This window comes from Pleomorphomonas sp. NRK KF1 (genome assembly GCF_023721755.1).
Lineage (GTDB): Bacteria > Pseudomonadota > Alphaproteobacteria > Rhizobiales > Pleomorphomonadaceae > Pleomorphomonas.
The window spans coordinates 163,475-215,596 of sequence record NZ_JAMDLH010000008.1; the positions used below are offsets into that span (position 1 = coordinate 163,475).

General features: G+C 65.5%; 46 protein-coding genes and 2 pseudogenes (1 of these 48 running past the window's edge). 19 read left to right on the top strand and 29 right to left on the bottom strand.

Going from position 1 to position 52,122, the window contains the following annotated elements:
• The 5 genes from M4J39_RS19255 to M4J39_RS19275 all read right to left on the bottom strand — a co-directional run.
• Positions 1-861 carry the 5' portion of an ABC transporter ATP-binding protein gene (locus M4J39_RS19255; protein WP_251730107.1) on the bottom strand. 246 nt of this gene lie to the left of the window's left edge, so 861 of the gene's 1,107 nt are visible here — the first part of the coding sequence; it begins with the start codon at positions 859-861; the stop codon falls past the left edge of the window.
• Positions 862-872: 11 nt separating this feature from the next.
• Positions 873-2,525, bottom strand: a complete 1,653-nt coding sequence (locus M4J39_RS19260) for an alpha-amylase family glycosyl hydrolase (protein WP_251730108.1) — start codon at positions 2,523-2,525, stop codon at positions 873-875.
• 16 nt (positions 2,526-2,541) lie between these two features.
• The gene (locus tag M4J39_RS19265) at positions 2,542-3,690 is read right to left on the bottom strand and encodes a carbohydrate ABC transporter permease (protein ID WP_251730109.1); all 1,149 of its coding nucleotides are present in this window, start codon (positions 3,688-3,690) and stop codon (positions 2,542-2,544) included.
• Positions 3,690-4,694, bottom strand: coding sequence for a carbohydrate ABC transporter permease (locus M4J39_RS19270; protein ID WP_251730110.1), 1,005 nt, complete (start codon positions 4,692-4,694; stop codon positions 3,690-3,692). The genes M4J39_RS19265 and M4J39_RS19270 overlap by 1 nt, the downstream gene beginning before the upstream one ends.
• Before the next feature lie 86 nt (positions 4,695-4,780).
• Entirely contained in the window at positions 4,781-6,052 is a 1,272-nt protein-coding gene (locus M4J39_RS19275) for an ABC transporter substrate-binding protein (RefSeq protein ID WP_251730111.1), read from the bottom strand.
• A 235-nt stretch (positions 6,053-6,287) separates the two neighbouring features.
• On the opposite strand from M4J39_RS19275, the gene M4J39_RS19280 reads away from it, so the two are divergent.
• A complete protein-coding gene (locus M4J39_RS19280) occupies positions 6,288-7,325 on the top strand; it encodes a LacI family DNA-binding transcriptional regulator (protein ID WP_251730112.1) in 1,038 nt (345 codons plus the stop codon).
• Between the two features lie 19 nt (positions 7,326-7,344).
• Here M4J39_RS19280 and M4J39_RS19285 read toward each other — a convergent pair whose 3' ends face one another.
• From M4J39_RS19285 to M4J39_RS19295, 3 genes are all read right to left on the bottom strand, one after another.
• Positions 7,345-8,004, bottom strand: a complete 660-nt coding sequence (locus M4J39_RS19285) for a hypothetical protein (protein ID WP_251730113.1) — start codon at positions 8,002-8,004, stop codon at positions 7,345-7,347.
• Between the two features lie 96 nt (positions 8,005-8,100).
• Positions 8,101-9,078: a zinc-binding dehydrogenase gene (locus tag M4J39_RS19290; RefSeq protein WP_251730114.1), complete on the bottom strand. Its 978-nt coding sequence runs from the start codon at positions 9,076-9,078 to the stop codon at positions 8,101-8,103.
• Between the two features lie 22 nt (positions 9,079-9,100).
• Positions 9,101-9,529 (bottom strand): PACE efflux transporter, encoded by a 429-nt coding sequence (locus tag M4J39_RS19295; RefSeq protein ID WP_251730115.1) that lies wholly within the window; start codon positions 9,527-9,529, stop codon positions 9,101-9,103.
• Between the two features lie 720 nt (positions 9,530-10,249).
• Between M4J39_RS19295 and M4J39_RS19300 the strand changes: the two genes are divergently transcribed.
• A complete protein-coding gene (locus M4J39_RS19300) occupies positions 10,250-10,549 on the top strand; it encodes a helix-turn-helix domain-containing protein (RefSeq protein WP_251730116.1) in 300 nt (99 codons plus the stop codon).
• Positions 10,546-11,796: a type II toxin-antitoxin system HipA family toxin gene (locus tag M4J39_RS19305; protein ID WP_251730117.1), complete on the top strand. Its 1,251-nt coding sequence runs from the start codon at positions 10,546-10,548 to the stop codon at positions 11,794-11,796. The genes M4J39_RS19300 and M4J39_RS19305 overlap by 4 nt, the downstream gene beginning before the upstream one ends.
• Before the next feature lie 420 nt (positions 11,797-12,216).
• Here M4J39_RS19305 and M4J39_RS19310 read toward each other — a convergent pair whose 3' ends face one another.
• The 5 genes from M4J39_RS19310 to M4J39_RS19330 form a co-directional block, all read right to left on the bottom strand.
• Positions 12,217-13,278, bottom strand: coding sequence for an ABC transporter ATP-binding protein (locus M4J39_RS19310; protein ID WP_251730118.1), 1,062 nt, complete (start codon positions 13,276-13,278; stop codon positions 12,217-12,219).
• Between the two features lie 4 nt (positions 13,279-13,282).
• Entirely contained in the window at positions 13,283-14,116 is an 834-nt protein-coding gene (locus M4J39_RS19315; protein WP_251730119.1) for a carbohydrate ABC transporter permease, read from the bottom strand.
• Entirely contained in the window at positions 14,116-14,985 is an 870-nt protein-coding gene (locus M4J39_RS19320) for a carbohydrate ABC transporter permease (RefSeq protein WP_251730120.1), read from the bottom strand. Before M4J39_RS19320 ends, M4J39_RS19315 begins: the two co-directional genes overlap by 1 nt.
• Positions 14,986-15,043: 58 nt before the next feature.
• Positions 15,044-16,363: an ABC transporter substrate-binding protein gene (locus tag M4J39_RS19325; protein ID WP_251730121.1), complete on the bottom strand. Its 1,320-nt coding sequence runs from the start codon at positions 16,361-16,363 to the stop codon at positions 15,044-15,046.
• 136 nt (positions 16,364-16,499) lie between these two features.
• On the bottom strand, positions 16,500-17,477 hold the full coding sequence (locus M4J39_RS19330; RefSeq protein WP_251730122.1) for a nucleoside hydrolase: 978 nt from the start codon (positions 17,475-17,477) through the stop codon (positions 16,500-16,502).
• Between the two features lie 296 nt (positions 17,478-17,773).
• Here M4J39_RS19330 and M4J39_RS19335 point away from each other — a divergent pair, with 296 nt between their 5' ends.
• From M4J39_RS19335 to M4J39_RS19350, 5 genes and pseudogenes are all read left to right on the top strand, one after another.
• The gene (locus tag M4J39_RS19335) at positions 17,774-19,390 is read left to right on the top strand and encodes a trypsin-like peptidase domain-containing protein (RefSeq protein ID WP_251730123.1); all 1,617 of its coding nucleotides are present in this window, start codon (positions 17,774-17,776) and stop codon (positions 19,388-19,390) included.
• Between the two features lie 327 nt (positions 19,391-19,717).
• A pseudogene (locus M4J39_RS23110) lies at positions 19,718-19,864 on the top strand (DUF4236 domain-containing protein); the annotation flags it as partial.
• A gap of 102 nt (positions 19,865-19,966) precedes the next feature.
• Entirely contained in the window at positions 19,967-21,433 is a 1,467-nt protein-coding gene (locus M4J39_RS19340; protein ID WP_251730124.1) for an SH3 domain-containing protein, read from the top strand.
• A 402-nt stretch (positions 21,434-21,835) separates the two neighbouring features.
• Positions 21,836-22,324 (top strand): ferritin, encoded by a 489-nt coding sequence (locus M4J39_RS19345; RefSeq protein WP_251730125.1) that lies wholly within the window; start codon positions 21,836-21,838, stop codon positions 22,322-22,324.
• Positions 22,325-22,688: 364 nt separating this feature from the next.
• Entirely contained in the window at positions 22,689-23,639 is a 951-nt protein-coding gene (locus M4J39_RS19350) for a GNAT family N-acetyltransferase (RefSeq protein ID WP_251730126.1), read from the top strand.
• 711 nt (positions 23,640-24,350) lie between these two features.
• On the opposite strand, the gene add is transcribed toward M4J39_RS19350, so the two are convergent.
• Both add and M4J39_RS19360 read right to left on the bottom strand, forming a co-directional pair.
• The gene (gene add / locus M4J39_RS19355) at positions 24,351-25,364 is read right to left on the bottom strand and encodes an adenosine deaminase (protein ID WP_251730127.1); all 1,014 of its coding nucleotides are present in this window, start codon (positions 25,362-25,364) and stop codon (positions 24,351-24,353) included.
• Positions 25,365-25,565: 201 nt separating this feature from the next.
• On the bottom strand, positions 25,566-26,474 hold the full coding sequence (locus tag M4J39_RS19360; RefSeq protein ID WP_251730128.1) for a LysR family transcriptional regulator: 909 nt from the start codon (positions 26,472-26,474) through the stop codon (positions 25,566-25,568).
• Between the two features lie 146 nt (positions 26,475-26,620).
• Here M4J39_RS19360 and M4J39_RS19365 point away from each other — a divergent pair, with 146 nt between their 5' ends.
• Positions 26,621-26,935 (top strand): hypothetical protein, encoded by a 315-nt coding sequence (locus M4J39_RS19365; protein ID WP_251730129.1) that lies wholly within the window; start codon positions 26,621-26,623, stop codon positions 26,933-26,935.
• 368 nt (positions 26,936-27,303) lie between these two features.
• Here M4J39_RS19365 and M4J39_RS19370 read toward each other — a convergent pair whose 3' ends face one another.
• Positions 27,304-27,915 carry a 5'-methylthioadenosine/S-adenosylhomocysteine nucleosidase gene (locus M4J39_RS19370; protein WP_251730130.1) on the bottom strand — a complete coding sequence of 204 codons (612 nt, stop codon included), beginning with the start codon at positions 27,913-27,915 and terminating at the stop codon, positions 27,304-27,306.
• A gap of 386 nt (positions 27,916-28,301) precedes the next feature.
• Here M4J39_RS19370 and M4J39_RS19375 point away from each other — a divergent pair, with 386 nt between their 5' ends.
• Complete coding sequence (locus M4J39_RS19375; protein WP_251730131.1) at positions 28,302-29,102, top strand: TIGR02391 family protein; 801 nt, start codon at positions 28,302-28,304, stop codon at positions 29,100-29,102.
• A 592-nt stretch (positions 29,103-29,694) separates the two neighbouring features.
• On the opposite strand, the gene M4J39_RS19380 is transcribed toward M4J39_RS19375, so the two are convergent.
• On the bottom strand, positions 29,695-30,126 hold the full coding sequence (locus M4J39_RS19380) for an Rrf2 family transcriptional regulator (protein ID WP_251730132.1): 432 nt from the start codon (positions 30,124-30,126) through the stop codon (positions 29,695-29,697).
• 94 nt (positions 30,127-30,220) lie between these two features.
• On the opposite strand from M4J39_RS19380, the gene M4J39_RS19385 reads away from it, so the two are divergent.
• The 5 genes and pseudogenes from M4J39_RS19385 to M4J39_RS19405 all read left to right on the top strand — a co-directional run bounded on the left by M4J39_RS19385 (position 30,221) and on the right by M4J39_RS19405 (position 35,667).
• Positions 30,221-31,198 carry an alpha/beta fold hydrolase gene (locus M4J39_RS19385; protein WP_251730133.1) on the top strand — a complete coding sequence of 326 codons (978 nt, stop codon included), beginning with the start codon at positions 30,221-30,223 and terminating at the stop codon, positions 31,196-31,198.
• A 110-nt stretch (positions 31,199-31,308) separates the two neighbouring features.
• On the top strand, positions 31,309-32,664 hold the full coding sequence (locus M4J39_RS19390) for a mechanosensitive ion channel family protein (RefSeq protein ID WP_251730134.1): 1,356 nt from the start codon (positions 31,309-31,311) through the stop codon (positions 32,662-32,664).
• Between the two features lie 110 nt (positions 32,665-32,774).
• Positions 32,775-33,687 (top strand): annotated as a pseudogene (locus tag M4J39_RS19395) (DMT family transporter).
• 142 nt (positions 33,688-33,829) lie between these two features.
• On the top strand, positions 33,830-34,393 hold the full coding sequence (locus M4J39_RS19400; protein ID WP_251730135.1) for a GNAT family N-acetyltransferase: 564 nt from the start codon (positions 33,830-33,832) through the stop codon (positions 34,391-34,393).
• Between the two features lie 203 nt (positions 34,394-34,596).
• Complete coding sequence (locus M4J39_RS19405; RefSeq protein WP_251730136.1) at positions 34,597-35,667, top strand: Abi family protein; 1,071 nt, start codon at positions 34,597-34,599, stop codon at positions 35,665-35,667.
• Between the two features lie 50 nt (positions 35,668-35,717).
• Here the strand turns inward: M4J39_RS19405 and M4J39_RS19410 are convergent, their stop codons facing one another.
• The 6 genes from M4J39_RS19410 to M4J39_RS19435 form a co-directional block, all read right to left on the bottom strand.
• On the bottom strand, positions 35,718-36,164 hold the full coding sequence (locus tag M4J39_RS19410; RefSeq protein ID WP_251730137.1) for a DNA-binding protein: 447 nt from the start codon (positions 36,162-36,164) through the stop codon (positions 35,718-35,720).
• Between the two features lie 118 nt (positions 36,165-36,282).
• Complete coding sequence (locus tag M4J39_RS19415) at positions 36,283-36,786, bottom strand: hypothetical protein (RefSeq protein WP_251730138.1); 504 nt, start codon at positions 36,784-36,786, stop codon at positions 36,283-36,285.
• Positions 36,787-36,974: 188 nt separating this feature from the next.
• Positions 36,975-37,385: a DUF1801 domain-containing protein gene (locus tag M4J39_RS19420; protein WP_251730139.1), complete on the bottom strand. Its 411-nt coding sequence runs from the start codon at positions 37,383-37,385 to the stop codon at positions 36,975-36,977.
• 74 nt (positions 37,386-37,459) lie between these two features.
• The gene (locus M4J39_RS19425; protein ID WP_251730140.1) at positions 37,460-37,690 is read right to left on the bottom strand and encodes a hypothetical protein; all 231 of its coding nucleotides are present in this window, start codon (positions 37,688-37,690) and stop codon (positions 37,460-37,462) included.
• Between the two features lie 28 nt (positions 37,691-37,718).
• Positions 37,719-37,919: a PRC-barrel domain-containing protein gene (locus M4J39_RS19430; protein WP_251730141.1), complete on the bottom strand. Its 201-nt coding sequence runs from the start codon at positions 37,917-37,919 to the stop codon at positions 37,719-37,721.
• A gap of 77 nt (positions 37,920-37,996) precedes the next feature.
• A complete protein-coding gene (locus M4J39_RS19435; RefSeq protein ID WP_251730142.1) occupies positions 37,997-40,384 on the bottom strand; it encodes a phosphoketolase in 2,388 nt (795 codons plus the stop codon).
• A gap of 95 nt (positions 40,385-40,479) precedes the next feature.
• Between M4J39_RS19435 and M4J39_RS19440 the strand changes: the two genes are divergently transcribed.
• Positions 40,480-40,950 (top strand): hypothetical protein, encoded by a 471-nt coding sequence (locus M4J39_RS19440; protein WP_251730143.1) that lies wholly within the window; start codon positions 40,480-40,482, stop codon positions 40,948-40,950.
• A 696-nt stretch (positions 40,951-41,646) separates the two neighbouring features.
• On the opposite strand, the gene M4J39_RS19445 is transcribed toward M4J39_RS19440, so the two are convergent.
• The 4 genes from M4J39_RS19445 to M4J39_RS19460 form a co-directional block, all read right to left on the bottom strand.
• Positions 41,647-42,933 carry a hypothetical protein gene (locus M4J39_RS19445; protein ID WP_251730144.1) on the bottom strand — a complete coding sequence of 429 codons (1,287 nt, stop codon included), beginning with the start codon at positions 42,931-42,933 and terminating at the stop codon, positions 41,647-41,649.
• A 62-nt stretch (positions 42,934-42,995) separates the two neighbouring features.
• Positions 42,996-44,198 carry a caspase family protein gene (locus M4J39_RS19450; protein ID WP_251730145.1) on the bottom strand — a complete coding sequence of 401 codons (1,203 nt, stop codon included), beginning with the start codon at positions 44,196-44,198 and terminating at the stop codon, positions 42,996-42,998.
• A complete protein-coding gene (locus tag M4J39_RS19455) occupies positions 44,195-45,358 on the bottom strand; it encodes a hypothetical protein (protein WP_251730146.1) in 1,164 nt (387 codons plus the stop codon). Before M4J39_RS19455 ends, M4J39_RS19450 begins: the two co-directional genes overlap by 4 nt.
• Positions 45,359-45,447: 89 nt before the next feature.
• On the bottom strand, positions 45,448-46,341 hold the full coding sequence (locus M4J39_RS19460) for an AraC family transcriptional regulator (protein ID WP_251730147.1): 894 nt from the start codon (positions 46,339-46,341) through the stop codon (positions 45,448-45,450).
• Between the two features lie 96 nt (positions 46,342-46,437).
• Between M4J39_RS19460 and M4J39_RS19465 the strand changes: the two genes are divergently transcribed.
• Entirely contained in the window at positions 46,438-47,202 is a 765-nt protein-coding gene (locus M4J39_RS19465; protein ID WP_251730148.1) for an SDR family oxidoreductase, read from the top strand.
• Between the two features lie 395 nt (positions 47,203-47,597).
• Here M4J39_RS19465 and M4J39_RS19470 read toward each other — a convergent pair whose 3' ends face one another.
• Complete coding sequence (locus M4J39_RS19470) at positions 47,598-48,032, bottom strand: CBS domain-containing protein (protein ID WP_251730149.1); 435 nt, start codon at positions 48,030-48,032, stop codon at positions 47,598-47,600.
• Positions 48,033-48,148: 116 nt separating this feature from the next.
• Entirely contained in the window at positions 48,149-49,027 is an 879-nt protein-coding gene (gene bla, locus M4J39_RS19475) for a class A beta-lactamase (RefSeq protein ID WP_251730150.1), read from the bottom strand.
• Positions 49,028-49,246: 219 nt separating this feature from the next.
• On the opposite strand from bla, the gene M4J39_RS19480 reads away from it, so the two are divergent.
• Positions 49,247-49,813, top strand: a complete 567-nt coding sequence (locus M4J39_RS19480) for a putative glycolipid-binding domain-containing protein (protein ID WP_251730151.1) — start codon at positions 49,247-49,249, stop codon at positions 49,811-49,813.
• Positions 49,810-50,727, top strand: a complete 918-nt coding sequence (locus M4J39_RS19485; RefSeq protein ID WP_251730152.1) for an arginase family protein — start codon at positions 49,810-49,812, stop codon at positions 50,725-50,727. The genes M4J39_RS19480 and M4J39_RS19485 overlap by 4 nt, the downstream gene beginning before the upstream one ends.
• Positions 50,728-52,122 lie beyond the last annotated feature (1,395 nt).

Consider the following 52,122-nt stretch of genomic DNA (forward strand, 5'->3'; position numbering starts at 1 on the left):
TTCCGGCCGGATGCCGACATTGACGCGCTTGCCGAGGTCGCCGTCCCGCGTGGCGACGGCGGACTGGATGGCGCCGCCGGCATCCAGCCTGACCGTGGTCATGCTGCCCGTGCCGGTGATTTCGCCGGAGAGCAGGTTCATGGACGGCGAGCCGATGAACTGGGCGACGAACTCGCTGTTCGGCGTCTCGTAGAGTTCGAGCGGCGTGCCTACCTGGGCAATGCCCTTGTCGGCCAGAACGACGATGCGGCTGGCCAGCGTCATGGCCTCCACCTGATCGTGCGTCACGTAGATCATGGTGCTCTTGGGCATCGATTCCTTGAGCTGGGCGATCTCGATGCGCGTCGCCACGCGCAAGGCGGCGTCGAGGTTGGAGAGCGGTTCGTCGAACAGGTAGACCTTGGGGTCGCGGACGATGGCGCGGCCGATGGCAACCCGCTGCCGCTGCCCGCCCGACAGCGCCTTCGGCAGGCGGTCGAGATAGGGTTCGAGCTGCAGGATCTTGGCGGCGTGCTCGACGGCGCGGGCGATCTCCGCCTTGGGCTTCCGGGCGATTTTGAGCGCAAAGCTCATGTTCTCGCGCACCGTCATATGCGGATAGAGCGCATAGGACTGGAAGACCATGGCAATGCCGCGCTGGGCGGGCGGCACGTCGTTGACGCGCTGCCCGTCGATCTCAAGCGTGCCGCCGGTGATCTTCTCCAGGCCGGCGATCATGCGCAGCAAGGTCGACTTGCCGCAGCCCGACGGGCCGACGAAGACGATGAGCTCGCCCTGCTCGATTTCGAGGTTGATGTCGTTCAATACGCGAACGGTTCCGCCATAGGACTTTTCGATCCCGGTCAGCTTGAGGCTCGTCATCGTCCCCCCAACTATGCTCGAGTTGCCAGAAATGCCTGCCAGGGCTCAAGCCGGACATCACTGCCGGACACCATGGCGGCGTCACCGAATTCACCGCCGACCGGACGCCAGTCGCCTTCCGGCAAGAGGATCTCTCTCGGCGTCTCACCGAGGTTGAAGGCGCAGAAGATGTCGCCCGCCGGCCCGCGACGGACGAAGCGCAGCACGTCGCCGTCGGCGACCAGATCGTCCATCGTGCCGTTCCGCAGCGCCGGGAACCGACGACGCAGCGCGATCGCCCGCCGGTAGTGATGAAGAAGGGCGGTGGCGTCGGCTTCCTGCGCGGCGACCGAGCTGGGAAGATGCGCCTTCGGAACCGGGAGCCAGGGCGTCGCCGTGCTGAAGCCGGCGCCGGTGTCGGTCGTCCAGGCCATGGGCGTGCGGCAGCCGTCGCGTCCCTTGTATTCGGGCCAGAACTCCAGGCCGGCCGGGTCGCGCACCTGATCCAGCGTCAGCTCGGCTTCCGGCAGTCCGAGCTCTTCGCCCTGATAGAGGCAGGCCGAGCCCTTGAGGGCCATGAGCAGCGTGACATAGGTGCGCAGGGCGGCCGGCGACAGGCCCCAGCGCGTGCCATGACGGACGACGTCGTGGTTGGAGTAGGCCCAGCAGGCCCAGGCGTCGGGGGAGTAGCCGTCGAGCTTGTCGAAGACGGTTTTCACCAGCTGGGCGGTCACGCGGCCGGCGTCGAGAAACTCGAAGGCGTAGCACATGTGGGCGCGGTCGCCTCCGGCCGTGTACTCGGCCAGGATCTCCAGCCCCCTTTGCGCGTCGCTGATCTCGCCGACGCAGGCCCGCGCGCCGTAGCCATCCATCAGCGCGCGCAAGCGCTTGAGAAAGCCCTGGTTCTCCGGGCGGTTCTTGGAGTAGATGTGTTCCTGGTGATTGTAGGGATTGACCTTGGGCGCGACGGAGGCATTCCGCCTTTCCGGGGCCAGCGGCGGATTGTTCCTCAGTTCGGCGTCGTGGAAGTAATAGTTGATGGTATCCAGCCGAAAGCCGTCGACGCCGCGATCGAGCCAGAAGCGCACGACGTCGAGAACGGCGTCCTGAACGGCCGGTTCGTGGTAGTTGAGGTCCGGCTGGCTGGTCAGGAAGTTGTGCAGGTAATACTGCTCGCGCCGGGTGTCCCACTGCCAGGCCGGCCCGCCGAAAATCGACAGCCAGTTGGTGGGCGGCGTTCCGTCGTCCCTGGCATCCGCCCAGACGTACCAGTTGGCCTTGGCGTTGTCGCGGCTGGCCCGGCTTTCCTTGAACCAAGCATGCTGATCGCTGGTGTGGCTGAGGACCAGGTCGATCAACACGCGAATGCCGAGGGCATGGGCGCGGCTCAGCAGGGCGTCGAAGTCGGCCAACTGCCCGAAAAGCGGATCGACATCGCAGTAGTCGCTGATGTCGTAGCCGAAGTCCTTCATCGGGGAGGTGAAGAAGGGGGAGATCCAGATGGCGTCGACGCCCAGCGAGGCGACATGGGGAAGGCGTTCGGTGATGCCCTTGAGGTCGCCGACGCCGTCGCCGTCGCTGTCCTGAAAACTGCGCGGATAGATCTGATAGATGACGGCGCCGCGCCACCAGTCGCGGTCGTTTTCAAGCTTTGCCACAGAATTGAGCGGGGTCACGACGTTCATACCAGTCCCTTGTCCACTATTTCACAGATCCGGCCAGCATGCCGCGCACCAGATATCTCTGCATCGAGAAGAATACGGCGAGCGGAACGGCAATCGACACGAAAGCGCTGCTTGCGAGAATTTCCCAGTTGCCGCCGCGCGTGCCCAGCAACTCGACGATATGCTTCGTCATCACGGTAGTGTCGCCGGAGCTGTCGATCAGGAAGACCATGGCGACCAGAAGGTCGTTCCAGGTCCACAGGAACTGGAAGATGGCGAAGCTCGCCAGCGCGGGGTAGGACAGCGGCAGAATGATCCTGGCGAAGATCTCGAACTCCGTCGCCCCGTCGACGCGCGCGTTCTCGATGATGTCGCGCGGCAGGCCGGCCATGTAGTTGCGAAGGAGATAGATCGCCATCGGCATGCCGAAGCCGGTGTGGGCGAGCCAGGCGCCGATGTAGCCCTTGCCGATGCCGATCTCGTTGTGCAGCCTGAGGAGCGGAATGAGCGCCAGCTGCAGGGGCACGACCAGAAGCGCCACCACCGCCGCGATGATCAGGCTTCGGCCGGGAAACTCCATCCACGCCAGCGCGTAGGCGGCGAAGGCCGCCACGAGAATGGGGATGATGGTGGCGGGAATGGTGACGGTGAGCGTGTTGTAGAACGCCTTGGCAATGCCGTCGACATTGCCCTCTTCAAAGAGAATGCCGCGGTAGTTCTCGAAGGAAAAGCTCGGCGGCACGGTGGCGGTGACGAAGACGCGCTGGCCGCGCGCGCCGGTGAACACCTTGTCGCTGGTCATGCGGTAGGCGCCATCGGCGTCGACGCTGAGGGTTCCGCCATCGCGCAGGCTGACGCTGTCGCCCGGCTTGTTGGCGCCAATGTCGTTCGAGGAGGTGCCCCAGGCGGAGATCGTCATCGTCTGGCCCGGTTCGAACAACTGGCCCTCGATCACATACTGGCCGTCGATCTGGCGCTGGGCCTGCGCGTCCGCCGTTCTCAGCGTCAGCGTCTGCTCCTGCGGAAACAGCGCATCCCACCATCCGCTCGTCGCGATCTGGTCCGCCGTCCGGAAGGACGACACCAGCAGGCCGAGCGTCGGCAGGGACCACAGGATGACCAGGAGCGCCGCCGAGATGTGAACCGCCCAGGTCAGGGCGCTCTTGCGCCCCGCGATATGTTCCATCACCGCATCTCCTTGCGCGCGTTGCGAACGTTCCAGACGAGGATCGGCGTCACCAGCAGCATGATGACCATGGCGCTTGCCGAGCCCACGCCCCAGTCGTTGGCGCGAAAGAGCTTGTCGTACATGTAGTTGGCAAGAACCTGGGTTTCCCACTGGCCGTTGGTCATCGCGAAGACGATGTCGAAGATCTTCAGGACGATGATCGTGATCGTGGTCCACACCACCACGATGGTGCCCATGATCTGCGGCGCCTTGATGCGGAAGAAGACCTGCAGCGGGTTGGCGCCGTCGATGATCGCCGCCTCGACCGTCTCCTCGGGAATGCCCCGGAGCGCCGCCGACAGGATGACCATGGCAAAGCCGGTCTGAATCCAGATCAGGACGGCCATGAGAAAGAAGTTGTTCCAGAAGGGCAGCGTCAGCCAGTGCTGCGGAGTGTCGCCGCCGAAGAACAGATAGACGGCGTTGAGAATGCCGATCTGCTCGGTTCCCTCCGGACGCGCGTCGTAAACGAGCTTCCAGATGACCGACGCGCCGACGAAGGATATGGCCATCGGCATGAAGATCAAGGACTTGGCGATGTTGCCCCAACGGATGCGATCGGTCAGCTGGGCGGCCAGAAGGCCGAAGGCGGTGGACGCCGCCGGCACGATCACCAGCCAGAGCATGTTGTTGCGGATGGATTCCCAGAACTTCGGCTCGGACAGCATCTGGCCGTAGTTGGCAAGCCCTGCCCATTCCTCTCCGCTGCCGACGCGCCGGGTGACCGACAGCCACAGCGTCGCGACGACGGGATAGGCGAGATAGACGCCCAGGACGAACAGCGCGGGAAACAGGAACAACCACGGCCGGATCATGTTGGCGCGGTTGATGTTGCGGCCGGCGTGGACGCCGCGGGCTGGGAAAATGACCTTATCGAGCAACAGGTTCGACAGGTAGAAGTAGGCGGTACACGCTCCGACCGCGACCACGATGGCGACAATGCCGAGTAAAGCCGGGTGCATTGCGCCCTCCCAACACCGGTATCACTGAACTTCAGGCCGAACCCCCTCCCGGCCGGGGCCGGGAGAGGGCGTTTCGGGAGAGGTTCTTACTTGAGGTTCTTCCAGCTGGCCTGGATCTCGTCGGCGGCCTGTTCGGCCGTCTTGGCGCCGGATGTGTAGTCGACCATCCCGGTCCAGAACGTGCCGGCGCCGACAGCGCCCGGCATCTGGTCCGAGCCGTCGAAGCGGAACGTCGTGGCGTTGAGCAGGATGTCGTTCATCTTCCTGACTTCGTCGTTGGGGAATTTGGCCTTGTCCACGCTCTTCAACGGCGTCAGGAAACCGCCCCGCGCCATCCAGATCTCGTGGGCTTCCGGCGTCTCCAGGAACTTGATGAAGTCGCGCGCTTCCGGGCTGTCCTTGGTGATCACCGCCATGGTGCCGGCGCCGAGAACCGGCGAGCCGAGGTCCTTGCTGGCGTAGGACGGGAAGTAGAAGAAGTCCGCATCGACGCCCACTTTCGTCCCTTCGGGGAAGAAGGTGGGAATGAAGGACGCCTGCCGGTGCATGTAGCACTGCGGGGGCGAGGTGAAGAGGCTCTTCGGCGAGTCGCGGAAGTCCGTCGACGAGACGGCGCCGACGCCGCCGGAGACGTATTTCTCGTTGCGGGCGAAGCTGCCGTATTCCTCGATGGCCGCCACGATCCGCGGATCGTTGAACGGGATCTTGTTGGACACCCAGCCGTCATAGACCTCGGGCGGCTGCATGCGCAGCAGCAGATCCTCGACCCAGTCGGTCGCCGGCCAGCCGGTCGCCGCGCCGGAGCCGAGCCCGATGCACCAGGGCGTCTTGCCGTCGGCGACCATCTTGTCGCTCAGCGCCTTGAGTTCCTCCATCGTGGTGGGGACCTCGTATCCGGCGTCTTCGAAGTTCTCAGGCGAGTACCAGACCAGCGACTTGAGGTCGACGCGGTAGAACAGCCCGTAAAGGTGCTTCTGCCCGGTCTGGTCGGGGAAGCTTCCGAGGTCGGCCCAGGACTGGCCTGCGGCGTAGTTGTCCTTCACCCAGTCGGCCGTTCCCTCGGGAAGCGGGGTCAGCGCGCCCCGCTTGGCGAGGTCGGCGGCAAGGCCGGGCTGCGGAACGAAGGTGATGTTGGGCGCCGATCCCGCTTCCACGTCGATGATGATCTGCTGCTCCATGCTGTCGGAGCCGACGTAGGAATACGCGTGACCGGTGGCCTTCGAATAGGCGTCGAGCATGGCCTCCAGCGACTTCTGGTCCTCGCCCAGCCAGCCGCCGAGGACGGTGAGCTGTTCGGCATGCGCCGCGCCGGCGGACATCGCAAGGCAAGCGATGCCGGCCATCAGATGGCTTTTCATGACTCCCTCCCAGGTTCCCATAAGACAAAGCGCTGACCGAATTTGAAAGCGCTTTCGAATTGACCTATAGCGACATCTGCGGGGTATCGTCAAGAAGGGCGTTCCCATATTGTGGGGATTTTGCTACAATCTCATTGAAAACGCTTGATATTAGGCTCCTGATTGTTTCGGCTTGTTCGTCGCTGGCAAGGGAATCCATGTCAGGGTGAGGCTCGGATTTCGAAAGCGGTTTAAAATGACGATGACCTTGAAGGAGTTTTCCAAGACAATCGGCATGTCGCAGACGACCGTCAGCCGCGCCTTGGGCGGCTATCCCGAGGTCAACGAGGCGACCCGGCGGAAAATTCGCGAGGCGGCGGAGCAGTACAACTATCACCCGAACAGCCGTGCCACCGGGCTGGCGACCGGCCGGTCGATGATGATCGGGCACATTCTGGCGACGAGGACGCGCCACGAGATGGTCAATCCGATCTTCGGCGATTTCGTTGCCAGCGCGTCGAAAACCTATGCCGAGTATGGCTACGACATGATGTTCACCCGGGTGGAGGACGGCAACGAGGAGGCGTCGTATCTGAAGCTCAAGGCAAGGCAGGTGCTGGACGGCCTGGTCGTTCAGGGACCGACCGTCAAGGATGCCCATATCCCCATCCTGAAGAAGATCGGGATCCCCTTCGTGGTCCACGGCCGATCGAGCGAGCTGACGGAGTCCTACTCCTGGGTGGACGTCAACAACCGGGCGGCCTTCAAGCGGGCGACCCAGTTCCTGATCGATCTCGGGCACCGCCGCATCGGCCTGATCAACGGCCTCGAGCACATGGACTACGCCTTCCGCCGCCGCGAGGGCTACACGGAAGCCTTGCTGGAGTCGGGCATCGAGGTGGACCCCGCGCTGATGAGCTGCGACGAGATGACCGAGGCTTTCGGCTATCAGCGCGCGCAGCAGATGCTGCAAACCGACGCGCCGCCAACCGCCTTCGTCGTGTCGTCGCTCATTTCCGCCTTTGGCGTGCGGCGGGCGGCCGAGCAGCGCGGGTTGGTTCTCGGCAAGGACTTCTCGGTCGTCTGCCACGACGACGATCTGTCCTATTTCGAAAATGGCCGGGACGTGCCGATCTTCACCTCCACCAGGTCGTCGGTGCGCGAGGCGGGCCGGCTTCTGGCCGAGCTGCTGATCGAGAAGATATCGAACCCCAAGATGAAGGACCGGCACATCCTTCTGGAGGCGGCCCTGGTTGTCGGCACATCGACGGGGCCGGCGCCTTCGGCGGGATGAGTGGCGGGCCGGTCGCGCCTTACGGGCGAGAGAGCGCTTCCAGCTCGTCGTTCTCGTGGACGAAGCGGCCCGCTTCCTCGCGGCCGACGAGGGCGACGATGGCGTCGGCCACCGTTTCGGCGCGGATGCCGGCGTAGCGGCTGAGCGGGCCGGTCATGACCGGGGCGAGCACCTCGAACACGCGCTGGCCGATCGCCTCCATCGGCCGCTGCTCGCGGCGCTCGCCGATCAGCATGCCGGGCCGGATCAGGTCGACGCGGGCAAAGCCGAGGTCGGTCACCGCCTGCTCGATGGCGCCCTTGGTCCTGAGGTAGAAGCCGGGGCCGCCGGCGCCGACCGAGGTGACCAGGATGAACTGCCGCGCGCCGAGCGCCCGCGCGCCCTGCGCCACCGCCTGCACATAGTCGTGGTCGACGCGGAACATGGCGTCTTCCGAGCCGGCGGCGCGGATGGTGGTGCCGAGGCAGGAGATGCCGACGTCGATGCCCTCGGGCGCCAGCGGGCCGAGCACGGCGGCCGGCGCCTCGGCCAGCCGCTCGAACTCCACCTCGTGGCCGCCGGCCGGCGAACCGGGGCGGACAAGGCTGGTGGCGCTGATATCGAGGCGCGAGGCGAGGCGGCTGCGCACAAGGCTGCCGACCAGGCCGGTGCCGCCGGCGAGAAGCACGCGTAGGGTCATGCGAAGATCTCCCTCAGCGCTAGATGGTAAGCGGCCAGGGTTGTGCAAGGCTGATCTTTGGAAGGGGCGGGGCCGCGCCGGCGGCCCCATCCTGGTTCAGGGCCGCAGCAGAACCTTGCCGGCCTTGCCCGAGGCGAGCGAGGCGGCGACGGCGTCCTTGATGCGGTCGAGCCCGAAGACGGCCTCCACCGGCAGCTTGAGTTCGCCCGAGGCGACCAGCCGCATCAGCTCGCCGATCAGCGCGGCGCGCTTGTCCGGCGCCATGGCGGCGCTGACCTTGGAACCCCAGAAGCCCTTGACGACCGCCTGCTTGAAGATGGTGGCGCCCGAGGGAATGCGCATCGGCTCGCCGGCCATGCTGCCGAAGGAGACGAGCAGGCCGTTGTCGCCAAGGAGGTGCATCAGGTCGCCGCTGGCGTCGCCGCCGATGGAATCCACCGCCGCGCGGATCGGCGCGCCGCCGGTGATCTCGGTGACGCGCTCCTTCCAGCCGTCCGAGGCGGTGGAAACGGCGTTGGCGATGCCGAGGGCGGCCAGTTCGTCGACGCCTTCGTCGCGGCGGACGAGGTTGACGACGTGGATGCCGCGCGCCTTGGCCAGCATGGCCAGCGTCTTGCCGACGGCGCCGTTGGCGGTGTTCTGGATCACCCAGTCACCTTTGTCGACGCCGAGGAAGTCGAGGAGCGTGATGGCGCTGAAGGGCATGGCGATGAGCTGGGCGGCGGCCTCGTCGGGGATGGCGTCGGGCAGCGGAACGAGGCTGGCGGCCGGGGCGAGGAAAAATTCGGCCCAGGTCTCGTGAACGCCGGCCGCCGCCACGCGGGCGCCGGGCGCGATGCCGGTGACGCCGGGGCCGAGCGCCTCGACGATGCCCACCGCCTCGCTGCCGCCGATGGCCGGCAGATCGGGCTTGTAGCCATACTGGCCGCGCACGGTCCAGAGGTCATGGTTATGGATGGGCGACCGGATCGTCCTGATCCGCACCTGCCCCTCGCCCGGCTCGGGCATGGGGCTGTCGGCCGGCGTCAGAACCTCGGCCGGGTCGCCGAAGCTGCGGTGAAGTGCGCTCAACATGCGTTTGTCCTCGAAAGATGGGTCAGGCCTGCGTCTGCCATTCGGCCAGCGGGAAAAGGCGGTCGTAGGCCCAATTGAACACGAAGGCGTAGGCCATGTAGAAGGCCGCAAACGAGATATCCATCATCAACGCCTGCCACAGAGATATGCCGAGATAGACGGCAATAAAGGGCATCAGCACGGCCAGCAGGCCGGCCTCGAAGAGGATGGCGTGGAACACGCGCATCACCGTGCCCTTGGCGGTGTTGCCGCGCGCGGCGCGGAGGCCCAGGTCGAACAGGTAGTTGTAGACAAGGTTCCACAGCGTGGCCACCACGGCGATGATGGCGCTGAGCACGCCGATGTCCAGCATCGGCTGGCTGAAGGCCAGCGCCCCCAGCGGCGTGACCAGCGCCAGCCCGATGATCTCGAAGCTGACGACATGACGGATACGGTCAGGCAAAGAACGCATGCAACCTCCTGGTGCCGGGTGGGCGGAGGTCGCCCTCGCGTGAGTGGGGAAGGATATATACGGACGCGGCGGGGCGCAATGTGGGGCGGGGATATCGGCGCGCCGTTGGTTCGGGGAGCTTGATATGGGCCGCAGTGATTTTGCGTCCTGAGGTCCTCGCCTTCGCGAGGATGACAGGAAATTGATATTAAACAAGGGGATAGGCGTTTCGCGTGGGTGAGGTGAGTGTTGCCTTCCATTGGGGAAGGCAAACGGGCCACTGGGTTCGTGAGCGGCTTATCCCCCTGTTCCATCTATATAATTTCGTCATCCTGCGCGAAGGCGCAGGACCTCGGGCAGGAAAGGGCAGGAGGTTGATATCGGGCGCCGTTGGTTCAGGGAGCTTAATATGGGCCGATGTGCCATCTCGTCCTGAGGTCCTCGCCTGCGCGAGGATGACAGGAGATTGATATGAAACAAGGGGATAGGCGTTTCTCTTGGGCGAGAGGAGCGGGCGGCTTCCATCTGGGAAGGCAAGCGGTGGGTGAGCTTGCGAGCGGTTTATCCAATTGAAACATACATATAAATTGTCATCCTTGCGCAGGCGAGGACCTCGGGCAGGAAGGGGCTAGAGGCTGATATCGGTCTCCCTTCGCCGCAGGGAGATAGGGGGATCATTGGCGGTCGCATTAAATGCCATTATAATAGCAATAAATTCGATAATCAGCTATAATCAGCCTCATGTTCGCACTTAGCCTCACCTCCCCATCGGACATCATCCAGGGCGTCGCGGCGCGCATGAAGCGCCGGCGCCTCGATCTGGATCTGACGCAGCGCGAGTTGGCGGCGCGGTCCGGCGTGTCCTACGGGTCGCTGCGGCTGTTCGAGGAAACGGGCAAGGCGTCGTTCGAGGCCGTGGTGAAGATCGCCTTCGCTCTGGAGGCGGAAGCGGAGTTCGAGGCGCTGTTTCCGCCACGGCCGGCGAAGACCCTGGACGAGGTGGTGGGCCGGCCGGCTCGGAAGAGGGCGCGGCGAAAATGAAGTTCGTCCCCATCCGGAAAATGCAGGTTCTGCTCGACCTCGAGGGGACGCGGCGCGACCTTGGAACGCTGGCGTGGAGCGCGGAGGAGCGGCAGGCCTATTTCGAGTATGCCCCCGGCTTCGTCGCCGCGCCGCTGCCGGTCTCGCCGTTCCGCCTGCCGGTCAGGGCCGGACTTTCGGCCGCCGGCCGGGTTCCACCGGAGTTCGAGGGGCTGCATGGCCTCTTCAACGACAGCGTGCCCGACGGCTGGGGCCGGTTGCTGCTCGACCGGCGGCTCGCCAACATCGGCGCGAAGGCGGGGGACGTGAGCCCGATCGACCGTCTCACGGCGGTGGGCGGCAATGGCATGGGCGCGCTGGTCTTCGTGCCGGAGTTGCCGGGCCGGGAGCGCGGGCAGGACGATCTCGACTGGTTCGTCGAGCAGGTGGACTGCGTGCAGAGCGAGCGGGAGATCGCGGATATCGAAGCCTTGCAGGCGGCGCAGGGCGGTTCGGCCGGCGCCAGACCGAAGATCATGATCGGCCTCGACAGGGGCAAGCAATCCTTCCGCCTCGACTACGGCCTCGGCCTGCCCGGTGGGTTCGAGCCATGGCTAGTCAAGGGCCGCGCCCTCGGCGACAGGGACGACATCGGCGTGGAAGAACACGCCTACGCCCTGATGGCGCGTGCCGCCGGGCTCATGATGGCCGAAACGTCGGTGATCGAGACCGCGCGGGGCAATCGCCTGTTCGCGACGAAGCGCTTCGACCGAACGGCGGGCGGCCGCCTGCACATGCATACGGCCAGCGGGCTTCTCAACGCCAGCCATCGCGAGGCCGCGCTCGACTACGGCGCCCTTCACAAGCTGACCGCCGTGCTGACGCGCGACAGCCGGGACGTTGCGCGGATGTTCCGCCACATGACGTTCAACGTGCTGGCGCACAACCGCGACGACCACGCCAAGAACCACGCCTTCCTGATGGGCGCCGATGGCAGATGGATTCTCGCGCCCGCCTATGACCTCACATGGTCAGACGGGCCGGCCGGCGAACACAGCGCGGCGATTGCCGGCGAGGGGCGCCATCCGGGCCGGGAGCATCTGCAGGCCGTTGCAAAGGACGCCTCGATCCCGGAGCGCGAGGCCTTGGGCATCATCGACGAGGTGCGCGAAGCCATCGCCCGCTGGCGGCACCATGCCGACGAAGCCGGCCTTGGAAAAGCGCGGACGGCCGAGGTGGAGGGCAAACTGAACGGTGTGGCAGGGTGATATCGGGCGCCGTTGGCTTGGGGAGCGTGATATAGGCCGCAGCGATTTCTCGTCCTGAGGTCCTGCGCCTGCGCGAGGATGACAGGAAATTGATATGAAACAAGGGGATAGGCGTTTCGCTTGGGTGAGGGGAGCGGGCGGCTTCCATTGGGGAAGGCAAGCGGGTCACTGGGTTTGTGAGCGGCTTATCCAATTGAAACATATATATAAATTGTCATCCTTGCGCAGGCGAGGACCTCGGGCAGGAAGGGGCGCTAGGTTGATATCGGGCGCCCTGTTTTAGGGAGCTTGATATGGGCCGGTGTGCCATCTCGTCCTGAGGTCCACCTTGAATTCGCTCGCGAATTCAAGCGGCCTTCGCGAGGATGACAGGAGATTGATATATATAACAGGGAGATGGCGCCTTGCGTGCCCTCGCCCCTACCCCCTGATCCTCAGGCTCGTTTCGGCGTCGAAGAGCTGCGTCTTGGCTGTTGGCAGCGTCAGGCGCAGCGTGGCATCGCCTTGGGTGCCCCAGCGCTGATGCAGTTCGGCGGCGATGGTCGTGTTGGCGCAGTCCATGTGGACGAAGGTGGAGTTGCCGAGTTGTTCGACCGTTCTCACCTTGGCTTCCAGCGGGCCGTCGCCGAGTTCGACGTTTTCGGGGCGGCAGCCGATCACTACGCGGCGGCCGGGGCGGAGGTTGGGGATGGGGGAGGGGAGGTCGACTTCGGTTCCCTCGGGGCGGAGGCGGCCGCTGGCCTGCACTTCGGCGGTGAGGAAGTTCATGCGCGGGGAGCCGAGGAAGCCGGCGACGAACAGGTTGTCGGGGTCGTCGTAGAGGTGAAGCGGGGCGCCGACCTGCTCGACGCGGCCGGCGCGCAGCACGACGATGCGGTCGGCCAGGGTCATGGCCTCCACCTGGTCGTGGGTCACGTAGATCATGGTGGCGCCGAGGCGGGCGTGCAGGGCGGAAAGTTCGGCGCGCATCTGCACGCGCAGCTCGGCGTCGAGGTTGGAGAGCGGCTCGTCGAACAGGAACACTTGCGGATCGCGGACGATGGCGCGGCCGATGGCGACGCGCTGGCGCTGGCCGCCGGAGAGCTGGGCCGGCTTGCGGTCGAGCAGTTCGGTGAGCTGAAGGAGGGCGGCGGCTTTCTCCAGCCGCTCGGCGGCCTCCGCCTTGGGCACCCGGTTGACGCGCATGCCGAAGCCCATGTTCTGGCGCACCGTCATGTGCGGGAACAGCGCGTAGGACTGGAACACCATGGCGACGCCGCGCCTGGCCGGATCGACGCGGGTGACGTCGCGCTCGCCGATCAGGATCTCGCCGGCGCTGACGCTTTCCAGCCCGGCGATGAGGCGCAAGAGCGTCGACTTGCCGCAGCCGGACGGACCGACGAAGACGACCAGCTCGCCATCGGCGATCTCCAGATCGACGCCGGTGATGATCTCGGTGGGGCCGAAGGCCTTGCGCAGGCCGGTGAGGCGAAGACCGCTCATGGCGTCATCCCTTGATGCCGGAGCCGGCGAGGCCCTGGACGTAATAGCGTTGCAGCGGAATGAGCAGCAGCATGGGGATCAGCGCCGTGATGACGGCCGCCCCGAACAGCTGGTTCCACGCCGTGGTGTACTGGTCCTGGAAGGCGGCCATGCCGACCTGGATCACCTTGAACTGCTGGGCCGGCATGGCGAGCAGCGGCCACAGGAAGGCCTCCCACTGGAATATGAACAGCATCAACCCTGCCGATATGCAGGTGGGCAGCGACAGCGGCACGTAGACCGACCAGAGGATGCGCAGCCAGCCGGCGCCTTCGAGGCGCGCCGCCTCGTAATAGTCCTTCGGCACCTGCTGGAAGAACTGGTAGAACAGGAAAACGGCGAGGCCGTTGGCGACCGAGGGCACCACCAGGGCGGCCACGTGGTCGATCCAGCCAAGCTGGCTGACCACCGAATAGAGCGGCATGGCGATGGCCTCGAAGGGCAGCATGAAGCTGACCACCACGATGCCCAGCACGGCCGACTTGCCGGGAAACTCAAACAGGGCGAAGGCGTAGCCGGCGAGCGCATTGACCACGAGGCCGAGCGCCGTGGTCAACCCGGCAACCAGGAGCGTGTTGGCGATGATCGCGCCGAAGCCGCGCTCGAAGATCGCCACATAGGCCTCGACCGTGAACGGCTCGGGCAACAGCGCCCGCGGCGTGAAGGGGAAGAGGTCGGCGAACATGGCGTCGTTGGGCCGGAAGGACGAGGCGATCGCCCACCAGAGCGGCAGCACGAAGACGAAGGCGGCGACGGCCATCGCCCCGTAGATCAGGAGCTTGCGGAGGGCGGGCGACATCAGCGGGCCTCCTTGGCCGGCGCCGACGACAACAGGCGGAACTGGATGGCGACGATGACCAGCAGCATCGCCACCAGACAGACGACGATGGCCATGGCGCGGCCCATGTCGCCGAACACGAAGCCGGACTTGTAGGCCTCGTACATCAACACGTTGGTGGAGCCGCGCGGGCCGCCGCCGGTCAGCATGAACACCGGCGCGAACAGCAGGAAGTTGATGGTGATGTCGGCCACCAGCACGAACAAGAGCGTCGGGCGAAGGAGCGGCAGCGTGACGAGCCAGAGGCGCTGCCAGGCCGAGGCGCCCTCGAGCCGCGCCGCCTCGTTGATCTCGGGCGGGATGTTCTGCAAGCCGCCGACGAGGAAGATCATCCAGTAGCTGATGCCCTTCCAGGTGGCGATGGCGATGATGGAATAGAGCGCGAAATCAGGGCTGGTCAGGAAGCGGTAGGGGCCGAGGCCGATGGCGCCGAGCGCGCCGTTGAGGAAGCCTTCCGGCAGCAGCACTATGCGCCAGATGATGACGGCGACCGGCAGCGAAATGCCGATGGGGATGAGGAACAACAGGCGGAACACCGCCATGCCCGGCAGCTTCTGGACGAACATCAAGGCCAGCGCCAGGGCGAGCGCCACCTGCAACGGGTTGATGATCAGGTTGAACCACAGCGTGACGCGGAGCGACTTCCAGAAGCCCGAGTCGGTGAGGAGGCCAACGTAGTTCTCCAGGCCGACGAAGGTGCGCTCGCCGGCGATGGTGGTGTAGAGGCTTTCGTAGAGGGCGAGCCCGATGGGATAGGCGCGGAAGATCGCCAGCCCCAGCAAGGCCGGCGCGAGCGTCAGGACCAGGAGGGCGACAGGCGAGCGGTTCAATGCACCTCTTCCCCGAAAGCGACCGCGCCCGAGGGCGCGGCCATCTGTTTTCGTGAGCTTACTTGCGGTTCAGCCGCTTGGCAGCCTGATCGTAGGCATCGACGGCGGTATCCAGCGCCTCGTCCACCGGCACGCCGTTGGCAATGTCGGTGAAGGCGGTGCGGAAGGCGTCCTGCAGCTGGCTGAAGGCGACGGTGACCGGACGCGGCGCGGCGGTGTTGCGCGACTCCCAGGCCGACAGGCGCATGACCGAGGCCGGGAAGGCGTCATAGGCCGGGTCGCTGTTGATCTGATCGAGCAGGCGGTTGGTGACCGGCAGCTGGTTGAGCGTCTTGAACCAGACGTCGGTGCCCTCGTCGCTCAGCGCGGCGAACTTGGCGAAGTCGGCGGCGGCGGCTGCGTCCGGGCTGACCTTGGTGACCGAGAGGTACCAGCTGCCGGTGGGCGTCGAGGCCTTGCCCTCGGCGAACTTCGGGTGCGGGGCGATGCCGAAGTTGATGCTGGAGTCGGCGACGGCCGGCACGTTCCAGGTGCCGCCGACGAACATGGCCAGCTGGCCGTTGGTGAACATCTGCGCCGCTTCGCCGAAGCCGAGCGAGCGGGGGCTGACGTTGTCCTTGTTGAAGAGGTCCGACCACCAGCTGGCGGCCTTGGTCCAGGCGTCGCCGTTCAAGTAACCGTCGGCGGTCATGGCGTCGGCCGAGATCAGCTCGCCACCCAGCGACCCGCCCAGCGGCTGCAGCTGGTAGAGCTCGCCGAACTGCTCGAAGGCGAAGCCCCAGGGCTTGCCCTTGCCGCCCTCGTCGCCGGAGACGGCCTTGGCCGCCTCGGCCACCTGCTCGAACGTCCAGCGGTCCTCGGTAGCGAGCTTGACGATGGTGTCGGGCTTGGTGACGCTGTCCTTGGTGAGGCCGTTCGGCGGGGTGACGCCGGCGGCCTTCAGGAGGTCGACGTTGTAGTAGAGCACCTGGGCCGACGAGTTCATCGGCAGGGAGTAGAGCTTGCCGTCATAGGTGCCGGTGGCGACCGAGGAGGCGACCAGCTTCTGCTTGGCTTCGTCGGCCACGGCGGCGTCGAAGGGCAGGATGTAGCCGTTGGCGGCATAGGCGGCGACGACCGGCGCGTCGGTGTAGATGAGGTCGACGGCGGCGTCGGCCGACTTCAGCCGCATCTCCGACACCTGGAAGAACTGGTTCCACGGCAGGCTCTGGATCTCGACCTTCACATCCGCATGCTGGGCCATGTAGGCGTCGGCAACCGCCTCCATCGAGCCCTTGTCGAGGCCCTCGATCATCAGCACGGTCAGCGTGGTCTCGGCGTGGGCGGTGGCGGTGAGCCCAATCGCCAGAGCGGTGGTCAATAGCGGCAGCCGGGTCATGGTGTTCTCCTCTGGTCTTCTTGTTCTTTGCGGTACTAGCGGTCCAACGCTTTTGTCTTTTATGCGGTACCAGCGGTCCAACGGTCTTTTCTTTTTTGCGGTCCTAGCGGTCCAAACTACTGTTCTTTTGTCTTCTTTATCTCTGGGCGATGCGGCGGGCGGCGTCCACCAGCGCATCGGTGACCAGTCTGGCGACGCCCGGTCGGTCAAGGCCGAGCGCCACGCCGATGCGGGCGCCGCCTTCGGGCACCCAGGAGCGGCGGTCGGCATCCGTCGCGCCATAGTGCGGGCCGGGCACGGTGTCCACCGTCACCGGCAGCTGCTCGATGGTGAACAGCGTGGGGTCGATCAGCCAGGCCAGCGGGCAGGTGTCGTGCAGGGCCGGGCCGGGCACGCGGCCGGCGGCGATGTCGCCGGAGCGCTCGGTGTAATACTGGATGATGTCGGCGACGGGGTTGGCGCCGGGCACGGCGGCGCGCAGGCGGGCGAGGTCGTCGCGGTCGATCCAGGCGTCGTTGGTGACGTCGAGCCCGAACATGGTGGCCTTGATGCCCGAGCGCAGCACCATGGCGGCGGCCTCCGGGTCGGCCCACAGGTTGAACTCGGCGCGCGGGGTGACGTTGCCGCCGACGATGCCGCCGCCCATGAACACCAGCTCGCGCGCCTTGCCGGGCAGCTCGGGATCGAGTGCGATGGCCAGAGCGAGGTTGGTCATCGGGCCGAGGACGACCAGCGTGATCTCGCCCGGCGCGGCGTTGACCCGGCGGACGATCTCCTCGGCCGCGTGCCCCGGCGCCAGCGCCCGGCGCGGCGGCGGCAGCGTGGCCCCGGCCGAATCCAGCCCGGTGACGCCGTGGAAGGCGGCGGGAAACTCGTAGCGGTGGAGAAGCGGCGCCACGGCGCCGGCGTAGACGGGAATGCTGGTGCCCAGCGCATCGGCGATGGCCAGCGCGTTGGCCGAGGTGCAATCGAGCGGCGCATTGCCGCAAACGGCAGTGATCGCCTCGATCTCGAACGCGCCCGACGTCACCGCCAGCGCAATGGCCGCGAAATCGTCGTGGCCGGGGTCGCAGTCGATGATCAGGCGGCGGCGGGTCGTCGGGGAGGTGTTCATGGGGCCGAACTTATGCGGCGTTTCAGCCGACGGCAAAACCGATGGTTTGTGCGTTCGGTTGAGTTTGGCTCAAGGATTGGGGGAGGGGGAAGCGGAGGGGAGGGGGGCGCGCGGAGGGCGGTGGGCATGCCGGTTGGTTGCGCAGATACGCTGGTTAGGAACCAACCTCGGGGTAGATTTGCAATATCCGCTTTGATATTTATCGTCTCAACGGGGTCTTCCTTCGCATACGGGCTGTGTAACTGCGGCCTACGAGCAAAAGTCTCTACAGAATCATGCGCGCCGGATGATCCGATATGCGCCTTGGCGTGATTGGAAGGAAGGCCTCGTTGCCATCTTTTACTCAGCTTTTTGGAAAGCACATCCCTATCTCTGTCCCTCCGGATTTGGCCAGTGAAGCCACGTTACTCGCATATCTGGGTGTTTCCCCGAAAGAACTGAAGAAAATCTGGTGGTATAGAGATGCTATGTACAAGAATTTCTCGATTGCCAAAGGCTCGGGGAAGCTGCGTCACATCTCCGCCCCCGACAATCGGCTCAAGATCCTACAGCGGAAGTTGGCACCGCTCCTCGATCAGCTCTATCGCGTTCGCAATCCTGTACATGGATTTGTACTGGATCGCTCGGTAAGGTCGAATGCGGAAGCACACATGTGCCGACGACATGTGGTCAACATTGATCTGAAGGACTTCTTTCCATCAATCACGGAGAACCGGGTAAAAGGTCTGTTGCGGGCACTTGGCGTCGATCATCGCGTGTCAGAGATTGTCGCGCGTCTCTGCTGCCTCAATGGACATTTACCCCAAGGGGCACCGACCAGCCCGATTCTGTCAAACATGATCTGCTTCCGGCTCGACACAGTCCTTTTGCAGATTGCGAAGACTGCTCGCGCTATATATACGCGCTATGCTGACGACATTACGTTCTCGACCTTCCAGCCACCCGTTGGGTTATTTGAAGCCGGAGTGCCACCTTCTGGTCGCTTTGCGCCCGAGGCGTTGGCGGTGAACCTGCTAAAGGCGATGGCGGACAACGGCTTCGTAATCAACCCAGACAAAGCGCACTATGCTGATCGTCACGCGCGTCGCATGGTAACCGGCCTAAAGATTAACGAACTCATCAACGTTGATCGCCGCTATGTACGCAACCTGCGTGCGGCACTCCATTCGGTGGAGGTGATCGGGGTTAAAGAGGCTCAGATCAAGTTCCAATCCAAGTATGGCGGAGGCACAAGCCTTTCTGCTCATCTAGCAGGCAAGATTTCGTGGCTCGGCTTCATCAAGGGGTCAACCGATCCGTTGGTGCGCTCCATTATGCTGCGTTTTAATCATTGCTTCCCCGACTCTCCGCTCAAGGTAAAACCTACTGAGATCGAGATGCGTGATCGCGCTGTGTGGTTGGTCGAGCATGATGGCGACGCTGGCACGCAGGGCACTTGCTTTTTCCTGAAAGACATCGGGCTTGTGACGGCAGCTCATTGCGTCGAAAATGTCGAAACGGTTGAAATTTATCATCCAAGCAAAACGTCTAATAGCTTTAAGGTGAAAGTTTTGAAGCGGCACGAGCTTCGCGACCTAGCGCTGCTGGAGCCCGCGCTTCCCAAGACCGAGTATTTTGAGCTGACGGGCTCAGAGCACCTCCCCGTCGCGGACACTCCAACGGTCGCTTTGGGCTACCCCGGCTACGGACCGGGGGATAAACTAAATGTCCGCTCAGGAACTGTTAGCTCCCTCCCAAAGAAAAGTGGCGTGCAACTCGTGGAGGTCACGCAGAAAATAGCCCAAGGAATGTCGGGCGGCCCGCTTCTCGATGCACATGGAAATGTCATTGGAATCAATCACAAAGGTGGCCCCGAGATGGCCCGCGATTTCGCAGTCCACATCAAAGAGTTGACGGCCTGGCTTGCCGAATAGAGTTGATGAACGACGAATGGGCCGTCCAACGCACCAGTTACGTGATGCTGGAAGGCATCGGGCAAGATGGCAATGATCCATCGTTAGTTTGTTGGCGGTGAGAAACTGACCAAGCAGCCCAGTGCCAAGCTTAATGGTGGCCCACATCACGCCTCGCCGTAATCCCGTTGGGCCATGCGAACCCTCGTTCTTACCAGCGACAGCCCAAGGGATGGACTACATACACCCGCTACTTGTGCTAGCAGCCCATTGGCGGATTAACGAGAACGAGCTGCAACTGTAAGCTTATCCCCACATGCGATCTCAGCCGCATAGTTAGGGGCAACAGTGCCGTTCTATGTTCGTCAATCGGTGTCTGCGGGGCCGTTTCGCTTCAATTTCTCGAAAGCCGGCGTTGGAGTTTCTGTCGGTGTACGCGGACTGCGAATAGGAACCGGTCCAAGGGGGCACTATATTCATGCCGGTGTTGGCGGCCTTTATTACAGATCCTCAGTTAGAAGAGCCGGACGGCGCGTATCGGTAGGGGAGACGGCGCCCAAACTACCGCGAGAGATGTGCGACCAAACAGATGTTGCCATGATCGATATCGATTCCGGCGACGTCATCCAAATGCGAGATGAAACTCTCGGTGAGCTGCTCGATGAAGTCAACGAGAAAAGCAGCCAGGTTCGGATGTCGGTCGCGTTTTGCTGGACGGCGATCGTTATTGGTTTGATTGCTGGACTTGCGTTTGGCGCCAACGGCTTGGTTCTGACGTTGCTTGCCCTTCCTGGCCTAGCAATAGGGCGGTGGCTTGACTCTTATCGTCGCAGCACAGTGCTCTATTATGATCTCGAAGGTGATGCAGAGGAAACTTACAAGCAGCTTGCGCAAGGCTTCGACGGGCTTATTGGCTGCGCTGGCAAGTGGCACATTGAGGCGGGTGGTGCTGTTACAAGTCTGACGGCCTGGAAACGCAACGCTGGTGCTTCTCATCTTGTAAGAAAGAGTGCGACCACGCTCTCGTACCGATTGCCTGCTGTCATCAAAAGTAACGTCACTCCGCCTGCACTTGGTGTAGGCAAGCAAACGCTGTTTTTCATGCCCGATATCGTGCTGGTTCAGGATGGAACGCGGTTTGGTGCCGTGCCGTATGGCGATCTTACGCTCCGCTGGCAAGATACTCGTTTCATCGAAGAGGGGCGGGTGCCAAGTGATGCCCGTGTCGTTGGTCACACTTGGAAGCATCCCAACAGGGATGGTGGGCCGGACAGACGCTTCAGGGATAACAGGCAAATTCCAATCTGCCTGTATGAGACGATTCACTTTCATAGCAATAGTGGCGTCAACGAACTGGTGGAGTTTTCGAAGACGGGTAAAGCCGCCGCTTTTGCTGACGGTTGTGAACGCCTCTCCCGTCTTCCGAGAGAAAAGACAACTCGCGCGTCGCTACCTGCTGCCCAGTCGTCAATGCCACCCGATGCTCTCAAGGTGCAGCATGAGGCGAGGCAGCACCGATCGCTTCCTACCTATTTCTTCATCCCACTCGCCATAGTTGTCGGCTTGCCGATGCTCGGGATACTTTTCCCCAATCCCCCGTTAAAACAAGACCCGGCCGCGGTCGGCGAAAAGCCCAACCTAGCGGCTGAATGGAAACCTCCTGTAGCCGACGAGAGTCGGACCAGCGTTCCAAATACACTTAATCAAGCCCCCTTAGTCGCCGCCCCCCAGTCTCAACATGCGTCAGATTCGCCCTCAGAGGATGCGGCCTCCGTCGCAATAGCGGCATCTCCGCCATTGTCGAGCCGGTCATCCAGTGCCGTCAAAACCGAACTGCTAGATGTTTCTCCTGCGGGCGAAACAAAATCGGCCGTGAGCCTTACGAGGCGTGCTCGGAAGGCAGTTAACCTTCGTGAGGGGCCAAGCACGAAGAACAAGATTTTAGTGACGGTTCCCAAGGGCGCTGCTGTAAAAATTCTTGGGCAGAGCGGCGGTTGGAGCCACGTCGATTTTGGGAATGGTGTAGTCGGTTGGATCGCTAGCGAGTTTCTTGCGACAGAATAGCTACGGTCCGGCTCCCCAGAGGCCGAGAACTGTACCAAGCCCAGTGGAGCAAACGTCATCAGTGCTCCGAGATTGGTTCACAGCAGGAAGGCAACCGATGGCTCAGCCAAGAAGAAAGCGGCGGGCCTCGATCAGCCATCCCCCGCGATCCGTCTCTCGGCGAGATCTGGGTCGATGATTTAGGGTCGCCTCGTCAGGCTCTTCTGCGAGGGGCGGAGGGGCTGTATCTCGCTGGCGATCCCCGTTCCGACCTCGGCGGCCTCGCTGGCGCGGTTACCGATTTCCCTCAGCACTAGTGCGTATTGGGAAAAGTGGAGACGCTCTTCAGGAAAAAGGCGCGATAAAACAAGAAGCCAGGAGCGGTGATGCATCGTCGGCGCGGCGACACAAGGAGAAGTGAAGATGTTGAGTGATGCCCTTCAGAACGGCTTCAACGAGCAGATCCAGAAAGAGTTCTATTCCTCGTATCTGTATCTCGCGATGGCCGCCCATTTCGAAGCTGCAAACCTGCCGGGCTTCGCATCGTGGATGAAGAAGCAGTCGGACGAGGAGCGCGGCCACGGCATGAAGCTGTGGGACTATGTGTACGATCGCGGCGGCAAGGTCGTCCTTTCGGCGATCGAGCAGCCGCCGGTGGCGTTCGGCAAGCCGCTGGAGGTGTTCGAGCAGGTGCTGGCGCACGAAGAGAAGGTCACCCAGTCGATCAACGCGCTCTATGCGCTGGCGGCCAAGAACGATGATGTGGCGGCCGAGATTTTCCTGCAATGGTTCGTCACCGAGCAGGTCGAGGAAGAGAAGTCCGTCACCGACGTGATCGCGCAGCTCAAGATGTCGGGCGACAACGGCTTCGCCGCCCTGTTCGTGGACAAACACATCCTGGGCCAGAGGTAACGGCCGGCAGCCCGGCGTGCAACACGCGCGCCGGGCCAGAATTTTTGCGCAACCGAGCCCGCCTCGCTTCGTTCTCGTTGACCATGGGAGCGGGGTGGGGATAGGGTTGCTGCAAGTCTGAGTGGAAAGGAGGCACACATGCAAAAGACCGATGCTATCCGCCGGTCGTCCGGCGTGTCTCGCGCGACGGTGTCGTCGCAGCTTCCTTTCATTGCGGCTCCTCAGAGCATTCGCCGACCAAATTGAAACATTTGGTCGGCCAGCGAATGCTCCAGATTCATTTGCTGGAGCAGCCGCTTTTCGATCAGGTTGATTCAACCTGATCGGCGGGTGCTCTAGGGAGCCGAGCTCAGGACTGTCTTTCATGTTCAAACTCGAACCGGATGGCTTTGCGGCCATCGCACCGCTTTTTGACAACCTTTCCCTTCGCCACGGCAGCGTCAGGGCCGTTCTCCGCGATCCGTCTCTCGGCGATATCTGGGTCGACGATCTGGCGTCGCCGCGTCATGCCATTCTGCGGGGGCCGGAGGGGCTGTATCTCGCCGGCGATCCCCGTTCCGACCTCGGCGGCCTCGCCGACGAGATTGAAGATTGGGAATATGTGTATCCCGATGATCCCTGGCTGCCGGTCATCGGCGAGGTTCTGCCCAACCGGTTCATGATCGCGCATGACCGGGTGCGGCTTGCCCTGGACGCAAGCCGCGCGCGGTCCTTTGCCGTGCCCGACGGCTTCGAGCTTGTCGCGGACAGCCAGTCCGTGGAGGCATCGATCACCCATGCGGGCGAGGTCGTTTCGCGCTGCTCGGTGGATATGGCCGTCGACGGCTATGCCGAGTTCGGCGTCTGGACGCATCCGGACTATCGAGGGCGGGGCCTCGCGAAAGCCGCTGCCGCCGCCAGCCTTCGCCGGGCCGGCGAGCAGGGCGTCTCCACCTTTGGCTGGCACTGCCACGCGTCGAACGGCCGGTCGCAGGCGGTCGCCATGGCTCTGGGCTTTGCGGTGACCGATCGCTACCTGGCCTTCAGCGCCAGGGTGCCGGCCGAGAACGACGGCGACCTCGATGCCGTCTATTGCCGCGAGCTGGCCGCGACATTCGAGGCCGGCGCCCGGGATATCGTCTGGCTCGATTTTCACGCGGCGGTGGCCTGGGTTCTGGCCGGCGAGCCCGGCAAGGCGGTGACCACCGTCGAGCGGCTGGTGGAACGCGGCTGGTGGGGCAAGACGGAGTGGCTGGAAGAGCACTGGGCGCTGGAAAGGCTCAAGGCCGATCCACGCTTCCAGGGCGCGGTCAGGGCCCACCGCGCCGCCCGCTAGAGCCGCAAGGGCGAGGGGCTTGAGAGCCTGACTCGAAATTCGCTGGGGCGAGGCAGATGGCGATGATTTCGAGAACCGGAGCGGAGCGAACATGGAGCAACTCCAGCAAAAGTGGAAACCGGTTTTGCGTCCGGAGTTGCGTTGAGCAAGAGGTAGGGCATTGGCGGTGAACCGCCAATGCCCAGGGGTTCGTGAGCACCGGAAGCGCAGAAATCGAAGCCAAGGCATCCGCCCGAAAAGTTGCAGACTTTTCGGGTCAAGCGGATGCCCAGGGATGCCCGGCCCAGTAGAGTTTCGGGTCAGGCTCTGATATCGGGTCCGCCTTTCCCATGTCGCTATCGTTGTGCAATGCGTGCACGGGCGCTCTATATCAGCGTTGCACTCTGTTCTGCCTGAGGTCCTCGCCTGCGCAAGGATGACAATTTATAGATATGAACCAATGGGATAGGCGTATCGCCTCGCCTCTGAGGTTTCCCCCCCCCTCCGTGTAAGGCAGCACGATGCGCTCCTCATGGTGGATCGCGGGTTATCCAACTGAGTCCTCTATATAAATTGTCATCCTTGCGCAGGCCTCTTGAATTCGCGTGCGAATTCAAGGTGTATCTCAGGCAGGATGAAACTCGACGCCGATATAGCGCTCCAGCAACACAAGGGAGCTTGATACGGCCCTCGCTCCCCTCTCGTCCTGAGATCCACCCACTTCTGCCGGAGCTAGACGCCCCAGCCCTCGACCAGCCGGCCGCCGAGGGCGGGCTTGGCCTCTTCCGGCAGGAAGGCGTGGCGGAGGGCTTCGAGGTTGTGGGCGAGGAACTCGCCGGTTTGCCAGCCGAAGGCGGCGGCGAGGCGGCGGTATTCCAGCGACAGGCTGAGCGGTGCGACGGTGCGGGCATCGGTGTTGATGGAGAGCGACAGGCCGCGCCGCGACATCTGGTCGACGGGGTGGCCGGCATAGTCGCCGAAGACGCCGACCTGGATGTTGGACGACGGGCAGACCTCGAGGTGAAGGTTGCGCGCCTTGATCTCGGCCAGGAGGTCCTCGCTTTCGATGGCGCGGACGCCGTGGCCGATGCGGGCGGGGGCGATGAGGGCGATCGCCTCGCGGAGGCTGTCCGGCCCGGCCGCCTCGCCGGCATGGGCGGTGACGGGGAGACCGAGCGCGTGGGCGCGGTCGAACACGGCGCGGTTGGCGGCGGCCGGGTGGCCGGCCTCGTCGCCGGCAAGGTCGACGCCGACGACGCTCCGGTCGCGCCAGCGGTGGGCGAGCTCGATCACCTTGAGGTTCTCGGCCGGCGGATAGTCGCGCAGGGCGCAGAGGAGGAGGCGCGCCTCGATGCCGGTGGCCGAAGTGCCGGCGACAAGCCCCTCGGTGACCGCCTCCATCACCTGATCGAGGGTGAGGCCGCCGCGCTGGTGGGTGTGCGGGGCGAAGCGGATTTCGGCGTAGATGACGCCATCGGCCGCGAGCGCGCGCAACAGCTCGTCCATGGCGATGGTCAGTGCCGGTGCCGTTTGCAGCGCCTCGCAGGAGGGGCCGATGGCGCGGAGGTAGTCCATCAGGCTGTCGCAGCGCTCGGGCGCGGTGTAGAGGCGGCGGAACTCGGCCTCGCCGATGGGGTTGCCCAGGCGGTGGAGCGCCGTCCGCGTCAGCGAACAGTCGAGGTGGAGGTGCAGCTCCACCTTGGGCTTCAGCGTGAAATCGGGCGCGGCGGTCACATCGACGAGCATGGGGCAGTCTCCCTTTATGGAGACTTTCAGCGTGCCGGCCCCGACCGGCAACCGAGTTTTCGAGGTTTCAGTTGAGGCGCGCTCAATTATGTCCGTCCGCTTGATCTGGATGCATCCAGATCAAGCGGGTTTCGGCCTGACCGGCCGGCGCCCGGTCGGGCGCTTCCGCTTCCATCGGGTTCCGCCCGGAGGGGCGGCCCCTCAGGGACGCGGTGTCTCAGGGAAGGCGGCGGCCTCGGCGGCGGCGAATTCGGCCTGGAACCAGCGCAGGGTGGACATGTGCAGCGCCGAGGTCTGGTCGGTGCGCCAGAGCAGCGCCCAGGTGCCGTCGCGCTTGTAGAGGCCGAGCGGCGCCACCAGCCGTCCGCCGGCGATGGCGTCCCACACGGCGGGGCCGGGCGCCAGCACCGCGCCGACGCCGGCCTCGGCCGCCTTGATGGCGAACAGCAGCCGCTCGAAGCGCAGCATGGGGCTGTCGGGCAGCGCGTGGCCGCTTTCCATCGACCAGTTGGACCACATGGCGGTGGGCCAGACGGTGGTGAGCCGCTGCACGGAGAGGATGTCCCCGGGCGCGCCGCCCTCGGGCAGGATCTCCGGGCTGGCCACCGGGCCGAAGGTTTCCGGGCCGAAGACGTGGCGCGCCATGCCGGGAATGGCGATCTCGCCGCCGACCACCACGTGGATGTCGATGGAACGGTCGGTGGCGGTGGGGTCCTTGTTCCAGGCGACGACGTCGATCTCCGTGCCCTTGAGGCGCTTGAGCAGCCTGGGCAGGCGCGGCAGGAACCAGCGGACCAGGAAGGTGGCCGGCGCGGCGATCACCAGCCGGTCGCGCTGGCCCGAGCGTTCGGCCGTCTCCACCGAGCGGACGATGCTCTCGAAGGCGGCGGCCAGCGACAGCGCCAGCCGCTCGGCCGTCTCGGTGAGGATCAGCTTGCGATGGGCGCGGATGAACAGCTCGGTCTTCAGCGCCGCCTCCAGCGCCCGGATCTGCTTGGATACCGCCCCATCGGTGACCCCCAGCTCCATGGCCGCCAGCCGCACGCTGCCAAGCCGCGCGACGGCTTCGAACACGCGCAGGGCCGAGAGGTGATCGAGGGGATCGAGCATGGGGGACGCGTGTTCCGGGGCAGGCGGGAAAGGGCCGCCAGTCTAGGCAAGGGGCGGAGGGATGGGAAGGGGCGACGGTTGGCCGATTGCGCGGACATCGCCGGTGGCCTTAGGGTGAAAAACAATACCGGAAGCGGCAGGCAGCGATGAGCGACTTGTTCTCACCGTCCCACGTCACGCACGACACCGACGACATCGCCCTCGTCGTCGAGGTGACGCTGCCGCAGATCTCAAGCTGGCTGATGCACCGCTTCGAAGACCCGCCCGAACACGTCCTCCAGCACATCCGCGACCCCGACCTGCTGAGGCAAGGGCTGGCGCCGCTCTATGGCGAGATGCGCGAGGGCGACAGCCTGTGGCTCTGCCGAAGCCGAGTGGGTGCCGGGCCGCACGGGCACGAGGGGGTTGGGCTGGTTCGTGAGGGGCGGGCGGTGGTTTACGTGAAGGTGGTGCAGTATTGAGGGGGGAGGGGGAAGGGCTCCCCTCCCTATCACGCTGTCATCCTGGCGAAGGCCTCTTGAATTCGCGCGCGAATTCAAGGTGGACCTCGGGACGAGAAGGTGACGAGGGGCGTATCAGGCTCCAATGCAGGGCGTGCGATATCAGTCGAACGTGCTCGGAACACTATATCGGCCGATCGCCTTATCCTGCCTGAGGTCCACCTTGCATTCGCACGCGAATGCAAGCGGCCTTCGCAGAGGAGGACAGATTTATGGAAAGGATGCCGTGGGACAGGCGGCTCGGCTGCCCGGTGGGTGGTCGCCCTCCGTGAGGAGGCTGCCGGGGCGAGTGACGTTGAAGGCGCGCCGCTTCGCACGAACCGGCCGCCTCAGCCCAGCCCCACCACGTCCCCCGCCAGTATCCTGTCGACGATCTCCGCCAGCTTCTCGTCGATGATGTGGAGATACTCCGTCCAGTCGTGGAAGCCGGTGAGTTCGGTTTGGCCGTCGGAGATGCCGCGCAGGCCGAGGAGGGGAACGGCGAATTTTTGGGCGGCGCGCCAGAGGGCGAAGGTTTCCATGTCGACCATGTCGGCGTCGACGAGGTCGTAGGCGGCGCCGGAGACGACGTTGCCGCCGGTGGAGAGGCTGGCCTCCGGCACGCCGGGCACGCGCAGCGGCAGGGGGATGGTGGCCGGCAGGTCGAGGAGCGGCGTGGTGCCCCTGGCAAAGCCGAGGGGCGAGGCGTCGATGTCGCGATAGGCGATGGACGCCACTTGGTAGACCTCGCAATGCTTCAGCTTGCGCGAGCCGGCCGAGCCGAGGCTGACCACCAGCTTCGGCAGGTCGCCGCGATGGGCGCGGGCGGCGAGTTCGGCCGTGAGGTTGACGGCGGCCTCCACCGGGCCGACGCCGATCATCACCGGCCTGATGCGCGCCCGGAGGCCGGGGCCGTATTCCTGCTCGGCGGCCATGGCAAACAGTATCGACGTTCCGCGCATCCTCAACCCCTTTGGAGACTATCCGGCAAGTGGCGGGACGGTAGCCGAAATCGGCCGGCGTCGCGAGCCGTCGATGCGCCGAGGCCGGCGCCTTTCACCGGGGCGGTTTGCGCGCCGCGCGACCACCCGCGCCGTGCTCTCCTGTAGAAAAAGACGATGCCTCGTGAAAACGACGGCCGCATTTCGGATGATATACTATTGAAGCACTCGTTCTTTATGGAACAGCGGGCATACTTGCCACGTTAAATCATTGTCCGATGAGAGTCTGATCCGAATCTCTACTGGTGCTTGCGTCTGGTTTCGTTCCTTTCGCTTGGCGCCGGTGGGGTCGAGTTGGATTCCGAGAATGTTTTCAGTCGCGGGCGGTTCAGCCAAGGCGAGACATCATGCCAACCTTTACCCAGACCCAATTGGAAGCCATAGCCGGCGCGCTCGGCGACACGCCCGGCGGTTTGACCGAAGGCGAGATTTCGGTCCTGTTCGAGATGGCCAGCATTCCCGACCCCGATGCGGGGCTCGAGACGCGGCAGCGCCTCTTCAACGCCTTCGCCGACGTGCAGACGACGCGCAACGACCGCACGCACATCCTGGCCTTCATCTGCACGGCCATGCGGCCCGAGCGCTTCGCCAAGGAGCCCGAGCGCTTCGAGGCGATGCGCGACAACGTCAACCGCGCCCTGGCGCTGGCCGGCCTCGTCGTCAGCGTCGACGGCAAGCTGGAGGCGGTGCGCGAGGCCTCGAAGCTCAGCGAAGCCACCCGGCGGGCGCGCGAGCTCAGGGCCGACCTCACCTATCGCGACGCCCACCCGGAGGTGATGCGCTTCTGCCAGCAGGAGCTGTTGGCCGACAGCTATTTCCCGGCCGTGCAGGAAGCGGTGCGCGGGCTGGCCGACAAGGTCCGCCGCCGCACCGGCCTCGACGGCGACGGGCCCGACCTCGTCGACCGGGCATTCTCGGGCGACCCGCCGCTGCTGGCGATCAACACGCTGGCGAGCGAGGGGCAGGCCGGCGAGCAGATGGGTTTCGCCGAGCTCCTGAAAGGCCTGTTCGCCATGTTCCACGACCCGGCCGAGACCGAGCCGCGCCCGCACTGGCACATGAGCCGGGAAGACGCCGAAGACCTCCTCGGCCTCATCTCGCTCATCCACCGCCGCATCGACGCGGCCAACATGCCGCGGGTGATGTAGGGGGAAGGGGGAGCGGGGATCAGGGAGCGCGATATCGGCGTCGCGCCTCTTACTGCCCGAGGTCCTGCGCCTAAAGCGTAGGGTGGCGATTTATATAAAGGGAACAAAGAGATAGATCGCTACACGTGGGTGCGCGGCGTTCTGCCCGTCATCGGGGGCGTAAGATGCGGTGGCGGGGTTCGATAGCGGTGTATCCCATTGTTCCGTATATATAAATTGTCATCCTTGCGAAGGCGAGGACCTCAGGACGAGAAGTCGCATTAGCCCCTATCACGCTCAATGAAACGAGGGGAGACCGATATCAGCCGCTCGCTCCATCCTGCCTGAGGTCAACCTTGAATTCGCGCGCGAATTCAAGAGGCCTTCGCAAGGATGACAATTTATATATATGGATCAGTCTGTTGCCGCTCGAACACTTCCCTTGCGGCAGCATCCCGTGGGCGCGCGGGCCATCGCGGCCTATGAGTGCGCGCCACTATCCGATTGTCTCATCAACATAGACTGTCCCTCGCGAAGACCGCTTGAGTTCGCGCGAACTCATTGTGGACATTAGGACGGTAGAGCGATCAGCTGATATCAGCCCCCGGGGGCTTCACGCCTCGCCCTTCGCCGTCGCCATGGCGGTGCGGGCGATTTCGGCCAGGGTGGTGGTGGCGTAGATTTCGACGAGGCGGGCTTCGGCGGCGGCGTGGGCGGCGGTGAGGACGGCGTTGGAGGCGCGCTCGACCGGGCAGGAGGGGTGATCGCTGGAGGTGGCGGCCGGCAGGATCGGGCCGGCGTCGAGCGCGCGCTGCACGTCGAGCACGGTGATCTCGTCGAGGCCCTTGGCCATCTTCCAGCCGCCGCCGCGCCCGCCCTCGGAGGCGACGATGCCGTGGTCGCGCAGGGCGCCCAGGGTGCGGCGCACCACCACCGGGTTGGTGTTCAGCATCTCGGCGATGCGCTCGGAGGTCTCCCGGCCGCCGAGCAGCGCCATGTGAACGAGCACGTGCAGCATGCGCGCCAGCCGACTGTCGCTTCGCATCCCCATCGCCTTTCCGCAACAATTGAAGTTACGCTATCTTGACTCTCCTGCCTTTCTGTAACACCATTTGTTACGGAAAGAAAGGAGCCGTGCCATGCGCGAGACGCTGATCGACACGCGGACCATCTCCATGAGCCTGATCGAAGCCGGCGAGGGGCCGCTGGTGCTGTTCTGCCACGGCTTTCCCGAGGGCAAGCGCGCCTGGCGCCATCAGGTGGCGGCGCTGGCGGCGGCCGGTTATCGGGCCGTGGCGCCGGACATGCGCGGCTATGGCGGCAGCGACGCGCCGGCGCGGGAAGACCAGTACACGGCGGTGCATGCCGTCGGCGACATGGTGGCGCTGCTCGACGCGCTGGGCGAAGCGCAGGCGGTGATCGTCGGCCACGACTGGGGCGCCACCGTGGCCTGGCAGGCGGCCCTGATGCGGCCCGACCGCTTCCGAGCCGTGGCGGCGCTGGGCGTGCCGATGATGGGCTTGCCGCCGCTGCCGCCGTCGCGGATCTTCCCGAGGAGCGAGGAGGCGCTGTTCTACACGCTCTATTTCAACGGGCCCGGCGTGGCCGACGCCGAGTTCGCCCGCGATCCGCGCCTGACGCTTGCCAAGATCCTCCACGCGGCGAGCGGCGAGGCCGGCCCGCGCCACCCCGGCGACGACACGCCCAACCCCTTCGGCATGGTGCGGCGCGCTGCGGGGCTTCTCGCCGATCTGCCCGAGCCGCCGGCGCTGCCGGCCTGGCTGCCCGAGGATGAGCTCGACCTCTTGGCCGAGGCCTTCGCCGCCAGCGGCTTCACCGGCGCGCTCAACTACTATCGCAATCTCGACCGCAACTTCGAACTCCAGCAGGCGAAGGCCGGGGCCAGGGTGGACGTGCCGGCGCTGTTCCTGATCGGCGAGCGCGACACCGGCCTTTCCATCCCCGGCATGGCCGACATCATCGCCGCCATGCCCGCCCTGGTGCCCGACCTTCGCGGTTCCGAGGTGATCCCCGGCGCGGGCCACTGGCTGCAGCAGGAGCGACCGGAGGCGGTGACGGATGCGCTGCTGGCGTTCCTGAAGGGCTTCGAGGGATAGGGGAACCATGATCGTCGCCAGCCGTTCCCTCCGAAACCGGGACGAGCCACCGGCAACCGCCGCCGACCGGACGGCGCCCGGAGGCGGCAGCCGCGCGGCGGGAGAAGGCGATGCGCCCCACTGGAGGACCGGGTGAATGGCGTGATCGATCCGGCCGGGCGGGCGGCCGGGTGGCGCGCGCCTGCCGGCGGATGGCGGCTTTCCCGGCGCTTCTCGTGGGACTCATCCTTCTGGCCCTGCTCGTCGGTGGCGCGGCGGCCCAGGACGACCGGGCGACGGTGCGGCTCGACGGAGAGCCGCTCTTCGCCCTCAGCGGCACGGACACGCTCGACGCCGACCAGCGGGCGAGGCGGGTGGAGCAGCGGCTGGCGGTGCTCGTCCGGGGGCTGGAGGCCAACCCGGTGGCCAGGATCGAGACGGCCGGCGACGAGCGGGTGATCGTGGTGTCGGGGGTGCGGGTGACCACCGTCTACCCCATCGACGCCGAGGACAACCTGACGGAGATCGACGGCCTGGCCAGCCGCTGGGCCTCGGCGATCGAAAAGGGGCTGACGGCGGCCATCGCGCGGCGGACGGGCTTTGCCGGCAGCTTCTTCGCCGACACCTTCGGCGCGCTGCAGACGGTGCTGTCGCGCGCCGGCAGCTCGGCGGTCAAGGTGGTGCCGAAGCTTTTGGCCGCCGCGCTTGTCATGGGTGTTGCCATCCTGCTGGCCACGCTGGTCAACCGCGTCCAGCGCTTCATCTTCAAGCGGCGCATCACCGACCGGACGCTGGAAAACCTCATCCGCCAGCTGTCCTATTACTCGCTGATCCTGCTGGGGGCACTGGTGGCGGCCGACGCGCTCGGCTTCAGCCCCGGCGCGCTGGTCACCGGGCTGGGGCTGACCGGCCTGGTGTTGGGCTTCGCCCTCAAGGACATCCTGTCGAACTTCGTCAGCGGCCTCCTGATCCTGACCTTGCGGCCCTTCGAGCTGGGCGACCAGATCGTCGTCGGCGAGACGGAGGGCGGGGTGGAGCGTATCGAGCTCCGGGCGACGCAGATCCGCACCTATGACGGCCGGGTGGCGCTGGTGCCGAATGCCGAGGTGTTCACCTCGCGCATCGTCAACAACACCGCCGACCCGGTGCGCCGGGGCAACGTGCTGCTGCAGGTGGGCTACGACGTCAAGCTGGGGGCGCTGATCGAGCGGCTGCGCGCCTCCGTCGCCTCCGTCAAGGGCGTGCTGCCGGACCGGCCCGTCACGGTGCGCGTGGAAGACCTCGGCGCCAGCGCCATCACGCTCAACATCGGCTTCTGGACGGATTCGCTGCGGGCCGACTACAAGGAAACCGCCTCCAGCGTCCGCCGCCACATCGCCTCGACGATGGACGACATGGGCCTTCCCCGCCCGCAACCCGACCTCTGGCGCATCGCGCCCGCCGCCCCCGACGACTGGGCCCGGATCTGGACGGCGACGGAGCGGTAGGCAGGGCTTCGCGCGCCTGCCCACGGCCGACGGTTCGACCGTGGCCGAACCATCCGGGCGGCGAATGGGGCTAGATCCACCCTGCAAGAGGCTCGGTTGCGGGGGAGAACATGACCGGAGAGACACGCCCGTCGACGGAGCTGGCGCTCTTGCTGCTGTTGTCGACGCTGTGGGGCGCTTCCTACGGCTTCATCAAGGTGGGGGTGGAGACCATTCCGCCGCTGACGCTGATCGCGGCGCGCACGCTGATCGCCGGGGCGCTGCTGATGGTGGTCATGCGCTGGCGCGGCCTCGCACTGCCGCGCGACCGGACGACGTGGGGGCGGTTCGCGGCGCAGGCCTGCCTCAACAGCGTCGTGCCCTTCACGCTGATCGCCTGGGCCGAACAGACCACGGACGCCGGGCTGGCGGCCATCCTCAACTCGACCTCGCCCATCTTCGCCTTCCTGCTGACCGCGCTCATCATCCGGCACGAGGCGGTGACGGGCCGCAAGCTGTTCGGCGTCGTCATCGGGCTGGTCGGCACGGCGCTGATCGTCGGCGTCGAGGCCCTCGGCGGCCTGGGGCAGCAGCTCCTGGCGCAGCTCGCCATCGTCGCCGCCACGATCTGCTACGCGGGGGCGGCGATCTTCGGCAAGTCCTTCAAGGGGCTGCACCCCATGGCGCCGGCCGCCGGATCGCTGCTGGCGGGCGCCGTCATTCTGCTGCCGGTCAGCCTGGTGGTGGACCGGCCGTGGACGCTGGCGCCGACGGCGGCCTCCGTCCTGGCGCTGCTGGCCCTGTCGGTGTTCTCGACGGCGCTGGCGCTGACCATCTACTTCCGCCTGGTGCGGACGCTCGGCTCGGTCGGCGCCACCGCCCAGCTATCTCCGGGTGCCGATCGGCGTCGCCATCGGCGTGCTGTTCCTCGGCGAAACGCCGAGCGCGACGGCCTGGGCCGGGCTGGCGTGCGTGCTCGCCGGCGTGGTGGCGATGACGCTGCCGGGGCGGGGACGCAAAACGCGAGCCGGCAATGGCGGGTGACGCAGCCGCTTGCCAATCCCCGTCGCCGGCCCGCCGCATCCGCCGCTTCCCCTCGGCAAATGCCTATGAAGCAGACAAACTCTGGTTTGTATAGTCGTTTGGTTTCAATCAAACTGGGCGTGTGGCATGGAGGCCCACTGCGATGACGATCTTGGCGACAAACCCGGTGTTGGTGAGGCCGACGCTCGACGCGCTCGGCGGCTATGAGGACGCGCTCGCGAGGGGCTGGGCGCCCGACCCGAGGCGCACGGGCGACGCCGCCTACATCGCGGCCGAACTTGACACCCTCAGGGCCGACCGGGCCGGCTATCTCGCCCGGCTCCTCACCTTTCCCGCCCCGGCGGAAAGCGACTCGCCGACGACGCCGGTCAACCATGCCCTCTGGATCTTGGACGGCGAATTCGCCGGCAAGGCCGACCTGCGCTTCGTCCCCGCCACCGGCGCCGTACCGGACGGCGTGCCCGGCCACGTCGGCTACTCTGTGGTGCCGTGGAAGCAGGGCAAGGGCTACGCGACCGCCGCGCTGCGGGCGCTGATGACGTTCGCCAGAGCCAAGGGCCTCACCGAGTTGCACATCCTCTGCAACGTGGAGAACACGGCCTCACGGGCGGTCGTCGAGAACGTGGGCGGGGAGGTGGAGCACGTGGGGTCTCACCCGTCGGACCGGCCGGAGCAGATGAAGGTGTATTATCGGGTGAGGGTTTGAGGGGCGTAAGCACCCGCGAGGACCACACGCAAAGGTTTATCGAGGGTTGAGAGACAAAGCGGTTGAAATCAGGAAGCTATGTCGCCACAAAGAAAAACACCAGGTGGGGCTCGCCCGACCTGGTGCTCTAATCTGATGTCGACGGCGCATAGCAAAAGCCAGTGGGGCCAGTTCGACTGCTCTGAAGGGTATGTACCGCCGCGATGGCCGAAAGTCAAGTTCCATACCCGTACGATGCGGCAACGATTGCTTCACTCAAGGCATCGCTTTCTGAGCCAAGGTTCAAGACATACCTTACGAAAGCCAGCGGGAATGAGGCCTTTGCTTTCGCGCTATACCTTTATAACGCAAGATTGGCGAAGTCGTTCCTGTTTCCTCTGAGCGTAGCGGAAGTGACTTTGCGCAATGCCGTGGATGGCGTCTTGCTTCAGCTCTTTGGGGATACCTGGCATCAGGATGCAACGTTTCGCAATACGGTCCTGACGCAAGAGAGCTTGGATGCTTTGGATAGGGCGGTAAAACGAGCTCAGTCGACCGCGCGCGGCAAGGTGATCGCGGAGCTCACCTTCGATTTCTGGTCCAATCTGTTTCGCAACGAGTACGCGGGCCTTTGGCGAACAAAGGCCAATATCGCCTTCCCTGGTCTTGCCCATGGCGAGGGGCGACGTGAAATCCAGTTGCTTGTGAAAGAGATCAACCGCTTCCGAAACAGGGTCGCGCATCATGAGCCCATTCTGGACATGAACGTCCCCGATCTGCATTCCAAAATCATCAAGCTGGTGGAACTGCGCTGCCAAATCACGGCTGACTGGATGCGGCATCATTCAACCGTAAGCGTCGCGATGCGTACCCGGCCAAATCTGGCGGGATCCGCGCCTGTCACGTTGGCGAGCAGGGCCGATCCAAGGTTCGAAATCGTCGAGCCGACATCCAAGCTGGTTCACCTTGCGAGAGAAGAGACGCAAGCAAACGCAGCATTCATTTGCATGGAGAAGGGCAGCGTTGTCGGGGCGTTCACGCACCGGCAGCTTGCGCTTTACCTGGCGACCAAAGCCCAGGAAACGGGCGGAATGATCGACCTGAACGACCACGCCGTAGCGGACATCTTGAACGATCCTGCGGTCACCGATGGCTTTCGGCCAATGCCGGCGGGATCGTCGTTCCTCGATGCCGTCAAGACACTGAAAGAACCGAAGACCCGTGTCGTCGTCGCCGTGAACCCGGATGATGGGGCGCCTGTTGGAGTCATACTGCGAACCCACAGGCGATACTGAGCGACAGCCGCGCGATGGCGGTCGATGGCGTGTAGACCGCGACCGGTGGTTCAGAGGCCATGGTTGACGATGAGGTCCTCCGTGTCCTCGGCGAGGGCGTCCATCGCCTTCTGCCGGGCGTCGAGCCGCGCCTTCAGCGCCAGCACGTCCTTCAAGGCGGCGCGGCGGTGCTTGCCGACGTAGCGAAACGGCAGGTCGCCGCGATCCATGCGCAGCACGACGAGCGGCCGCGACATGCCGAGAATGGCGGAGGCTTCGGTCGGGCTCAGCTCCTGGTCCTCGGTGAGGATCGCCACGCGCTCACCGCTCAGCAAACGGTCGATCAGCGTCTCCACCGCGTCGGCGGCGGCGGCCGGCAGCGCCAGCGTTTCGCTGCGCCCGTTGCGACGGCGGACATGCAGCTCCACCCGATCGCCCTCTCCGCGTTTCGGCAGGGGGGATACGGTCTGGTGATCCTGGTTCGATAGCCCGGTGAACCGGACGACATGGCGGGTCATGACGAAGTCTCCTGACCTCGACATGTAGTGTGGAAGCGGTGTAACTGCAATAACTGAAATGCGGTGGACGTTAGGGCTGCGGGTGATCTTTGCTGATTGGGGGAATGCGGGCGTGGTCCTACGTCCGCGCAGCAAGGGTTTGCCATGCCTCCCTATAGGGTTCTAGCCAACCCGGGCCGCATCCGATCATCAGCCCCTTGCGTTCGAAATCAGGGAGGAAGCGACGAAAATCTGTGTCGTTGCGCTCCTGCCCCTTTGCTCCGGGAGTCTTCAGCCAAGCTTGATGCGATCGGCTGATCACATCGGCGACAACTTCGCTCGGCACAACGAAACACGCTGGCGGGGCTGTCAGGGATGTCCCGAAATCGAGAAAGCAATAGAATAGTCTTGGGGAGCTAATCGACTCGTGCTTCTTGCTCATGTGCCAGCCGCCGTCGCTTCCCTTATCGACTCGTGTCTTGACCTGAACGGCGCAGAGCCGGTCGCCGATGTCGTCCGTTACTACTATATCGCAGTTGGGCACACCGACTGGCGCCAAAGCGGCGATGAAACCGTGGCGCAGCAACAGCGACATCACGTAGTGCTCGCCGGCGGCGCCAAGGAGAGTGGATGCAGCGACCAAGGTGTGTCTCCCTGGAACAGGGAACTGGGAAAATAGCAAAATAAGAATGGCGGAAGCTTTTAATGACTTCGGCGAAGCCAAGCCGCCATGTTGCAACATAGTCCTTCGCTAGCGCGATGGGTAAGCGAGTAAACAGTCTACCCGGCTGAGGCCGGCGCAGCTATCTGCAGCCATCGAAGCATTTTGACTTAGCTGCTTCCCGCCTTCCCCTTCCCCACGTTCACCGCCACTGCCGCCCTCACCAACTCCCTGAACGCCTCCTCATCCACCATCTCCCCCTCCCGAACATCGATCGCCCGCCGCGTCCCGCCGCCAAGCCCGGCATTGAACAAGCCCGCCGGGTCTTCCAGGGCGGCGCCGTGGGCGAAGGTGAGCTTCACGTAGGTCTTGTAGGCCTCGCCGGTGCAGAGGATGCCGGCGTGTTCCCAGGTGGGGACGCCTTGGGGGTTGGTGGGTTTGATCCATTTCACGGCTTCGACCACGTCGGGGTCGGCTTCGTGGATCAGGGCGCGGATGCGTTTCAGCGTTTCGGCCCGCCAGTCGCCGAGGCTTTCGAGCTTCAGGTCGATGAGGGCTGAGGGCGTCGGCTGGTCGGGCATGGTGTCCTCACAAGCGTTCCGCTTGAGCTGGGGGCCAGATCAAGCGGAACGGGGTTCGGTCAGCGCTTGTCCGGTCACTGCCAGTATGGCTCAACGCCGTAGTGGGCGTAAGCCTGATCGCGGGCCGGCACGCCGTCGTCGCTGGTCAGTTCGCTGATCGACGAGTGCTGGGCAGATTCGATCTGCTCCCTCGTGAAGGGCACCACGTAGCCGCCGGCATCGACGTTGTAATCCAGCGACGACCAGGGGATGACGCAGTATTTCTCGCCTAGGAGCCTGGCCCGAAACTCTACTGGGGCGGACATCTGGCTTTGTCTTCTGCGCTTCCGGTGCTCACGAACCGACGGCGCAGTATTTCTCGCCGATGTCGAGAAAGCCGCCGAAGCCGACGATGGCGAACATGACGCCGTTCGAGGCCTTCTTGAGCACGACGTCCTTGATCTCGCCGATCTGGTCGCCGCCGGCGCTGTAGACGTTGGTTCCGATGACCCTCGACGCCAGGATCGCGTCGGTGTGTCCGCTTGCAGTCGTCATGACAATCTCCTTTGACAGGGTGGATGAGAGACAACGAAGGCACGGGAGGATTGTTCCCGCTCCTGCTATCGGGGTGCTCACCCCTTGCCGCCCTCGGCCACGGCGCCGTGGGGCCAGGTCCAGTTGCGGATCTCCGGCATGTCCTCGCCGTGCTCCCGGACATGGCGCTTGTGCGCGCCGAGCCTGTCTTCGAGGTCGGCGATCAGCTCCGTGCCCTTCACGCCCAGGCCCCGCACGTGCCGGATGGCCGCCTGCGCCAGGTGGAAGCGGTCGAGTTTGTTCATCACCACCATGTCGAAGGGCGTCGTGGTCGTGCCCTCCTCGCAGAAGCCGTGAACGTGGAAGTTGGCGTGGTTGGCGCGCCGGTAGGTCAGCCGATGGATGAGATAGGGGTAGCCGTGATAGGCGAAGATGACCGGGCGATCCCTGGTGAACAGCGCATCGAAGGCCTCGTCGGTGAGGCCGTGCGGATGCTCGCTGTTCGATTGCAGCGTCATCAGGTCGACGACGTTGACGACGCGGACCTTCAGGTCGGGCAGCTCGGCGCGCAGGATGTCGACGGCGGCCAGCGTCTCCGCCGTCGGCACGTCGCCGGCGCAGGCCATGACGACGTCCGGCTCGCCGTCGAGGCCCGGACTGCAGGCCCAGTGCCAGATGCCGGCGCCGGCCTCGCAGTGTGTCTCGGCCTCCTCGGCGGACAGCCACTGCGGCGAGGGCTGCTTGCCGGCGGTGATGACGTTGATGCGGTTCCAGGTGGCGAGGCAGTGGTCCATCACCCATAAGAGGGTGTTGGCGTCCGGCGGGAAGTAGAGCCGCACCGTGTCGGCCTTCTTGTTGGTGATGAAGTCGGCGAAGCCGGGGTCCTGATGGCTGAAGCCGTTGTGATCCTGCCGCCAGACATGGGAGGTGAGCAGGTAGTTCAGCGAGGCGATCGGCGCGCGCCAGGGGAGTTGCCTCGAAACCTTCAGCCACTTGGCGTGCTGGTTCACCATGGAATCGACGATGTGGATGAAGGCCTCGTAGCAGGAGAACAGGCCGTGCCGACCGGTGAGCAGGTAGCCCTCCAGCCAGCCCTGGCAGAGATGCTCGGACAGCACCTCCATCACGCGACCCTCTCGGCCGAGATGGACGTCGTAGGGGCGGATCTCCTCCATCCACATGCGGTCGGTGGCCTCGAACACCGCGTCGAGGCGGTTCGAGGCGGTTTCGTCCGGACCCATCAGGCGGAAGTTCCGCGTCTCGGCGTTCAGCTCCATGACGTCGCGCAGATAGGCGCCGGCAATGCGGGTGGCCTCCGCCGTCCGGCCGCCCGGATGGGGCACGTCGATGGCGAAGGTTTTCCAGTCGGGACGGCGAAGGTCCTGCTTGAGCAGGCCGCCGTTGGCGTGCGGCAGCAGGCCCATGCGCTTGTTCCCCTCGGGGGCGAGGGCGGCGATCTCCGGCAGAAGGCGGCCGTCGGCGTCGAACAGCTCCTCGGGCCGGTAGCTGCGCATCCAGTTTTCCAGGATCTCGCGGTGCGCCGCGTCGCCCCGGGCGTTGGCGACCGGCACCTGGTGCGAACGCCAGAAATCCCCCACCTTCTTGCCGTCGACCTCCTCGGGGCCGGTCCAGCCCTTGGGGCTGCGCAGCACGATCATCGGCCAGCGCGGCCGCTCCCCGGACCAGCCGTCCGACCGGGCCTCGGCCTGGATCTGCCCGATGCGCGCGACGGCCTCGTCCATGGTCGCCGCCATCTGGCGGTGCATCGTCTTGGGGTCGCTGCCCTCGACGAACAGGGGATCGTAGCCATAGCCGGTGAACAGGCTTTTCAGCTCGTCGTCGCTCATGCGCGCCAGCAGCGTCGGGCTGGCGATCTTGTAGCCGTTGAGGTGCAGGATCGGCAGCACCGCGCCGTCGGTGGCCGGGTTGAGGAACTTGTTGGAATGCCAGGACGCGGCCAGGGCGCCCGTCTCGGCCTCGCCGTCGCCGACGACGCAGGCCACCATCAGGTCCGGGTTGTCGAAGGCGGCGCCGAAGGCATGCACCAGCGCATAGCCGAGTTCGCCGCCCTCATGGATGGAGCCCGGCGTTTCCGGCGCGACATGGCTGGGCACGCCGCCGGGAAAGGAGAACTGCTTGAACAGCTTCTTCATGCCCTGGGCGTCGCGGCCGATCTCGGGGTAGATCTCGCTGTAGCTGCCCTCGAGCCAGGTGTTGGCCACCATGGCCGGCCCGCCGTGGCCGGGGCCGCAGACGAAGAGAACGTCGAGATCGCGCGCCTTGATCACCCGGTTCAGGTGAACATAGATGAAGTTGAGGCCCGGCGTCGTGCCCCAGTGGCCAAGCAACCGGGGCTTGACGTGGTTCGCCGCGAGCGGCTCGCGCAGCAGCGGGTTGTCCATCAGATAGATCTGGCCGACGGACACGTAGTTCGCCGCCCGCCAGTAACGATCCATCATGTCGAGTTGCGCTGCCCTGTCGTTCATGACCTCGGCCTTTCATCTCTCGAATATTTGTCGGCATCGGGAACACATCGCCCCCGGAGGGATTGATGGTCTAGGTAGACCTTGAAAGGGAGCCGATGATGAGACCTACGCAGACGACCCCAACACCCCGCGACCACCGCCGGGCGACATCGTTCGGGCGCCGGTCCGTTGTTCCGTCCCGCCTGACGGGACAACCCCTTGGGCTGCCCGGCGTTCCATCACCGTCGGGGGAATCGGCCGCCTGGCCGTCCGCCCGCCGGGTGACCGTCGTCGCGGCGGCCGCCCTCCTGGGCTGGGCGGCAACGCTTGGCGCGGCGCCGGCGCAAGAATCCGATGGCAGCGGCGACATCCAGCCGGCGCGCCCCTGCGTGGCCAGGCCCGACGATCAGGCCAAGGGCGGCGAGGGCACCAACGCGGAGACCCGGCCGCAGGCGTCGCTGGACGAGTGCAACGGCGTGCTCGTGCCGCCCAAGGTCGGAGACCAGGAAATGCCGATGGATCCGCCCGACAAGGGCAAGACCCCGGTCATCCCACCGGGCGCCATACCGGCCCAACCGCCGGAGTAGCGGTTGTTGCCGGGCCGTCGGGGCATGGTCAGGGCCGCAGTGGCGCTATGGCATGCGCGCATCTGCGGCGAGAGGATCTAGGAATGGAAGGAAGGGGTGTAGCAGGCTGGCTTGGTTTTTGGAGACCGATATCGGCGTCGCGCTCCATCCTGCCTGAGGTCCTGGCCTTCGCCAGGATGACGGCATTATATATAGTGATGACAATCGGTTAGGTGGGGTCACTTGTACCCGGGGCAAATTCCCGGGCAAGCTTGACAAACTCCACCCAGAAGGCGACGGCAACATCCGCCAAGTCATTGAGATTGTGTAATCTCGCACCTGCGAGATCGGAAATATTGCACCTGCTTGCCCGGGAATTTGCCCCGGGTACGGGTCACTTTCATCGCGCTGTCATTCGCAACGCATGCCGCTCATGCGGCATCAAGCTGTATGGCGTGCACTCCAGCTGTTTCCTCTTTCTATCAAGTTGTCATCCTGGCGAAGGCCAGGACCTCGGGCAGGATGGAGAGCGACGCCGATATCGTGCTCCAAAAGCCGAGCCAGCCTGATATGGCTCTTCGATATCTCGTCCGCGCGACACTCGGTGATCGCCCGGCCGATGCCGCCCCCGGCCGAGATCGTCGTCGGCGGTCGCGGGTCTGATGTCCGCCATGGTGGCGCGTCCTCGGTGTTGGGCCGTGCGGGCTAGCTCTTGCTCTACGAACCGCATCCCCTGGCGAAGGAATGGAACGGGCCGCCGGGGATCTCGCGTCGCATCTCGCGTCCGAGGCGCGCCCAGAGGTCGTTCAGCAGCCTTGTCGTCTCGGCGGGCAGCCCGGTTTTCCGGTCACTGCCCCTGAGGATCGAGATCAGGTCCCTGAGCAGGCGGCGCGAGGGCAGGAACTGCGGCGGCCCGGCGGCGTGGATCCTTGCCAGCTTCGACAGCGCCTCTTTCTCGCCGCCGGTGCCGAACAGAATGTTCGCCCAGGCCCCGAGGACGATGGCGTCCGGCGACCACGGGAACCGGCTGGCGAGGTTTTCGACCCATCGCGCGCGCTTGTCGAGCCGCCGGTATTGCAGCAAGAAAAGGCCGGCGACCACGGCGGCTTCGGGGTCTTCCATCTTCCGTCTCAGCGTGTCGTCCGCCACCTTGAACGCTTCCTGGGACACGGCGTCGCGATCCCCGTAGTCTCGCCCGTTGAGCGCCTGAAGGAGCGCGTCGACCCTTGGATCGGCGGCGGAAAGGCGCCAGGAGAAATCCCAGCCTTGCGTGTCGCCGGGCGCCGCTTCCGAGCCGGTCGCGGGGTCGGCGTTCGACAGGACCAGCTGGGTGCCCTCGGCGAACAGCGGGAGCGCGAGGAACCTTGCGGGCGCGCCCTTTCGGAAGGCGGCAACCAGATGGATCTTCCTCTTCAGCGCAGGGTCGACGACAAAGCGCGAGGGAAAGACCAGCCGGGTGGCGTCGGGTTCGCGGGTGATCAGCGCGTGGTCGACGAGGTCGGAGCGGAGCCAGCGAGGGGTGGCGGCGTCCCAGCCATAGGTGCGGATGTCGATCGCTTTCGACTGCCACGCCGCCTTCCGCCGCTCTTCCTCCAGGTCCCGGTATCTGCTCAGCCTGCCCTCCAGACCCGCCGGGATGCCGAGTCCGGCGTATGCGGCTCCGGCAAGGATGTCCGGGAGTATGCCCGGCACCCGGCGCGGGCCGTTGCCGGAGAGGCCCCCAGGCGGGGCGGAGCTCGGGGGTCCGCCGATGGTTTGCCCGAGTTGGGCCGACTGCCCCTCGGACGAGGTTGCGATCAGCTGTTCAGGCGCCGGCATGTTCTGCTCGTCGGCGGCAACCGACAGGGCGTCTCCGGCGCTCACCGTGACCGGGATCTTCGTTCTGCGGCCGTTGGGCGACATGCCGGTCACCAGATAGCTGCCCGGTTCCAGGACGAGCGAGAGCGTCGGGTCGGCTTCGTTGAGGGTCTTGCTGCCACGGATCGCGAAGGTCCGGTCGAGCACCGTCACCTCCTGGAACGGCATCGCATTGGCCTTCTCGACCTTCAGAAATGCCTCGTCCGTCATCATATCCGCCTCAATGGCACGTCGTGACCTTCGCTGAACACGGGAACGGCGACCGTCTCCAGTCTGATGGCCGCGTCGATTTCGACGATCTCGCCCGTGGCCTCGTAGGTGGCGAAGTTGGGCGGCACCCAGGCGTGCAGTGCCGTGACGTTGGCAAAGCACGGCCTTCGTTCCTCCGCGAAGGCGGCGTCCTGCTGGGCCAGCCGAAGGGTGGCGCGCCCGAAGTCGAGCAGTTCCGCCTCGCGCACCCGCACCGGAAAGCGCGGCATGGCTTCGAGCTGGAGGATGGGCCTGTCGTCCCACGAGCTGTCGTCGTCGATCGGCCGGATGTCGGAATCGGGAATGCCGAGACCATACCGTCCCGCCGCCTCCACCCAGCCGCGCAGCCTTCCCGGCGAAATGCACCAGCCGTAGTGCGGCTTCGGCTGGCCGGCGCCGCCGTCGAGGCACTTGAGCAGCGAGGCGGTGAAATAGCCCAGGCCGTCCCTGGTCGCCTTCGCGACCACGCCCGGCGGCGTGGCGCGCAGCATGTAGACGAACCGATCCGGTTCATTGCGCGCCTTGGCGTAGTCCTCGACGGAGATCTCGCCGATGCGGCGGCCGGAGAAGTTGTCGAGCGAGGTGATGCCGGCTTCCAGCAGGTTGCGGCAGCAATCGGCGAACAGGAGGCTTCGCTTGTGCGCCTTCTTGTAGAGGTTGCGGTGCAGGTGATTGAGCGACAGCATGTTTCGCCATTGATCGTTCGCCCGTGCGCCCGCATCCTCCAGCAGGAGAATATGCTCTTGCGACTGCATGCCGTGGCTGCTGCCGAAGAAGACGGCGAGGTTGTTCGCATCGCTCTCGCAACGCGCCAGCCACGCTTCAAGGGCGACCTCGACGTTGTCGCCGGTCGCCGCGTCGACGTCGTCGTTCTCCCGCGTGGCCGGCGAATGCGGGCCGCGCGGAAACTGCGCCACCTTGCCGTCGGTCTCGCTGACGAGAAGCTCGATGGACCCGAGCGGCGGCACGAGCCGGTCGGCCGCCTTGACCAGCCACTCGGCCATGGCATGGGCGTTGTTGGGCGGGCTGGTCACGCCGGCGACCGAGCGCAGTTCCTTCATCAGCCTGTCGTTCGTCCCGTTCAGATACGGGAAGCGGCCCACGCCAATGACGATGGCGTGGGTTTGAGGGGCGTCGGACGCGCGGTGGAAGACCAGCGTCATGAAGCCTTCACCACGGACACGCCCATCTGCCTCAGCCGCTCGCGCAGCCGTTCGTAGAACTGGACCCGCGAGAAATAGGCGCTGTGGGCGTCGAGGATGCCGGTGCGACTGGAGAACATCATGTCCTTCACGCCGCCGCCGAACAGCGGCGAAGCCAGGAAGGAGAGGACGTCGAGCTCGTCGAGGACGTTGATCCAGTTCTCTGCGACCGCCAGCGACGGCATCGGCTGCATGCCGAGCAGGTTGATCTCCTGGAAGAAGCCGGGCTGCGAGCCGACCGTCACCAGCGCCTTGACCTTGCGGCCGTCCTTCAGGCCGACGCTGTCGCAGAACTGTCGGTCGCCGAGGCAGTCGGCCAGAATGACGCCGCCCATGCTGTGGCCGATGAGGACGATCTGATCGCCGCTGTCGACCGCCTTCGTCAGCGCGTCCTTCATCAGCTTGCGGATGGGTTCGCGCCCGGACCCCTCCTTGAGATAGCTGAAGACATCGCCGACGAAGGCCGCGACCTGGTTGTGCACCCGCTCGCGGCCGACGGCCAGCGCCAGGCGCCCGCCGGCGTTGAGAATGCGCTCCTCCAGGGATTTCGCGCCTTTCTTCAGCCAGTCGCCGACACCGAGCAGCTCGACGTTGGCGGCCGGTGCCGCCGCCTCACCGATCGACTGGGCGTAGAGCGCCGAGCGCTTGGTCAGTTCATTCAGAAACGCCTCGTCGGAGAGATCGCCGGCAAGCCAGGGCGGGTTTGGGTCCGCCGACGCATAGGCGGCGGCCATCCGGGCTTCCCTGACCAGATCGGCGGGAAGCGCCGAGTTGCCGCCCTCCTGCGCCTCGTCCAGGGCTTCGGCGTAAATGGCGTCCACGGTTTCGGGGAAATCCTCGCGCGCCAGTTCGATCAGGGATGGCGCCGGACCGTGGGCGGGATGCGGCGCGACGGCCAGCACCTCGACGCCGCCGGCACCGGGGTCGCGGTAGTCCGGCAGGCACTTGTAGCGCCCACCCGCCGGGTTCGCGCCGAACTCGCCCCAATAGGGGTTCTCGATCTTCGCGGTGTCGCCGAAGACCAACTTGCGAAAGCGCTCGGTGCGCTTTGCGACGGTCTTGTCGTAGTCGCCTCCCTTACGGTTGGCGACGCCATGAACGAATATGACGTAGGTCGACATCCGGCCCCTCCTCCTCATGTCGCGGGGCACAACTTATCACTAATGAACAACTAACGCAAAACGTGCAGTCTCGCGCCCCCTCCCGCGCGTCACGCCCCCCGCGCGTAGCGCGCCGGCGGCACGCCGACGTGCCTTGAGAAGGCGATGGTGAAGGTGCTGGCGGAGGCGTAGCCGGTGCGTTCGGCCACGTCGGCGACGCCGGCCGCGCCCCGGCGCAGCATGTCTTTCGCCAGCGCCATGCGCCAGGCCAAGAGGTAGTCCATGGGCGTGAGGCCGACGACGCGGCGGAAGCGCTCGAAGAAGACGGTGCGCGAGAGGCCGGCCTCGCGGGCGAGGTCGGGCACCGTCCAGGGGCGCGTCGGGTCTTCGTGCAGGCGGCGCAGCGCGGTGGCGAGGCGCTCGTCGGCGAGGCCGCGGATGAGGCCGGGCGAGGCGGTGGCGCCGGGTAGGGCGCGGAAGGCTTCGATCAGCAGCACCTCCAGGAGATGGGCGAGCACCACGTCGCGGGCCGGGCGGTCGGCGCGGGCCTCCTCGTCGACCATCTCCACCAGCGTCGAAAGGCGCGACGCGCCGCGCACGTGGATGAAGCGCGGCAGGAGCGACAGCAGGAGGGCGGTGTCGGCCGAGCCGAAGGCGCAATAGCCGACGACGAGGCGGGTGTCGGCCGGCCCGTCCGCCCGGCCCATGCGATAGTGGCGCGGCCCCAGCTCCACCGGCTGGGTGACGACGCCCTCGGGCGGCGGCGTCAGGCTGGTGGTGGTGAAGTCGTTGGCCGAGGGGATCAGCACGAAGTCGCCCTTCTCGGCGATCAGCGGCGGGTGGTCGTCCACCGCCAGGCGGCAGGCGCCGTCGAGCACGGCGGCATAGAAGGGGCGGCCGGCCTCGACGCGGGTGACGCGCCAGGCGCCGGCGGCCGAGACCAGCTTGGAATAGCGGGCACTCGGCTGGAGAAGGGTGACGACCTCGGCGAGCGGATCGGTCATTTCCGGACTTTCATAAAAGGATAGCGGACGATGCATCGTAGCACGTCCTGATGTTGCGATCTATTCTCAATCCATCGCAACACGAAAGGACATCCCATGACGACGGTCTTGATCACCGGCTGCTCCTCGGGCTTCGGTCTTGAAACGGCGGCGTATTTCCTGGAGCGCGGCTGGAACGTCATCGCCACCATGCGCAAGCCGCGCGAGGACGTCCTGCCGGCGTCGGAGCGGCTCAGGATATTGCCGCTCGACGTGACGGACGGGGCGAGCATCGCCGCCTGCGTGGAGGCGGCCGGGCCGATCGACGTGCTGGTCAACAATGCCGGCGTCGGCCTGCTCAATGCGCTGGAGGGCATTCCGATGGAGGCGGTACGGTTGGCGTTCGAGACCAACACGCTCGGCACCATTGCCATGGCCAAGGCGGTGCTGCCGCAGTTCCGTCAGCGAAAGGCGGGCGTGATCGTCAACGTGACGTCGACGGTGACGGTGGCGCCGCTGCACCTTCTCTCGGTCTACACGGCCAGCAAGGCGGCGGTGAACGCCTTCACCGAGTGCCTGGCGCTGGAAGTGGAGCCGTTCGGCATCCGCGCGCGCATCGTGCTGCCCGGCCGCGCGCCGGAGACTTCCTTCGGCCGGAACCACAGCAAGCGCATGCCCTTCGGCATCCCCGACGCCTATTCGGAGATCGCCGAGGGCGTGTTCGCCGAGTGGCGCACCTATCCGGCCGACCAGGTGACGCACGCAGGCGACGTGGCCGAAGCGGTGTGGCGCGCGGCCACCGATCCGAGCGCCCCCATGCGCATTCCGGCAGGGGCGGACGCCGTGGCGGCCATGGAGGGTGCCGAGCGCGTGCTGGCGTGAGGGAAGGGGGAGCGCGATAGCGGCGTCGCGCTCCGTTCTGCCTGAGGTCCTCGCCTGCGCAAGGATGACAATTTATATAGAGGAATCAGTTGGATAACCCGCGATCCGCGATGAGGAGCGCATCGTGCTGCCACATACGGAGGGGGAAACCTCAGAGGCGAGGCGATACGCTCTATCCAATTGTTCCATTTATATAAATTGTCATCCTTGCGTAGGCGAGGACCTCAGGCAGAAAAAGGCTCTGGGCTTCTATAGGACTCCCGTTACGCGTCCGCCATGTTTGCGCTCGCTTGATGCGAGCGGCCTCTATCCAGCTCCCTTCTTCGCTTCACCGCGGCTTTCCCCCGGCGAGCGCGAGGGGGCGGCAAACCCGCCCCCTCCGTGTATCGGCGCGGTCAGGCGCTCTGGCTGTGGTCGCCGCTGGGGCGGGAGATGTTGGTCAGGGCTTCGCCGGCGATGCCGTTGCCGGTGGTCACGGCTACGTCGCCGAGCGACAGGATGCCGACGAGGCGCTTGTCGCGGTCGATGACCGGCAGGCGGCGCAGCTGGACGTTGCCCATGTCGCGCGTCACCTCGTCGATCTCCTGATCGGCAAAGCAATACTTGACGTCGTCGGTCATCACGTCGCGCACCTTGGTGTCGGGGCCCTTGCCCTGGGCGATGGCGCGGATGGCAATGTCACGGTCGGTGATCATGCCGACGAGGCGTTTCTCATCGCTCACCGGCAGGACGCCGGCGTCGAGCCCCGCCATCAGCTGGGCGGCCTTTTCGATGGTTTCGTCGATGTTGGCGACGCGGACGTTGCGCGTCATCGCTTCGCTCACTTGCATGGCGGCCTCCTGGTTGTTTGCTGGGCTCGGGCCGCGCGGCTGGTCCGTCGCGGCGCCGAGTGCGGGGAACCGCCATCTCCAGCGAATGTTCCCGGTTTTGCCGGAAAAGGCTCCGGTCAGCCGAAGCGGGAGGCGATGATGGCGGCGGCGTCGGCGATCACCCTGTTGCGACCGGCCATGTCGAGCGTGGAGCCGGTGAAGTAGATCGAGGCCAGGATGGGCGCCTTGTCGGGCCGGTAGATGATGCCGATGTCGTTGCGCGTGGCGTGGCCGCCGCCGCCCGACTTGTCGGCCACCTGCCAGGTCTTCGGCACGCCCGCCTTGATCAAGGGGCCGGTGACGGTGCCCTCGAGCATCCAGTCTTCCAGCATCTGGCGCGAGGCCTTGGAGAGCGCGTCGCCGAGGAGCAGCGTATCGAGGTTGCCCAGCATGGCCCCGGGGGTGGTGGTGTCGCGCGGGTCGCCCTCGTCGGCGGTGTTGAGCGAGGGCTCGTCGCGGTCGAGGCGCGAGGTGGCGTCACCCAGCGTGCGGGCGTAGGCCGTCCAGCCGGCCGGGCCGCCTATCTCCTTCAGGATCAGGTTGGCGGCGGTGTTGTCGCTGACGCCGACGGCGGCGCGGCAGAGCGCCTCGAGGTTCATGGAGCCCTCGGCGACGTGCTCCTTGGCGACCGGGGCGTAGTCGAGGAGGTCGTCCTTGCCGTAGGGGATTGTCTTGTCCAGCGTCGTCTCGCCCCTGTCGACGGCGGCGAGCACGGCGGCGGCGGCCACCATCTTGAAGGTCGAGCACATGGCGAAGCGCTCGTCCGCCCGGTGGGCGAGGCGGGCGCCGGTGGCCTTGTCGAGCGCGGCGATGCCGAAGCGGCCACCGCCACGGCGTTCCAGCGCGGCGAAATCGTCGTCGGCGGCCAGCGCCTTGCCGGCGAGCGTCAGGCCGAGGCCGGCGGTGGCGGCGGCGCCGAGCAGCGTACGGCGGGTCGGGAAAAGGAGATCGCGCATCAATGCCTCTTGTTTGTTTTATCGATTCATGAAGCCCCGGCCGGCGATCCTGACCCCGGATGTGGCGGTTGTGGGGCGGGGCGTCGGGGTGTGGATGATGCGCGCGATATCCCCCGCGAAGCTTGCCGCCTCATTTTCCCGCAGCACCGGAGGGAAAAAGCGGTTCCCACTTTTGCCGGAGTTGCTTTAGGATTCATCCGGCAATCGCAGGAGACGCCGATGACAACTGCCGTTTGCTGGCGCGAGTGGGACGGCGAGGGGCTGGAGCACGGCGCCTTTCGCCTCGACGAGACCGGCCTGATGCTGGAAGGCGTGGTGGCTGGCACGCACGAAGGGGGCTATGGCGGCCACTATCTGGTGCGCGCCGACGCCGCCTTCCGCACCCGCGACGTGCGGATCGCCTTCGTCGGCGGGCCGGCGTTGCACCTCAGGGCCGACGGCGAGGGCGGCTGGCGGGTCGCCGCCGACGGGCGCCCGCTGCCAGAGCTCGACGGCTGCGTCGACGTCGACATCCGCATCACGCCGGCCACCAACGCGCTGCCGATCCGCCGGTTGATGCTCGACGTGGGCGAGAGCCGCGAGATCAGCGTTGCCTACATTCCCCTGCCCGACGGCGAGGGCGGCCTCGCCCCGAGGCGCGTCATGCAGCGCTACACGCGCCTCGACGGGCTCGGCCGCTATCTCTACGAGGGGCTCGACAGCGATTTCTCCGCCGAGATCGAGGTGGACGCGGCCGGTTTCGTGCTCGACTATCCCGGTGTATTCCGCAGATTGAGGCGCCCATGACCGATCCCATATCCTTCCTCGGCCTGCCGGGCCACCTTGCCGAGGGGAAGCCGCGCGCCATGATCTTCGGCGCCGGCCACGGCAGCGCCTATCCCGGCCGGCCCAGCCGCTCGGCCACGGCGGCGGCGGCCATCCGCGCCGCCAGCCAGGACGACGCGCCGCTGATCGGCCATTGGGATTTCGACCTCGGCGGGCCGCTGTTCGGGGGCGAGCCGGTCTCCTGCGTCGACATCGGCGACGTCGCCACGGTGGCCGAGGATGCCGCCGGCAACCGCGCCGCCATCGCCGCGCAGACGGCGGCGGTGCTCGACGCCTCCGCCGTGCCGATCCTCCTGGGCGGCGACGATTCCGTGGTGATCCCCTTCCTCGCCGGCTTCTCCGGGTATGCCGAGGCTCGCGGGCCGATCTGGGTGCTGCAGATCGACGCCCACATCGACTGGCGCGACGAGATTCAGGGCGAGCGCCACGGCTATTCCAGCCCGATGCGGCGGGCGAGCGAGATGGGTCACGTCGAGGGCATCGTGCAGGTGGGCATGCGCGGCGTCGGCAGCGCCCGGGCCGAGGAGATCGAGGCGGCGCGGCGCTTCGGCAGCCACCTGGTGACGGCGCGCGAGATCCACGCCGCCGGGGTGGAGGCGGCGCTCAGGCTGATCCCCGAGGACGCGCGGGTGGTGATCACGCTGGACTGCGACGGGCTCGACCCCGGCATCATGCCCGGCGTGGCGGCGCGAAGCCCCGGCGGCCTCACCTACACCGAAACCATCGACCTGATCGCCGGCGTCGGCCGCCGCGCCTGGATCGTCGGCTTCGATATCGTGGAACTCGCTCCGGATGCGGATGTCGGCAACGTCTCGGCGCTCACCGCCGCCCGGCTGGTGACGAACGCCATCGGCACGGTGGTGCGGCAGGGGTAGGGGGGTAACGCGCCGCGGGAGAAACGGCCGCATCCGTGAAGCGGCGTTCCCGTGCGCCCAGCTCGTCGCCGCCGAACTGTCTCCCGCCCCCATCAGGCTGCCGCCGCATTCGTCCAGCTATCTCCCGCTCCCATCAGGCTGCCTCTGCATCCATCCAGCGATCTCCCGCCCCCATCAGGCTGTCCTCCTCTGCGAACGCAGAGGATCTCGGGCAGGAAAGGGCGCTGAGGTGATATCGGGCGCCGGGGAAAGGAGCGTGATAGGGGCCAGGGAGATCCACCTTCCTGAGGTCCCCGCCTTCGCGGGGATGACAGGAAAATGATATAAAACAATAGCTTATGTGTATGGCGGTTCGCAGCTCGCGGTGCTCGCCGCTGCCGAACTGTCTCCCGCCTCCATCCAGCTGTCCTCCTCTGCGAATTCAAGGTGGATCTCAGGCAGAAAGGGCGCCGACGGTGATATCGGCTCCGGGGAGAGGGAGCACGATATGAGCGGGGAGGTCCACCTTCCCGAGGCCCTCTGCTTTCGCAGAGGGTGACAGGAAATGGATATGAAACAATAGGTTATCGGTGTGCTGGTTGCGGTTCGCGGTTCGTGGTGCTCGTCGCTGCCGAGTTGTCTCCCGCCCCCATCAAGCTGCCTCTCCGTCCATCCAGCTAACTCCCGCCTCCATCCAGCTGTCCTCCTCTGCGAAGGCGGCTTGAATTCGCGAGCGAATTCAAGGTGGATCTCAGGCAGAAAGGGGCGCCGACGGTGATATCGGCTCCGGGGAGAGGGAGCACGATATGAGCGGGGAGTTCCACCTTCCCGAGGCCCTCTGCTTTCGCAGAGGGTGACAGGAAAGGGATATGAAACAATAGGTTATCGGTGTGCCGGTTGCGGTTCGTGGTTCGTGGTGCTCGCCGCTGCCGAGTTGTCTCCCGCCCCCATCAAGCTGTCCTCCTCTGCGAAGGCAGAGGATCTCAGGCAAGAGGGGTAGGGAGGGTGATATCGGGCGCCCGGGAAAAGGAGCGTGATAGGGGCCGGGGATCTCCACCTTCCTGAGGCCCTCTGCTTTCGCAGAGGGTGACAGGAAAGTGATATGAAACAATATCTTATGTGTATGGCGGTTCGCAGCTCGTGGTGCTCGTCGCTGCCGAGTTGTCTCCCGCCCCCATCAAGCTGCCTCTCCGTCCATCCAGCTAACTCCCGCCTCCATCCAGCTGTCCTCCTCTGCGAAGGCGGCTTGAATTCGCGAGCGAATTCAAGGTGGATCTCAGGCAGAAAGGGGTAGGGAGGGTGATATCGGGCTCTGGGGAGAGCGACTGTCTTGTCGGTCAAGCGTTTTGTTCGCGCCATGGTTGATTGTCCCGGATGAGGGCGTTGAGGATGGTGATGAGTTTTCTGGCGACGGCG

Excerpts from the sequence above, each read along its gene's own strand:
- M4J39_RS19260 (WP_251730108.1), bottom strand. The coding sequence starts at position 2,525 with ATGAACGTCGTGACCCCGCTCAATTCTGTGGCAAAGCTTGAAAACGAC.
- M4J39_RS19265 (WP_251730109.1), bottom strand. The coding sequence starts at position 3,690 with ATGGAACATATCGCGGGGCGCAAGAGCGCCCTGACCTGGGCGGTTCAC.
- M4J39_RS19270 (WP_251730110.1), bottom strand. The coding sequence starts at position 4,694 with ATGCACCCGGCTTTACTCGGCATTGTCGCCATCGTGGTCGCGGTCGGA.
- M4J39_RS19275 (WP_251730111.1), bottom strand. The coding sequence starts at position 6,052 with ATGAAAAGCCATCTGATGGCCGGCATCGCTTGCCTTGCGATGTCCGCC.
- M4J39_RS19280 (WP_251730112.1), top strand. The coding sequence starts at position 6,288 with ATGACGATGACCTTGAAGGAGTTTTCCAAGACAATCGGCATGTCGCAG.
- M4J39_RS19285 (WP_251730113.1), bottom strand. The coding sequence starts at position 8,004 with ATGACCCTACGCGTGCTTCTCGCCGGCGGCACCGGCCTGGTCGGCAGC.
- M4J39_RS19290 (WP_251730114.1), bottom strand. The coding sequence starts at position 9,078 with ATGTTGAGCGCACTTCACCGCAGCTTCGGCGACCCGGCCGAGGTTCTG.
- M4J39_RS19295 (WP_251730115.1), bottom strand. The coding sequence starts at position 9,529 with ATGCGTTCTTTGCCTGACCGTATCCGTCATGTCGTCAGCTTCGAGATC.
- M4J39_RS19300 (WP_251730116.1), top strand. The coding sequence starts at position 10,250 with ATGTTCGCACTTAGCCTCACCTCCCCATCGGACATCATCCAGGGCGTC.
- M4J39_RS19305 (WP_251730117.1), top strand. The coding sequence starts at position 10,546 with ATGAAGTTCGTCCCCATCCGGAAAATGCAGGTTCTGCTCGACCTCGAG.
- M4J39_RS19310 (WP_251730118.1), bottom strand. The coding sequence starts at position 13,278 with ATGAGCGGTCTTCGCCTCACCGGCCTGCGCAAGGCCTTCGGCCCCACC.
- M4J39_RS19315 (WP_251730119.1), bottom strand. The coding sequence starts at position 14,116 with ATGTCGCCCGCCCTCCGCAAGCTCCTGATCTACGGGGCGATGGCCGTC.
- M4J39_RS19325 (WP_251730121.1), bottom strand. The coding sequence starts at position 16,363 with ATGACCCGGCTGCCGCTATTGACCACCGCTCTGGCGATTGGGCTCACC.
- M4J39_RS19330 (WP_251730122.1), bottom strand. The coding sequence starts at position 17,477 with ATGAACACCTCCCCGACGACCCGCCGCCGCCTGATCATCGACTGCGAC.
- M4J39_RS19335 (WP_251730123.1), top strand. The coding sequence starts at position 17,774 with ATGCGCCTTGGCGTGATTGGAAGGAAGGCCTCGTTGCCATCTTTTACT.
- M4J39_RS19340 (WP_251730124.1), top strand. The coding sequence starts at position 19,967 with ATGATCGATATCGATTCCGGCGACGTCATCCAAATGCGAGATGAAACT.
- M4J39_RS19345 (WP_251730125.1), top strand. The coding sequence starts at position 21,836 with ATGTTGAGTGATGCCCTTCAGAACGGCTTCAACGAGCAGATCCAGAAA.
- M4J39_RS19350 (WP_251730126.1), top strand. The coding sequence starts at position 22,689 with ATGTTCAAACTCGAACCGGATGGCTTTGCGGCCATCGCACCGCTTTTT.
- add (WP_251730127.1), bottom strand. The coding sequence starts at position 25,364 with ATGCTCGTCGATGTGACCGCCGCGCCCGATTTCACGCTGAAGCCCAAG.
- M4J39_RS19360 (WP_251730128.1), bottom strand. The coding sequence starts at position 26,474 with ATGCTCGATCCCCTCGATCACCTCTCGGCCCTGCGCGTGTTCGAAGCC.
- M4J39_RS19365 (WP_251730129.1), top strand. The coding sequence starts at position 26,621 with ATGAGCGACTTGTTCTCACCGTCCCACGTCACGCACGACACCGACGAC.
- M4J39_RS19370 (WP_251730130.1), bottom strand. The coding sequence starts at position 27,915 with ATGCGCGGAACGTCGATACTGTTTGCCATGGCCGCCGAGCAGGAATAC.
- M4J39_RS19375 (WP_251730131.1), top strand. The coding sequence starts at position 28,302 with ATGCCAACCTTTACCCAGACCCAATTGGAAGCCATAGCCGGCGCGCTC.
- M4J39_RS19380 (WP_251730132.1), bottom strand. The coding sequence starts at position 30,126 with ATGCGAAGCGACAGTCGGCTGGCGCGCATGCTGCACGTGCTCGTTCAC.
- M4J39_RS19385 (WP_251730133.1), top strand. The coding sequence starts at position 30,221 with ATGCGCGAGACGCTGATCGACACGCGGACCATCTCCATGAGCCTGATC.
- M4J39_RS19390 (WP_251730134.1), top strand. The coding sequence starts at position 31,309 with ATGCGCCCCACTGGAGGACCGGGTGAATGGCGTGATCGATCCGGCCGG.
- M4J39_RS19400 (WP_251730135.1), top strand. The coding sequence starts at position 33,830 with ATGACGATCTTGGCGACAAACCCGGTGTTGGTGAGGCCGACGCTCGAC.
- M4J39_RS19405 (WP_251730136.1), top strand. The coding sequence starts at position 34,597 with ATGGCCGAAAGTCAAGTTCCATACCCGTACGATGCGGCAACGATTGCT.
- M4J39_RS19410 (WP_251730137.1), bottom strand. The coding sequence starts at position 36,164 with ATGACCCGCCATGTCGTCCGGTTCACCGGGCTATCGAACCAGGATCAC.
- M4J39_RS19420 (WP_251730139.1), bottom strand. The coding sequence starts at position 37,385 with ATGCCCGACCAGCCGACGCCCTCAGCCCTCATCGACCTGAAGCTCGAA.
- M4J39_RS19425 (WP_251730140.1), bottom strand. The coding sequence starts at position 37,690 with ATGTCCGCCCCAGTAGAGTTTCGGGCCAGGCTCCTAGGCGAGAAATAC.
- M4J39_RS19430 (WP_251730141.1), bottom strand. The coding sequence starts at position 37,919 with ATGACGACTGCAAGCGGACACACCGACGCGATCCTGGCGTCGAGGGTC.
- M4J39_RS19435 (WP_251730142.1), bottom strand. The coding sequence starts at position 40,384 with ATGAACGACAGGGCAGCGCAACTCGACATGATGGATCGTTACTGGCGG.
- M4J39_RS19440 (WP_251730143.1), top strand. The coding sequence starts at position 40,480 with ATGATGAGACCTACGCAGACGACCCCAACACCCCGCGACCACCGCCGG.
- M4J39_RS19450 (WP_251730145.1), bottom strand. The coding sequence starts at position 44,198 with ATGACGCTGGTCTTCCACCGCGCGTCCGACGCCCCTCAAACCCACGCC.
- M4J39_RS19455 (WP_251730146.1), bottom strand. The coding sequence starts at position 45,358 with ATGTCGACCTACGTCATATTCGTTCATGGCGTCGCCAACCGTAAGGGA.
- M4J39_RS19460 (WP_251730147.1), bottom strand. The coding sequence starts at position 46,341 with ATGACCGATCCGCTCGCCGAGGTCGTCACCCTTCTCCAGCCGAGTGCC.
- M4J39_RS19465 (WP_251730148.1), top strand. The coding sequence starts at position 46,438 with ATGACGACGGTCTTGATCACCGGCTGCTCCTCGGGCTTCGGTCTTGAA.
- M4J39_RS19470 (WP_251730149.1), bottom strand. The coding sequence starts at position 48,032 with ATGCAAGTGAGCGAAGCGATGACGCGCAACGTCCGCGTCGCCAACATC.
- bla (WP_251730150.1), bottom strand. The coding sequence starts at position 49,027 with ATGCGCGATCTCCTTTTCCCGACCCGCCGTACGCTGCTCGGCGCCGCC.
- M4J39_RS19480 (WP_251730151.1), top strand. The coding sequence starts at position 49,247 with ATGACAACTGCCGTTTGCTGGCGCGAGTGGGACGGCGAGGGGCTGGAG.
- M4J39_RS19485 (WP_251730152.1), top strand. The coding sequence starts at position 49,810 with ATGACCGATCCCATATCCTTCCTCGGCCTGCCGGGCCACCTTGCCGAG.